Source organism: Promicromonospora sp. NPDC050262 (assembly GCF_040655935.1).
GTDB lineage: Bacteria > Actinomycetota > Actinomycetes > Actinomycetales > Cellulomonadaceae > Promicromonospora.
Window position 1 is genome coordinate 114,104 of sequence record NZ_JBFAKX010000012.1, and the last position, 56,507, is coordinate 170,610.

At 73.4% G+C, this 56,507-nt stretch carries 52 protein-coding genes and 1 riboswitch (2 of these 53 running past the window's edge); of the genes, 15 read left to right on the forward strand and 37 right to left on the reverse strand.

What is annotated here, in order from left to right; genetic code table 11:
* From AB0I29_RS18560 to AB0I29_RS18590, 7 genes are all read right to left on the reverse strand, one after another.
* On the reverse strand, positions 1–290 hold the 5' end (the start) of the coding sequence (locus tag AB0I29_RS18560) for a bifunctional riboflavin kinase/FAD synthetase (RefSeq protein WP_285105025.1). The gene continues 730 nt to the left of window position 1, outside the view; 290 of the gene's 1,020 nt are visible here — the first part of the coding sequence; its start codon is at positions 288–290; the stop codon falls past the left edge of the window.
* Positions 291–404: 114 nt separating this feature from the next.
* On the reverse strand, positions 405–1,484 hold the full coding sequence (truB, locus tag AB0I29_RS18565) for a tRNA pseudouridine(55) synthase TruB (RefSeq protein ID WP_357484139.1): 1,080 nt from the start codon (positions 1,482–1,484) through the stop codon (positions 405–407).
* A 147-nt stretch (positions 1,485–1,631) separates the two neighbouring features.
* Positions 1,632–2,072, reverse strand: a complete 441-nt coding sequence (gene rbfA, locus AB0I29_RS18570; protein WP_285105031.1) for a 30S ribosome-binding factor RbfA — start codon at positions 2,070–2,072, stop codon at positions 1,632–1,634.
* A 105-nt stretch (positions 2,073–2,177) separates the two neighbouring features.
* Positions 2,178–5,150 carry a translation initiation factor IF-2 gene (infB, locus tag AB0I29_RS18575; protein ID WP_357484143.1) on the reverse strand — a complete coding sequence of 991 codons (2,973 nt, stop codon included), beginning with the start codon at positions 5,148–5,150 and terminating at the stop codon, positions 2,178–2,180.
* 179 nt (positions 5,151–5,329) lie between these two features.
* A complete protein-coding gene (locus tag AB0I29_RS18580) occupies positions 5,330–5,605 on the reverse strand; it encodes a YlxR family protein (RefSeq protein WP_350224580.1) in 276 nt (91 codons plus the stop codon).
* Between the two features lie 78 nt (positions 5,606–5,683).
* Positions 5,684–6,733 carry a transcription termination factor NusA gene (gene nusA / locus AB0I29_RS18585; protein WP_285105038.1) on the reverse strand — a complete coding sequence of 350 codons (1,050 nt, stop codon included), beginning with the start codon at positions 6,731–6,733 and terminating at the stop codon, positions 5,684–5,686.
* A gap of 1 nt (position 6,734) precedes the next feature.
* Positions 6,735–7,319 carry a ribosome maturation factor RimP gene (locus AB0I29_RS18590; protein ID WP_285105041.1) on the reverse strand — a complete coding sequence of 195 codons (585 nt, stop codon included), beginning with the start codon at positions 7,317–7,319 and terminating at the stop codon, positions 6,735–6,737.
* 177 nt (positions 7,320–7,496) lie between these two features.
* On the opposite strand from AB0I29_RS18590, the gene AB0I29_RS18595 reads away from it, so the two are divergent.
* Positions 7,497–8,576, forward strand: a complete 1,080-nt coding sequence (locus AB0I29_RS18595) for a DUF4439 domain-containing protein (protein WP_357484148.1) — start codon at positions 7,497–7,499, stop codon at positions 8,574–8,576.
* 21 nt (positions 8,577–8,597) lie between these two features.
* On the opposite strand, the gene AB0I29_RS18600 is transcribed toward AB0I29_RS18595, so the two are convergent.
* Complete coding sequence (locus AB0I29_RS18600; protein WP_357484151.1) at positions 8,598–10,424, reverse strand: proline--tRNA ligase; 1,827 nt, start codon at positions 10,422–10,424, stop codon at positions 8,598–8,600.
* Positions 10,425–10,517: 93 nt separating this feature from the next.
* Here AB0I29_RS18600 and AB0I29_RS18605 point away from each other — a divergent pair, with 93 nt between their 5' ends.
* Positions 10,518–11,444 carry a DNA-formamidopyrimidine glycosylase family protein gene (locus tag AB0I29_RS18605; protein ID WP_357484154.1) on the forward strand — a complete coding sequence of 309 codons (927 nt, stop codon included), beginning with the start codon at positions 10,518–10,520 and terminating at the stop codon, positions 11,442–11,444.
* Between the two features lie 119 nt (positions 11,445–11,563).
* Here the strand turns inward: AB0I29_RS18605 and AB0I29_RS18610 are convergent, their stop codons facing one another.
* The 3 genes from AB0I29_RS18610 to AB0I29_RS18620 all read right to left on the reverse strand — a co-directional run bounded on the left by AB0I29_RS18610 (position 11,564) and on the right by AB0I29_RS18620 (position 15,124).
* Positions 11,564–12,526, reverse strand: a complete 963-nt coding sequence (locus AB0I29_RS18610; protein ID WP_285105048.1) for a DUF4081 domain-containing GNAT family N-acetyltransferase — start codon at positions 12,524–12,526, stop codon at positions 11,564–11,566.
* Positions 12,527–12,586: 60 nt separating this feature from the next.
* Positions 12,587–13,729, reverse strand: coding sequence for a flavodoxin-dependent (E)-4-hydroxy-3-methylbut-2-enyl-diphosphate synthase (gene ispG, locus AB0I29_RS18615; protein ID WP_285105307.1), 1,143 nt, complete (start codon positions 13,727–13,729; stop codon positions 12,587–12,589).
* 72 nt (positions 13,730–13,801) lie between these two features.
* Positions 13,802–15,124: a site-2 protease family protein gene (locus tag AB0I29_RS18620; RefSeq protein ID WP_357484159.1), complete on the reverse strand. Its 1,323-nt coding sequence runs from the start codon at positions 15,122–15,124 to the stop codon at positions 13,802–13,804.
* Between the two features lie 138 nt (positions 15,125–15,262).
* Here AB0I29_RS18620 and AB0I29_RS18625 point away from each other — a divergent pair, with 138 nt between their 5' ends.
* Both AB0I29_RS18625 and AB0I29_RS18630 read left to right on the forward strand, forming a co-directional pair.
* The gene (locus AB0I29_RS18625; RefSeq protein WP_285105053.1) at positions 15,263–17,569 is read left to right on the forward strand and encodes a hypothetical protein; all 2,307 of its coding nucleotides are present in this window, start codon (positions 15,263–15,265) and stop codon (positions 17,567–17,569) included.
* A gap of 48 nt (positions 17,570–17,617) precedes the next feature.
* Entirely contained in the window at positions 17,618–19,027 is a 1,410-nt protein-coding gene (locus AB0I29_RS18630) for an aspartate aminotransferase family protein (protein WP_357484164.1), read from the forward strand.
* A 93-nt stretch (positions 19,028–19,120) separates the two neighbouring features.
* On the opposite strand, the gene AB0I29_RS18635 is transcribed toward AB0I29_RS18630, so the two are convergent.
* Both AB0I29_RS18635 and AB0I29_RS18640 read right to left on the reverse strand, forming a co-directional pair.
* The gene (locus tag AB0I29_RS18635; protein ID WP_357484167.1) at positions 19,121–20,119 is read right to left on the reverse strand and encodes an SDR family NAD(P)-dependent oxidoreductase; all 999 of its coding nucleotides are present in this window, start codon (positions 20,117–20,119) and stop codon (positions 19,121–19,123) included.
* A gap of 34 nt (positions 20,120–20,153) precedes the next feature.
* Positions 20,154–21,185: an aldo/keto reductase gene (locus AB0I29_RS18640; protein ID WP_357484170.1), complete on the reverse strand. Its 1,032-nt coding sequence runs from the start codon at positions 21,183–21,185 to the stop codon at positions 20,154–20,156.
* Positions 21,186–21,309: 124 nt separating this feature from the next.
* On the opposite strand from AB0I29_RS18640, the gene AB0I29_RS18645 reads away from it, so the two are divergent.
* From AB0I29_RS18645 to thiD, 4 genes are all read left to right on the forward strand, one after another.
* Positions 21,310–21,894, forward strand: a complete 585-nt coding sequence (locus tag AB0I29_RS18645) for a TetR/AcrR family transcriptional regulator (RefSeq protein ID WP_357484173.1) — start codon at positions 21,310–21,312, stop codon at positions 21,892–21,894.
* Between the two features lie 50 nt (positions 21,895–21,944).
* Positions 21,945–22,042: riboswitch (TPP riboswitch) on the forward strand.
* Complete coding sequence (gene thiM, locus AB0I29_RS18650; protein ID WP_357484176.1) at positions 22,032–22,871, forward strand: hydroxyethylthiazole kinase; 840 nt, start codon at positions 22,032–22,034, stop codon at positions 22,869–22,871. It overlaps the preceding riboswitch by 11 nt.
* Complete coding sequence (thiE, locus tag AB0I29_RS18655) at positions 22,868–23,572, forward strand: thiamine phosphate synthase (protein WP_357484179.1); 705 nt, start codon at positions 22,868–22,870, stop codon at positions 23,570–23,572. The genes thiM and thiE overlap by 4 nt, the downstream gene beginning before the upstream one ends.
* Positions 23,573–23,694: 122 nt before the next feature.
* On the forward strand, positions 23,695–24,561 hold the full coding sequence (gene thiD, locus AB0I29_RS18660; protein WP_357484296.1) for a bifunctional hydroxymethylpyrimidine kinase/phosphomethylpyrimidine kinase: 867 nt from the start codon (positions 23,695–23,697) through the stop codon (positions 24,559–24,561).
* Between the two features lie 113 nt (positions 24,562–24,674).
* Here thiD and dxr read toward each other — a convergent pair whose 3' ends face one another.
* Positions 24,675–25,844 carry a 1-deoxy-D-xylulose-5-phosphate reductoisomerase gene (dxr, locus tag AB0I29_RS18665; protein WP_357484182.1) on the reverse strand — a complete coding sequence of 390 codons (1,170 nt, stop codon included), beginning with the start codon at positions 25,842–25,844 and terminating at the stop codon, positions 24,675–24,677.
* Between the two features lie 37 nt (positions 25,845–25,881).
* On the reverse strand, positions 25,882–27,678 hold the full coding sequence (locus AB0I29_RS18670) for a RyR domain-containing protein (protein ID WP_357484185.1): 1,797 nt from the start codon (positions 27,676–27,678) through the stop codon (positions 25,882–25,884).
* Between the two features lie 153 nt (positions 27,679–27,831).
* On the opposite strand from AB0I29_RS18670, the gene AB0I29_RS18675 reads away from it, so the two are divergent.
* Positions 27,832–30,849, forward strand: a complete 3,018-nt coding sequence (locus tag AB0I29_RS18675; protein WP_357484188.1) for a toll/interleukin-1 receptor domain-containing protein — start codon at positions 27,832–27,834, stop codon at positions 30,847–30,849.
* A gap of 85 nt (positions 30,850–30,934) precedes the next feature.
* Here AB0I29_RS18675 and AB0I29_RS18680 read toward each other — a convergent pair whose 3' ends face one another.
* Positions 30,935–31,609, reverse strand: a complete 675-nt coding sequence (locus AB0I29_RS18680) for a hypothetical protein (RefSeq protein WP_357484191.1) — start codon at positions 31,607–31,609, stop codon at positions 30,935–30,937.
* Between the two features lie 127 nt (positions 31,610–31,736).
* On the opposite strand from AB0I29_RS18680, the gene AB0I29_RS18685 reads away from it, so the two are divergent.
* Positions 31,737–33,887 (forward strand): SNF2-related protein, encoded by a 2,151-nt coding sequence (locus AB0I29_RS18685; protein WP_357484194.1) that lies wholly within the window; start codon positions 31,737–31,739, stop codon positions 33,885–33,887.
* Positions 33,888–33,930: 43 nt separating this feature from the next.
* Complete coding sequence (locus tag AB0I29_RS18690; protein ID WP_357484197.1) at positions 33,931–35,205, forward strand: DUF418 domain-containing protein; 1,275 nt, start codon at positions 33,931–33,933, stop codon at positions 35,203–35,205.
* A 25-nt stretch (positions 35,206–35,230) separates the two neighbouring features.
* On the opposite strand, the gene AB0I29_RS18695 is transcribed toward AB0I29_RS18690, so the two are convergent.
* A complete protein-coding gene (locus AB0I29_RS18695) occupies positions 35,231–35,503 on the reverse strand; it encodes a thrombospondin type 3 repeat-containing protein (RefSeq protein WP_285105083.1) in 273 nt (90 codons plus the stop codon).
* 198 nt (positions 35,504–35,701) lie between these two features.
* Here AB0I29_RS18695 and AB0I29_RS18700 point away from each other — a divergent pair, with 198 nt between their 5' ends.
* Complete coding sequence (locus AB0I29_RS18700; RefSeq protein ID WP_357484201.1) at positions 35,702–37,081, forward strand: hypothetical protein; 1,380 nt, start codon at positions 35,702–35,704, stop codon at positions 37,079–37,081.
* Positions 37,082–37,110: 29 nt separating this feature from the next.
* Here AB0I29_RS18700 and AB0I29_RS18705 read toward each other — a convergent pair whose 3' ends face one another.
* The gene (locus AB0I29_RS18705; RefSeq protein WP_357484204.1) at positions 37,111–38,397 is read right to left on the reverse strand and encodes an MFS transporter; all 1,287 of its coding nucleotides are present in this window, start codon (positions 38,395–38,397) and stop codon (positions 37,111–37,113) included.
* 60 nt (positions 38,398–38,457) lie between these two features.
* On the opposite strand from AB0I29_RS18705, the gene AB0I29_RS18710 reads away from it, so the two are divergent.
* Positions 38,458–38,856 (forward strand): MerR family transcriptional regulator, encoded by a 399-nt coding sequence (locus tag AB0I29_RS18710; protein WP_285105091.1) that lies wholly within the window; start codon positions 38,458–38,460, stop codon positions 38,854–38,856.
* A gap of 55 nt (positions 38,857–38,911) precedes the next feature.
* Here the strand turns inward: AB0I29_RS18710 and AB0I29_RS18715 are convergent, their stop codons facing one another.
* From AB0I29_RS18715 to rpsB, 7 genes are all read right to left on the reverse strand, one after another.
* Positions 38,912–39,454: a DivIVA domain-containing protein gene (locus AB0I29_RS18715; RefSeq protein WP_285105094.1), complete on the reverse strand. Its 543-nt coding sequence runs from the start codon at positions 39,452–39,454 to the stop codon at positions 38,912–38,914.
* A gap of 5 nt (positions 39,455–39,459) precedes the next feature.
* Positions 39,460–40,554, reverse strand: a complete 1,095-nt coding sequence (rlmN, locus tag AB0I29_RS18720) for a 23S rRNA (adenine(2503)-C(2))-methyltransferase RlmN (RefSeq protein ID WP_285105311.1) — start codon at positions 40,552–40,554, stop codon at positions 39,460–39,462.
* Positions 40,555–40,619: 65 nt separating this feature from the next.
* Positions 40,620–41,456, reverse strand: a complete 837-nt coding sequence (locus AB0I29_RS18725; RefSeq protein WP_285105095.1) for a phosphatidate cytidylyltransferase — start codon at positions 41,454–41,456, stop codon at positions 40,620–40,622.
* 50 nt (positions 41,457–41,506) lie between these two features.
* Complete coding sequence (gene frr, locus AB0I29_RS18730; protein ID WP_285105098.1) at positions 41,507–42,064, reverse strand: ribosome recycling factor; 558 nt, start codon at positions 42,062–42,064, stop codon at positions 41,507–41,509.
* A 107-nt stretch (positions 42,065–42,171) separates the two neighbouring features.
* Complete coding sequence (gene pyrH, locus AB0I29_RS18735; RefSeq protein WP_182614512.1) at positions 42,172–42,927, reverse strand: UMP kinase; 756 nt, start codon at positions 42,925–42,927, stop codon at positions 42,172–42,174.
* A gap of 289 nt (positions 42,928–43,216) precedes the next feature.
* Positions 43,217–44,056, reverse strand: a complete 840-nt coding sequence (gene tsf, locus AB0I29_RS18740) for a translation elongation factor Ts (protein ID WP_285105101.1) — start codon at positions 44,054–44,056, stop codon at positions 43,217–43,219.
* Between the two features lie 105 nt (positions 44,057–44,161).
* Positions 44,162–45,109: a 30S ribosomal protein S2 gene (gene rpsB / locus AB0I29_RS18745; protein WP_357484213.1), complete on the reverse strand. Its 948-nt coding sequence runs from the start codon at positions 45,107–45,109 to the stop codon at positions 44,162–44,164.
* 520 nt (positions 45,110–45,629) lie between these two features.
* On the opposite strand from rpsB, the gene AB0I29_RS18750 reads away from it, so the two are divergent.
* The gene (locus tag AB0I29_RS18750; protein ID WP_357484216.1) at positions 45,630–46,283 is read left to right on the forward strand and encodes a M23 family metallopeptidase; all 654 of its coding nucleotides are present in this window, start codon (positions 45,630–45,632) and stop codon (positions 46,281–46,283) included.
* 7 nt (positions 46,284–46,290) lie between these two features.
* Here the strand turns inward: AB0I29_RS18750 and AB0I29_RS18755 are convergent, their stop codons facing one another.
* Positions 46,291–47,244 (reverse strand): tyrosine recombinase XerC, encoded by a 954-nt coding sequence (locus AB0I29_RS18755; RefSeq protein WP_357484219.1) that lies wholly within the window; start codon positions 47,242–47,244, stop codon positions 46,291–46,293.
* Between the two features lie 152 nt (positions 47,245–47,396).
* Between AB0I29_RS18755 and AB0I29_RS18760 the strand changes: the two genes are divergently transcribed.
* Positions 47,397–48,356 (forward strand): NADPH:quinone oxidoreductase family protein, encoded by a 960-nt coding sequence (locus AB0I29_RS18760; protein WP_357484222.1) that lies wholly within the window; start codon positions 47,397–47,399, stop codon positions 48,354–48,356.
* A gap of 83 nt (positions 48,357–48,439) precedes the next feature.
* On the opposite strand, the gene dprA is transcribed toward AB0I29_RS18760, so the two are convergent.
* From dprA to rpsP, 11 genes are all read right to left on the reverse strand, one after another.
* Positions 48,440–49,726 carry a DNA-processing protein DprA gene (dprA, locus tag AB0I29_RS18765; protein WP_357484225.1) on the reverse strand — a complete coding sequence of 429 codons (1,287 nt, stop codon included), beginning with the start codon at positions 49,724–49,726 and terminating at the stop codon, positions 48,440–48,442.
* Complete coding sequence (locus AB0I29_RS18770) at positions 49,719–51,266, reverse strand: YifB family Mg chelatase-like AAA ATPase (RefSeq protein WP_357484228.1); 1,548 nt, start codon at positions 51,264–51,266, stop codon at positions 49,719–49,721. Before AB0I29_RS18770 ends, dprA begins: the two co-directional genes overlap by 8 nt.
* Complete coding sequence (locus AB0I29_RS18775) at positions 51,266–51,712, reverse strand: YraN family protein (protein ID WP_357484230.1); 447 nt, start codon at positions 51,710–51,712, stop codon at positions 51,266–51,268. The genes AB0I29_RS18770 and AB0I29_RS18775 overlap by 1 nt, the downstream gene beginning before the upstream one ends.
* Before the next feature lie 166 nt (positions 51,713–51,878).
* Entirely contained in the window at positions 51,879–52,178 is a 300-nt protein-coding gene (locus AB0I29_RS18780) for a DUF2469 domain-containing protein (protein ID WP_020016858.1), read from the reverse strand.
* Positions 52,179–52,185: 7 nt separating this feature from the next.
* Positions 52,186–52,875, reverse strand: a complete 690-nt coding sequence (locus AB0I29_RS18785; RefSeq protein ID WP_285105123.1) for a ribonuclease HII — start codon at positions 52,873–52,875, stop codon at positions 52,186–52,188.
* 3 nt (positions 52,876–52,878) lie between these two features.
* Positions 52,879–53,547, reverse strand: a complete 669-nt coding sequence (gene lepB, locus AB0I29_RS18790) for a signal peptidase I (protein ID WP_357484235.1) — start codon at positions 53,545–53,547, stop codon at positions 52,879–52,881.
* Between the two features lie 308 nt (positions 53,548–53,855).
* On the reverse strand, positions 53,856–54,203 hold the full coding sequence (rplS, locus tag AB0I29_RS18795; RefSeq protein WP_020016861.1) for a 50S ribosomal protein L19: 348 nt from the start codon (positions 54,201–54,203) through the stop codon (positions 53,856–53,858).
* Positions 54,204–54,441: 238 nt separating this feature from the next.
* Positions 54,442–55,230 (reverse strand): tRNA (guanosine(37)-N1)-methyltransferase TrmD, encoded by a 789-nt coding sequence (gene trmD / locus AB0I29_RS18800; RefSeq protein WP_357484300.1) that lies wholly within the window; start codon positions 55,228–55,230, stop codon positions 54,442–54,444.
* Position 55,231: 1 nt separating this feature from the next.
* Positions 55,232–55,807, reverse strand: coding sequence for a ribosome maturation factor RimM (rimM, locus tag AB0I29_RS18805; protein ID WP_357484239.1), 576 nt, complete (start codon positions 55,805–55,807; stop codon positions 55,232–55,234).
* 79 nt (positions 55,808–55,886) lie between these two features.
* The gene (locus AB0I29_RS18810; RefSeq protein ID WP_020016864.1) at positions 55,887–56,126 is read right to left on the reverse strand and encodes an RNA-binding protein; all 240 of its coding nucleotides are present in this window, start codon (positions 56,124–56,126) and stop codon (positions 55,887–55,889) included.
* Positions 56,126–56,507 carry the 3' portion of a 30S ribosomal protein S16 gene (gene rpsP / locus AB0I29_RS18815; protein WP_357484244.1) on the reverse strand. 47 nt of this gene lie beyond the right edge of the window, so 382 of the gene's 429 nt are visible here — the last part of the coding sequence; its start codon lies beyond the right edge, outside the window; its stop codon occupies positions 56,126–56,128. The genes AB0I29_RS18810 and rpsP overlap by 1 nt, the downstream gene beginning before the upstream one ends.

Here is a 56,507-nt window from a genome sequence, read left to right on the forward strand (position 1 = left end):
TCGAGGGTGTAGTTCACCAGCAGGGTCGCGTCGAGGCCGGTGCGCTCCATGAGCGCGAGGCGGTCCTCCAGGCCCGTGATCAGCTCCGGGGCCGAGTCGGGCCGGTGCACCGCGGAAGGGTGCGGATGGAACGTCACGGCGACGGCGCTGGCCGCGTCGCTCCGGGCGAGCCGGAGGATGCGGTCGAGCACCGCCTGGTGGCCGCGGTGGACGCCGTCGAAGTTGCCGATCGTCACCACTGATGGCCCGAATCCCGGGGGAACCTGTTCCAGGTCCGTCCACAGCTGCACGCGGGTTGCTCCTCATGAATCGGGTGGCGCAGGCGCTAGGGCCGCTCGCGCGACATCCGCACCGGTCGTCAAGCGTAGCCCGACCGGGGCCGTGCCCGGCGCGCGCCGGCCCGGTCAGGGCGCGGGTTCGAGCACCAGGACCGGCTTGGCGAGGCTCTCGCCGCGGCGCCGCGTGTCCTCCAGCAGCGCCACGAGCGTGCCCGACGGCGACAGCGCGGCCACGACCTCGGCGCGCCCCGACGGCTCGACCCACTGGCCGTAGCCGAGCGCGCGCACCTCGGCCTCGTCGAGCTCGCGCACCGGGAACGTGCCGCGCGCGGCCTCGGCGAGCGAGAGCGTGGCCAGCGTGCCGTCGGCGTCGGCCTGCGCCTCCAGCTCCTCCAGCGTGCGGGCGCCGGCCAGGGGGTAGCCACCCACGCGGGTGCGGCGCAGCGCGGTCAGGTGGCCGCCGGTGCCGAGGGCCGCGCCGAGGTCGCGGGCCAGGGCGCGCACGTAGGTGCCGGACGAGACGGTGACGCGCACGTCGACGTCGACCACAGGCACCTCCCGGGTGGGGCCGTCGCCGGGTTCGGCGGCCGTGGGGGCGACACCCGGCTCCGCGGAGGGGTCCGCGGACGCGGGGTCGTCCACGGCGGTGTCCCCCAGGTCGCCGTCGGGCACCACGGCGGTGGCCGCCCGGACGTCCAGGACCTCGAACCGGGAGACGGTGACCGGTCGTGCCTGGAGCGCGACCTCCTCCCCGGCCCGGACCCGTGCGTAGGCGCGCTTGCCGTCCACCTTGATCGCGGACACCGACGTGGGCACCTGCAGGATGTCGCCCGTGAGATCGGCGACCGCGGGGTCCAGCGCCGCCCGGTCCACGCGCCCGACGGCGTCCGGGCCGGCCACGGCGGCGACCGTGCCCTCGGCGTCGTCCGTGGTCGTGGCCACGCCCAGCCGGATCGTGGCGTCGTAGTCCTTGTCGGCGCCGACCACGTAGGTGAGCAGGCGCGTCGCCTTGCCGATCCCGAGCACGAGCACGCCGGTCGCCATCGGGTCGAGCGTGCCGGCGTGGCCGACCTTGCGGGTCCCGGCCAGGCGCCGCATCCGCCCGACGACGTCGTGGCTGGTCCAGCCCTGCGGCTTGTCGACCACGACGAACCCGTCGGCGGCCGTGGGACGGCGCGCGGGAGCCTGCGAGGTGGGGGAAGTCATGGGTCCCAGTATCGCGCGGCTCAGGAGTGCCGCGCGGCGGCGAGGTCGGCCTTGGTCACGACGACGCCGCCTGGCCCGACCGGAGCGTGAACGTCCCGGTCAGGCGGCAGGCGGCGTCGATGTCACGCGCGAGCGTGGGGCCGGAGGTCACTCAGCCTCGGCGTCGTCCTCGCGCGGCTTCTTGTAGGGGTCCTCGTCGCCCGCGTACCGGGCACCGGCACGCAGCGCCTCGAGCTCGGCGTCACGCTTGCGGGCCTCGATCAGTGCGGCGTCGAGGTTCGCGGCCGTGTCGGGCACGGAGTCGAGGTGGAACTCGAGGGTCGGCGTCAGGCGGATACCCGTCTGCTTGCCCACCTCCGAGCGGATCAGGCCGGTGGCGCTCTTCAGCGCCGCGGCCGTGCCCTCGCGGTCCTCGTCCGAGCCGTAGACCGTGTAGAACACCGAGGCGTTCTGCAGGTCGCCGGTGACCCGGACGTCCGTGACCGTCACGAAACCGAGCCGCGGATCCTTGATCCGCGTGTCGATCATCTGCGCGACGATCACCTTGATGCGGTCGGCGAGCTTACGAGCCCGCGGGTTGTCGACCATGGTCCAGTCCTTTCCGACGTCGCTGAGTCAGCATGCTGGTCCGCCCGGACCCCGGGAACTCCCGGGATCTGGACGGACCAGCATGCTGACTCGGCGACAGTGGTGTCAGTCGCGCGGCTTCTCGCGCATCTCGAAGGTCTCGATGATGTCGCCCTCGGTGACGTCGTTGAACGACCCGAGACCGATACCGCACTCGAAGCCCTCGCGGACCTCGGTGACGTCGTCCTTCTCGCGACGCAGCGACTCGATCGTGAGGTTGTCCCCCACCACGGTGCCGTTGCGGAGCACACGCGCCTTCGAGTTGCGTCGGATGGTGCCCGAGCGGATCACCGAACCGGCGATGTTGCCGAACTTCGAGGAGCGGAAGACCTGACGGATCTCCGCGGTCCCGAGCTGGACCTCCTCGTACTCCGGCTTGAGCATGCCCTTGAGGGCCGCCTCGACGTCCTCGATCGCCTGGTAGATGACCGAGTAGAACTTGACGTCGACGCCCTCGCGCTCCGCCAGCTCCTCGACGCGCTCGCCGTACTTCACGTTGAAGCCGATGATCACGGCGCTGTCGACGGTGGCCAGGTTGACGTCGTTCTGCGTGATCGCACCCACACCACGGTGGATGACGCGCAGCTCGACCTCCTCGCCCACGTCGATCTTGAGCAGGGCGTCCTCCAGTGCCTCGACGGCACCGGACACGTCGCCCTTGAGGATGAGGTTGAGGCTCTCGACCTTGCCCTTCTTGAGCTCGGTGTCGAAGTCCTCGAGGCTGATCCGCTTGCGGCGCTTGGCCAGCGTCGCGGCGCGCTCGGCCGCCTCACGCTTCTCGGCGATCTGACGTGCCGTGCGGTCGTCCGGCGCCACGAGGAACGTGTCGCCGGCGCTCGGGACGCTGGTGAGACCCAGCACCTGGACCGGACGGGCCGGCGTCGCGGCGTCGACCGCGTTGCCGTGCTCGTCGAACATCGCACGCACACGGCCGTGGGCCGTGCCGGCGACGATCGAGTCGCCGACGTGCAGCGTGCCGGACTGGACCAGCACCGTGGCCACGGGGCCGCGACCCTTGTCGAGGTTGGCCTCGATCGCGACGCCGCGCGCGTCCTTGGACGGGTTGGCACGCAGGTCGAGGGCCGCGTCGGCGGTCAGCAGGACGGCCTCGATGAGGTCGTCGATGCCGATCCCCGGCTTGGCCGCGACGTCGACGAACATCGTGTCGCCGCCGTACTCCTCGGCCACCAGGTTGTACTCGGTGAGCTGCTGACGCACCTTCGCCGGGTTGGCGCCCTCGACGTCGATCTTGTTGACGGCGACGACGATCGGCACGCCGGCGGCCTGCGCGTGGTTCACGGCCTCGACCGTCTGCGGCATCACGCCGTCGTCGGCCGCGACCACGAGGATCGCGATGTCCGTGACCTGGGCACCACGGGCACGCATGGCGGTGAACGCCTCGTGACCCGGGGTGTCGATGAACGTGATGGCGCGCTCGACGCCCTCGTGCTCGTGCGTGATCTGGTAGGCACCGATGTGCTGCGTGATGCCACCGTGCTCGCCCGCCACCACGTCCGACTTGCGGATGGCGTCGAGCAGCTTGGTCTTACCGTGGTCGACGTGACCCATGACGGTCACGACCGGCGGACGGGCGGCCAGGTCGTCGTCGGACTCCCCTGCCTCCTCGGCCTCCAGGTCGATGTCGAACGACCCGAGCAGCTCGCGGTCCTCCTCCTCGGCCGAGACCATCTCGATCTGGTAGCCGAGCTCGTTCGCGAGCGTGCCGAACGTGTCCTCGTCGAGCGACTGGGTGGCCGTGGCCATCTCGCCCAGGTGGAACAGGACGGTCACGAGCGCCGCGGGGTTCGCGTCGATCTTGTCGGCGAAGTCGTTCAGCGACGCACCGTGGCGCAGGCGCACGACCGTGCTGCCGTTGCCGCGGGGAACCTGCACGCCGCCGAGCGACGGGGCCTGCATCGCCTCGAACTCCTGGCGCTTCGCCCGGCGCGACTTACGACCGCGGACCGGCTTGCCGCCGGCGCGCCCGAAGGCACCCTGCGTCGCACCGCGACCACCGGCACCCCGGCGCGGGCCGCCGAAGCCGCCGCCGCCACCACCGGGACGACCCGGAGCACCGGCACCGCCGGCGCCACCAGGACCGGGACGGCCACCGCCGCCGCCACCGGGGCGACCACGGCCACCACCCGGCGCCGGGCGGTCGCCCGGACGCGGCATGTTGGTCTTGCCCGGCATCATGCCGGGGTTCGGACGCGGGCCACCGCCACCGGTGCCACCGGGACGGGGCGCCGAGGGACGCGGGCCACCGGGACGGGGGCCGCCCGGGCGCTCGCCGGCCGACTCCGTGCGCTCGGGGCGCTGCCCCGGGCGGGGCATGCCCTGGCTCGTCGCGAACGGGTTGTTGCCCGGGCGCGGGTTACCGCCACCGGGACGCTCGCCGGCACCGGCCGCCGGGCGGCCACCACGGCCGCCACCGGGACGGGGCATGCCCTGGCTGGTCGCGAACGGGTTGTTGCCCGGGCGCGGGTTGCCACCGCCCGGACGGCCACCACGGCCGCCGTCGCGACCACCCGGACGCGCACCCGAGGGCGTCGCGGCGGGCTTGGGCGCACCAGGCTTGGGTGCCGCGGCAGCCGGCTTCGGCGCGCCGGGCTTGGGCGCCGCGGCGGCCGGCGTAGCCGACGCCGCAGGGGCCACAGGGGTCTGCTCGGCCGCCGGAGCCGGGGCGGGAGCCGCCGGCGCAGGGGTCGGTGCCGGGGCGGGCGCAGATGCGGGTGCCGCCTCGGAACGGGGGGCCGGCGCGGGCGCCGGGGCAGGAGCCGCCTCGGCGGGCTTCCGGGCCGCGGGCTTCGCGGCCGGCTTCGGCGCGCTCTTCACGGCCGGCTTCGCCGCAGCGCCCTTGTCGGACGCGCCGGCGGCGCCACCGACCGGGAACTTGTCGCGCATCGCTCGCTCGACGGGGGCCTCAAGGGTCGAGGAGGCCGAGCGGACGAACTCGCCCGCGGCCTTCAGCTCGCCCATCAGGGTCTTGCTCTCCACTCCGAGCTGCTTAGCCAGCTCGTGAACGCGGATCTTTGCCACATCTCTCCTGTCTCGGTCCATCCCGGGACAGGGAGGACCACCTTTAGGACTGCGTACTCATCGCTGGGGACTCATCGGGTGCCCATCGGCTTCTGACCCGCTTCCTTGTCGACGAACTTCATGATTCGGCCGGGCGCGGTGTGACGCCCGGTCGGGACGGTCTTGCGGTCGGCATCCCCTCACCGGCCGAGGTGTGCTCGTACCCCGCCGAGGTCGAGGGGTCCGTCGGCGCGCAGTGCGCGGGGGACGGCCCTGCGGCGCTCGGCGAGCTCCAGGCACTGCGGCTCCGGGTGAACCCAGGCACCGCGACCCGGCAGACAGGCACGGACATCGACCACGATGCGCCGTGGCTCTGCCACGTCGACACCGTGCGTCGGAGAATCCAGCACCAGACGCAGGAGTGCAGACCGCTGGTCGCGCCCCCGGCACCCGACACACGTACGCACCGGGCCCATGACAGGCGGAACGGGGTGTGTCGAAAGACGGGCGCGTGGCCCAGACTCGGACAGTCTACCGCGCCGACCCACCGGGCGTTACCGACCGCTCTGCGCGTCGGCGGCGGCGCCACCTGCGTCGGCGTCCGCCGCCTCGTCCGAGCGGATGTCGATCCGCCAGCCCGTCAGCTTCGCGGCGAGCCGGGCGTTCTGGCCCTCCTTGCCGATCGCGAGGGAGAGCTGGTAGTCGGGGACGATCGCCCGCGCGGCACGCGCATCGGCGTCGACCACTGTGACCGACGACACACGGGCCGGCGACAGCGCGCTGGCCACGAAGGACGCGGGGTCGTCGCTGTGGTCGACGATGTCGATCTTCTCGCCGTGCAGCTCGGCCATCACGGCGCGCACCCGGGCGCCCATCGGGCCGATGCACGCGCCCTTGGCGTTGAGCCCGGACACACGGGAGCGCACGGCCATCTTGGTGCGGTGCCCCGCCTCGCGGGCGATGGCTGTGATCTCCACCGAGCCGTCCGCGATCTCCGGGACCTCGAGCTCGAAGAGCTTGCGCACCAGGTTCGGGTGCGTACGGCTCAACGTGATCTGGGGGCCCTTCATTCCGCGGCTGACCTCGACCACGTAGGCGCGCAGGCGCTCGCCGTGCACGTACTCCTCGGTGGGCACCTGCTCGTGCGGCGGCAGCACCGCCTCCGTCCCGCCCACGTCCACCAGCACCATGCGCGGGTCGCGGCCCTGCTGGATGACGCCGGCCAGGACCTCGCCCTCCTTGCCGCGGAAGGTGCCGAGCACCTGGTCGTCCTCGGCGTCGCGCAGCCGCTGGACGATCACCTGGCGGGCCGTCGCGGTCGCGATGCGGCCGAAGTCCTGCGGCGTGTCGTCGAACTCGGGCCCGAGCTCCACGACGGGGCGCGCGTCCGGGTCCTCGGGGTCCGCGGCGACGGGCAGCTCCTCGCGCGCCCACACCGTCACGTGGCCCGACGCGCGGTCCACCTCGACCCGGGCCCGGTTGTAGGCGTCCGGGGTGCGGTGGTAGGCCGAGAGGAGCGCCTGCTCGATGGCCGCGACGAGGACGTCCAGGCTGAGGTCCCTCTCGCGCTCCAGCATCCGGAGCGTGCTCATGTCGATGTCCATGTCAGCCTTCCTCGTTGCGGCCGGGGTGACCCTCGGTCGTGTTGTCCGTAGCGGCACCGTCCGAGTCCTCGTCGGTGTCTTCACCTGCACTCTCGCCCAGTTCCGAATCCTCGGCATCCTGGGCGTCCTCGAGCCGTCGCAGCTCGACCTCGACCTTGCCCCGCGCGACGTCGCCGAGCGGGACGTGCCGGTCGTCGTCGAGCACCAGCACGGCGTCGTCGAGCACGTCGGTCAGCCGGCCCTCGACCCGGCCGCCGTCGGTGAGCTTGAGCGTCACCATCCGCGTGCGGGCACGCTTGAAGTGCCGCAGCTCGGTCAGCGGCCGGGAGGTGCCCGGCGTCGAGATCTCGAGCGTGTAGGCACCGGCGACGACGTCGTCCGTGTCCAGCGCCGCGGAGATCGCGCGCGACACGTCGCCGAGGACGTCGGAGTCCAGGCTGCCCACGGCGTCGTCCGGCAGGTCGACGGTGACCCGGACCACGGACTTGCTGCCCGCCCGGGTGGCGCTCACCTCCTCGAGGTAGAGCCCGGCGGCCTCGACCACCGGCCCCACCACCTCGCGGACCGCATCCGCCTGCTGTGTCATCGACTGCCTCCCGTCGGCTCCCCCGGGCGGGGGCACGGTTCGAGCCGGAACGGTTCGACCGATGTGCTGTTGTTGTCTGCGTCAAGCCTAACGAAGCGTCGGACCTCGGCACTTCGCGAAGAACGTGATGTCCGTGACCCGACCGCAACCGGTCGGGCACGAACGGGGTTCCAGAACATGGCATCATCGGCCCCGATGAACCCCTACGGCCGCACGGCCCGCTCCCGACGCCGGTCAGGCCTGACTGCGCTGGCCCTGACCTGCGCGATCATTCTCTCAGGTTGCGGGCTGCGGCTGGAGACGCCGCCGCCGACGGAGCCCGTGCCCGACGCGGCGGAGGTCCTGCGGCGCACCGCCGTGGCCGACGCGCTGCTGGTGGCCGACCAGGCCTCGACCGCCGCGACGTCGGACGGGATCAGGGCCGACGTGGAGGCCGAGCTCACCGTCATCGCCGAGACCGCGACCGCGCAGGCGGAGGAGCTCGGCGGCGAGTACGACTCCGGACTCGGCGACATCGTGGCCGAGGACTCCGGCTCCTCGCCCTCCGCCACCACCCGGGAGCCCACGCCCCGGGCCGTCGTCGTGTCGCTGGGCGACGCCGCGACGCGTACCCGGGCGGCGGCCGACCAGGCACCGTCCGGACCGCTGGGCCGGCTGCTCGCCTCGATCTCCACGTCGCAGACGCAGCACGCCAGGACCCTCGCGCAGCTCACCGGGGCCGACGGCCCGGCGCTGCCGCCCACCGAGATCCCCGAGCCCGCCGACGCCGCCCCGGAGCCCAGCGAGGGCGACGAGGGCTCGGCGACGCCCGCGTCGGCCAAGGAGGAGGAGACCGCCGTGCTGCCCACCGGGCTCGCGGCCGAGGACCTGAGCGCCCTGATCCTGGCCGAGGACACGGCGGCCTACGCGCTCGAGGTGCGGGCGGCGCAGGCCGACGAGCCGATCCGCACCCAGGCGCACGAGCGCGCCGTGGTGCACCGCGCGCGGGCCCAAGACTGGGCCGTCGCCGCCGGGACGGACGGCACCGACCAGGACCCGCGGCGCGTCGCCTATGCGGTGCCTGGAACCGACATCACCACGACGGACCTCGCCCGCGACCTCGAGAACGGCCTGGCGCAGAACTACGCCTCGCTGGTCGGCATCGCCGAACCGGGCACGCGCGCCGTGCTGGTCGCGCTCCTGACGGACTCCACGCTCGCCGGCGCCCGGTGGGGCGCTCCGGCAGTCCCGTTCCCGGGAATGCCGGAGCTCGCCTGACGGTCGGCCCCGACCTCGGCCTCAGCCGAGCAGGGCCTCGACGCGCTCGACCACGGCGTCCACGATGCCGGCCACGGGGAACTGCTCCGCCTCGCCCGCGCGCGGCCGGACCTCGACCACGCCGTCGGTCAGGCTCTTGCCCACGGTGACCACGAGCGGGGCGCCGAGCAGCTCGGCGTCCTTGAACTTCACGCCCGGCGACACCTTGCCGGTCCGGTCGTCGTAGAGCACCTCGACGCCGCGGGCGGCGAGCTCCTCGGCGATCTTCGCGGCGGCCTCGAACACCTCGGCGTCCTTGCCCGCCGCGACCAGGTGCACGTGCACGGGGGCGACGTGGGCCGGCCATGCCAGGCCGCGCTCGTCGTGGTTGGCCTCGGCCAGCGCGGCCAGCGCCCGCGTGACGCCGACACCGTACGAGCCCATGGTCACCACGGCCTGCTTGCCGTTCTCGTCGAGCACGACCAGGCCGAGGGCCTCGGCGTACTTGCGGCCGAGCTGGAAGATGTGGCCCATCTCGATGCCGCGCGCGAGCTCCAGCGGGCCGGAGCCGTCGGGCGCCGGGTCGCCGGGTCGCACCTCGGCGGCCTCGACGGTGCCGTCGGCGGTGAAGTCACGGCCGGCCACCAGGTCGAACACGTGCTTGCCGGGCTCGTTGGCGCCCGTGATCCAGCGGGTGCCGGACACCACGCGGGGGTCGAGGAGGTAACGGATGGCGGGGACCTTCTCGCCGTCGGCGCCCTCGACCTGCTCGCCCTGGGGGCCGAGCGCCTGCGGGCCGATGTAGCCCTTGACGAGCTGGGGGAACTTCTTGAAGTCCTCCTCGGTGGCGGCCTCGGGCTCGGCCGGGGTGAGCGCGGCCTCGATGCGCTTGAGGTCGACCTCGCGGTCGCCGGGCAGGCCGACGACGACCAGCTCGCGGGTCCCGTCGGGCTGCACCAGCGCGAGCACCACGTTCTTCAGGGTGTCGGCGGCGGTCCAGGCCCGGTCGGGGCGGGGGAACTTCGCGTTCGCGACGTCGACCAGCGTGGCGATCGTCGGGGTGTCCGGCGTGTCCTCGACGTGGGCCGCGGGGGCGTCGTCGTACGGATTCGCCTCGGGGACGGGCGTGACCACGGCCTCGACGTTGGCGGCGTAGCCGCCGGGCGAGCGCACGAAGGTGTCCTCGCCGATGGGCGAGGGCGAGAGGAACTCCTCGGAGCGGGAGCCGCCCATGGCGCCCGACATCGCGGAGACGATCACGTACTCCAGGCCGAGGCGCGTGAAGATCTTCTCGTACGCCTCGCGGTGCTTCTGGTAGCTGACGTCAAGGCCCTCGTCCTTGACGTCGAAGGAGTACGAGTCCTTCATGATGAACTCGCGCCCGCGGATCAGGCCGGCCCGGGGGCGCGCCTCGTCGCGGTACTTGGTCTGGATCTGGAAGAGCGTGACCGGCAGGTCCTTGTACGACGAGTACAGGTCCTTGACCAGGAGCGCAAACATCTCCTCGTGCGTGGGCGCGAGCAGGTAGTCGGCGTCCTTGCGGTCCTTGAGCCGGAACAGGCCGGCGCCGTACTCCTCCCAGCGGCCCGTCGCCTCATAGGGCTCCCGCGGCAGCAGCGCCGGGAAGTGCACCTCCTGGCCGCCGATCGCGACCATCTCCTCGCGGACGATCGCCTCGATCTTGGCCAGCACCCGCAGGCCGAGCGGCAGCCACGAGTAGATGCCCGGGGCGGCCCGGCGGATGTACCCGGCCCGCACGAGGAGCTTGTGGCTGGCGACCTCGGCCTCGGCCGGGTCCTCGCGCAGGGTACGGACGAAGAGGGACGACATGCGCAGCACGTCGCCCTGAGTGAGGCGTGCGGAAGACATGGGGCACAGCCTATCCGCGCGGAGCCCCACGGCTCGCCTGGAATTGGCGGTGCTTACCTTGCCGTGTCCCGGGAAGTTGCGGAGGATGAGGCCATGCCTGAGCTGCCCGAGGTCGCCGCGCTCGCCGACTTCCTGCGCGCGCGGACGACGGGGCGCACCGTCGCCGCGGTGGAGGTCGGCTCGATCGCGGCGCTCAAGACGTTCGACCCGCCGCCATCGGCGCTCGCCGGGGGCCGGGTCGTGGACGTGGCCAGGCACGGCAAGTGGCTGGACCTTGCGGTCTCCCCCGCCGCTGACGATGCCGCGCCCGACGGCGCCCCGCTCCACCTGGTCTTCCACCTCTCCCGGGGCGGCTGGGTGCGCTGGTCGGACGCCCTGTCGACCAAGCCCGTCCGGCCATCGCTCGGCGGTTCCAGCCGGGGCGCGATCCTGGCGCTGCGCGTGCGGCTCGACGACGGCTCCGGGTTCGACCTGACCGAGGCCGGGACCCGCAAGCGGCTCGCGGTGCACGTGGTCCGCGACCCGGCCGACGTCGGGATGATCGCCTCCCTGGGTGTGGAGCCGCTGGCGCCCGAGTTCACCACCGAGGTGCTGGCCGGACTGCTCGCGGCGAAGAACCAGCAGGTCAAGGGCCTGCTGCGCGACCAGCGGGCCATCGCCGGCATCGGCAACGCGTACAGCGACGAGATCCTGCTCGTCGGCCGGTTCAGCCCGTACAAGCTGACCGGGACGTTCACGCCCGAGGAGACCGCCCGGCTGCACACCGCGATCGGCGACGTGCTCGCCGAGGCGATCGAGGCGGCGTCGGGCAAGCCGGCCAAGGAGCTCAAGGACGCGAAGCGCGCCGGGATGCGGGTGCACGGGCGCACCGGCGAGCCGTGCCCTGGCTGGAACGGCGTCCCGTGCGGCGACACCGTGCACGAGGTGTCGTTCGCCGACCGGTCGATGCAGTACTGCCCCACGTGCCAGACGGGCGGCAAGCCGCTGGCGGACCGCCGGATGTCCAAGCTGCTGCGCTGACCGGCGGCGCTGGCCGTGGGCCGGGCCGCCATTCCCCTTCGAGGCCTAAGTTTCTTCGCTTTGCGGCGCTCGAAAGCGAAGAAACTTAGGCCTCGAAGGGGAGGGTCAGAGGCGAACAGTCAGAACAGGACCGTCGCGAACGTGCCCACCTGTTCGAAGCCGACCCGCCGGTATGCCGCCATGGCCCGCTCGTTGTAGGCGTTCACGTAGAGCGAGACGACCGGCGCGACCGACGCGCGGGTCGCGTCGACCACCGCCGCCATGCCCGACTCCGACCAGCCGCGACCGCGGAACGCCGGCTCCACCCAGACGCCCTGCACCTGGGCGACCCCGCCGGCCACCGCGCCGAGCTCGGCCTTGAAGGCCACGGCGGGCCGCCCGGCGACGTCGGGCACGAGACGGACGAACGACCGCCCCTCCGCGATGAGCGACTTCACGCGCTCCGCGTAGGCGGAGCCGCCGGAGGCGACCGGCGAGTAGCCGACCTCCTCGGTGAACATGCGCACGCAGGCGGGCAGCACGAGGTCCAGCTCGGCCAGGACCGACCGGCGGACCGTGGGCTCGGGCGGCACCGAGGGCGCCGTCCCGATGGCCATCGACGGCTGGTCGGCCCGGATGTCCCGGGCCGCCGGCCAGTGCGGGGACAGCCGCTCCCAGAGCGCGAGCGCGGCCCGCTGCTCCCCCACGATCGACGAGGACCGCCGTCCGTACACGCGGGCGACCGCCGTGAAGGCGGCGATCGCCTCCGCGCGCCGAGCCGGGTCCGTGATCGGGACCACGGGCACCAGGTTGGCGCCGGACCAGCACACCGCCTCGAGCGGGCCGACGGCGGGGAACCCCCACGCCTGGCCCGCGGCGGCACCGAACCCGGAGCGCGCCGCGATCTCCAGGCGCGCGGTGGCGAGCACCGACGCGACGGGGTCGACGGCGCAGACCGCGAGCGCCGCCGCCAGGTCCCCCCGGGTCAGCGCCCGGGCGAGGACCTCGCCGCGGTCGAGCTGCGAACGAATGTCCTGTTCGCCCGGTTCGAACGGGCCGTCAGGGCGCGCCCCGGCCGGAACCGGGGTGCGCCACCGAGACATGCCTTGCTCCGTTCGAGTCCGACCCTTCAGTATCGCCCGAGTCCGAGATCCTGCTCCGGCTCAGCCGACAGAGACGACCGGCGAACCGGCCTGTGCCTCATTCTCCGGCGTGGGCATCTCGTCCGCGATCCGCATCGCCTCTTCGATGAGGGTCTCGACGATCATCGCCTCGGGAACGGTCTTGATGACCTCGCCCTTGACGAAGATCTGGCCCTTGCCGTTGCCCGACGCCACGCCGAGGTCGGCCTCGCGGGCCTCGCCCGGGCCGTTGACGACGCAGCCCATGACGGCGACGCGCAGCGGGACGGTCATGCCCTCCAGGCCCGCCGTGACCTTCTCGGCGAGCGTGTACACGTCCACCTGGGCGCGGCCGCAGGACGGGCAGGAGACGATCTCGAGCTTGCGCGGGCGCAGGTTGAGGGCCTGCAGGATCTGGTTGCCGACCTTGACCTCCTCGACCGGCGGGGCCGAGAGGGAGACGCGGATCGTGTCGCCGATGCCCTTGCTGAGCAGGGCGCCGAACGCGGTGGCCGACTTGATGGTGCCCTGGAACGCCGGGCCGGCCTCGGTGACGCCGAGGTGCAGCGGCCAGTCGCCCCGCTCGGAGAGCAGCTCGTAGGCGCGCACCATCACGACGGGGTCGTTGTGCTTGACCGAGATCTTGAAGTCGTGGAAGTCGTGCTCCTCGAAGAGGCTGGCCTCCCACACGGCGGACTCCACGAGGGCCTCCGGGGTGGGCTTGCCGTACTTCTCCAGGATGCGCTTGTCGAGCGAGCCCGCGTTGACGCCGATGCGCAGCGAGACCCCGGCGTCCTTGGCCGCCTGGGCGATCTGCTTGACCTGGTCGTCGAACTTGCGGATGTTGCCCGGGTTCACGCGGACGGCGGCGCAGCCGGCGTCGATCGCGGCGTACACGTACTTGGGCTGGAAGTGGATGTCCGCGATCACGGGGATCTGGGACTTCTTCGCGATGATCGGCAGCGCCTCGGCGTCGTCGGCGCTCGGCACGGCGACGCGCACGATGTCGCAGCCTGCCGTGGTGAGCTCCGCGATCTGCTGGAGGGTCGCGTTGATGTCGGTGGTGGGCGTGGTGGTCATGGACTGCACGCTGATGGGAGCGTCACCGCCCACCTCCACCTTGCCGACCTTGATCTTGCGGGTCTTGCGGCGAGGGGCGAGGACCGGCGGGGGTGCTGCTGGCATGCCGAGGCTGATTGCGGTCACAGGATCAGTATCCACGCTTCAGAAGGTGCAAAACGCACTTGGTGTCTGGCATCACGTGATCCGCACGGGATCCACCAGGTCGGCCACGACGAGGACGCCGCCCACCCCGAGCAGGATCAGGAACACCACGTACGCCACGGGGGTCATGCGGGCGACGTCGGCGGGGCCGGGCAGCACCGCCGCCCCGCGCACCCGGGCGACCGTGCGCTTGCCGCCCTCGTAGAGGGCGTTGACCAGGTGCCCGCCGTCGAGCGGCAGCAGCGGGATGAGGTTGAAGACGAACAGCGCGATGTTGAGGCTCGCGAGCAGGCTCAGGTAGATCATCACGCGGTCGAGGATCGCCTCGTCCAGCGCCATGATCTCGCCGCTGATCCGGGCCACGCCCACCATCGACTGCACCGAGTCCTGCGAGCGCTCCTCGTCGGTGAAGGCCTGGGTGGCCGCGTCGGCCACGCGGACCGGCAGGGTCGCCACCATGGTCGCCGTCTGCCAGGTCATGTTGCCCACCTCGGGCAGCACGCGCGACAGCGGCTGGCGCTCCCGGACCTGGAGCGGGGAGAAGCCCACGAAGCCGCCCGGCTCGACGACCGGCTCGCCGTCGGCGCCCAGGACCGCGACGCCCTGCTTGTCCACGACCGGGCGCTCGGTGGGGGCGGGGGTGACCTCGAGCGTGACGCGCTCGCCGTCGCGCAGCACCACGACCTCGGACTCCTGCCCCGCGGAGTCGTTGATGAGGCCGACCAGCTGCTGCCAGCCGGTCACCTCGGTGCCACCGAAGGAGACGACCTCGTCGCCGGGCTGGAGGCCCGCCGCGGCGGCGGGAGCAGCGGGCTGCCCCTCGCAGTCGTCACCCGTGGCGGTGGACGTCACCGACGCGGGGACGCACTCGGAGAGCTGGGCGACCGTGGTGGAGACGGCGGGCAGGCCGTAGCCGATCAGGATGATCGCCATGAGGAACGTCGCGATCACGAGGTTCATGAACGGTCCGCCGAACATGACGACGAGCTTCTTGGGCGTCGAGAGGTTGTAGAAGGCGCGGTGCTCCTCGCCGGGCCGCACCTCGGCGACCGACGCGTCGCGCGCGTCGGCGACGAGCTCGTTCCAGAAGCCCTTGCCGCGCCGGGTGCCGGCGGGGGCGGGCGGCATCATGCCGACCAACCGCACGAACCCGCCGAGCGGGATCGCCTTGATGCCGTATTCCGTCTCGCCCTTGGTGCGCGACCAGAGGGTGGGTCCGAATCCCACCATGTACTGGCTCACGCGCACGCCGAACTTCTTGGCCGGGATCATGTGCCCCAGCTCGTGCAGACCGACCGAGACCAGGACGCCCACCAGCAGGACGAGCACACCAACGATGTGCGGAACGATGCTCACGGCACCGAGACTACGACACCTTGCTGACAGCCCGGCGGGAAGTGCACGGCTCCCCCGCGACGCCCACCCGACGTTCACCTCATGTCAAGCACATGGTGATTCGTTGAAACATTGGTTACTGGTCATTAACCTGTGGACATGTCGGTTTCGTCCGTCCCTGGGTTCCGGGAGCTGCACGCGCACGGCCCGTCCTCCCTCGCGGAGAGCCTGACCTCGATGTTCCAGACCGAGGCCTGGTCCGCGGCCGACGGCGACTCGCGCGTGGCGCGCCAGCTGCGCGAGATCGGCGTGGACGTCAGCGCGATCTGGGCGGCCTCGCGCTGGAACATGGGCGACGACGGCGACGCGCCAAACCGCCGCCACCCCGTGCCCGGCGACCCACGCGGCCCGGAGACCGCCGCCGCGCTGCGCGCCGTCGTCGACAGGCCGCGGGCCGCCGCGCTGCTCGGCGTGTACCTGTGGTCCCAGGCGAGCGACGCCCTGCAGTACACCTTCCGGCACGGCCGCATCATCGTGCCGCTGCGGGCCTTCGTCGAGACCTGGGAGACGTACCGCGACCGCGCGCCCGACGACGTCTGCCGCGCCGAGGGCGACGCCGTCGCCGTGCTGCTGCGCACGCTGATCACCCAGATGCACACGGCGGCCGCCCGCAGCGCGGGCGACCTGCTGCGCGTGGCCGACGCCGCCGGGCGAGCCGGCGAACGGTGCGGGGAGCTGCTGCAGGCCGCCCGGGCGATCCCCGACCCGACGTCGCCGTTCCGCCGCGCCCTGGTACCCCAGGCCGTGACCCGCGTCCGGTACTTCCGCGCCCTGGCCGAGGCCGCGCGGGCGGCGTCCGACGCCATGGCCGGCGAACCCGACCGGCTGGGCCCCGCGCTGGACGGCCTGCGCGCCGCCGAGACCGACCGGCACCTCAACTACATCCTGGCCAGCGAGCTGCGCTCCTACCGCATGCACCTGACCGAGCTGCACCGCAACCTCGACTCGACCTGGCTCACGCTCGACCGGCTGCGGACCGTCTACATCTATCCGTTCGGGCTGCGGGACGTGCGGCCGGCCGCCGCCGTCACCGCCATCCGCCGCCTCGCGCACCGGGACGAGCACCCGGAGCTGCTGGGCGTCCAGGCCTTCGCGGTGCGCGGCCGCCTCAAGATGGACGACGTCTGGGCGAGCGTCGACCGGGCCGCCCGCCCCTACGGCGGCGCGTCGCTGTCGATGCCGAACGTGCGCCTGGAGCAGCCCGACGGGACATTCATCGCGGAGCTGTCCTGCGACGTGCGGTTCACCGAGTTCGGCAACCACTACGTGCGGTTCCGGTACTCGTCGCGCGACCAGTCGCCGCAGCAGGTCCGCGACGCCCGGTTCCGCCTGTCCAACCTGCACGCCGACATCCGGGTGCGGTGGATCGCGCTGGACGGCTCGCCTGTCGACGTCGACCCCGGTGGCGCCCTGCCGCCGGAACGCCTCTTCGACCTGGCCGACCTGCTCCAGCGCGCGACGGCGGACCTGGTGCGCAAGGGCACCGAGATCGCCCAGGGGCGCGCCCACGTGGTCACCACCGTCTACGAGGCGAGCCGCGGGCGCGGCCCGGCCGCGCCACCGGAACGCCGGACGCCGGTCACCATGGGCGACGAGATGCTGGCCGCGTTCGGCTCGCAGGTGCTGCTGCAGCCCGTGTCCTACGGCACGGCCACGCTGTGCGACTGGACCCTGCGCCAGCGCAACCCCGTGCTCCTGGAGGGGGTGCGGCACCTGGGCGACGTCGTGGCGGTGGCCACCAACTCGACCACGGTCGCGCTGGTGGGCACCGCGCACTTCAAGATCTCCCAGTACGGGTCGCTCGCCGAGTTCGTGGCCAGCCTCAACGGGCTCTTCAGCGCCTGGAACGCCACCCTGGCCGACCACCTGCGGATCGTCGCGACCATGCTCGCCGACCACGACGTGAACAACGGCGCCGACCTCGCCGACCGCAAGGAACGGCTCACGCGCGAGCAGCTCCGGCTGCACGAGTTCGCCTCGGAGGTCCGCACGACCCTGACCACCATCACCTCCCCCACGTTCCTCGCCTCCGCGCTGGAGTCCCGGATGCTCAACCAGCTCCTGCACGCGTCGCGGTTCGAGCAGCAGGCCGCCGTCGTCACCGAACGGCTCCGCGAGCTGCTGCAGGAACCCATCGCTGCCCGGCTCGCGGCCCTCGAACGGCTGCACGGCGACCGCGAGCGCGCGGCGGAGGCCCGGCGCGAGCGGTCCCGCCGCCGCCTGATGGACGGCACGCTGTCGGCCATCACCGTCTTCGCGGGCGTGTACGCCCTGATCGGCACGGTCCAGGTGGCGCTGGACGCGTCGCTGATCGGCCCGATCCAGGCGGTCACGGCCACCGCGCTGGTCACCGTGGGGGCGCTGGTGACGGGGTGGGCGGTCTTCAACTGGACGAGCCGCCGCTGACCCACCCGGCTTAGCCTGGTCGGGAAGCCGCGACGACGGGGGACGACGATGACCGAGAACGCTGCCCCCGCCCCCGGCGGGGCCAACCGCACGCCGCGGGGAACCCCGCGGGACGACGCCGCCCGCCGTCACCTCTGGGGGCACTTCACGCGGCAGTCCGCCTGGGACGCCGGGGTGCCCACGCTGGTGCGCGGCGAGGGCCATCACGTCTGGGACGCGGCCGGACGCCGGTACATCGACGGGCTCTCGGGGCTGTTCGTGGTCCAGGCCGGGCACGGCCGCAAGGTGCTCGCCGAGGCGGCGGCCCGGCAGGCGGGCGAGCTCGCCTACTTCCCGCTGTGGTCGTTCGCGCACCCGCCGGCCATCGACCTGGCGGAGCGGCTGGCCGACCTCGCCCCGGGCGACCTGAACCGCGTGTTCTTCACCACCGGCGGCTCCGAGGCCGTGGAGACGGCGTTCAAGCTGGCCAAGCAGTACTGGAAGCTGCAGGGCCGGCCCGGCAAGTACAAGGTGATCTCGCGGACCATCGCCTACCACGGCACCACCCACGGCGCGCTCTCCGTGACGGGCCTGCCGGGCCTCAAGGAGCCGTTCGAGCCCTTGGTCCCGGGCGCTTTCAAGGTGCCGAACACGAACATCTACCGGGCGTCCGAGGACCTGCGCGACGACCCCAAGGCGTTCGGCCGGTGGGCCGCCGACCAGATCGAGGTGCTCATCGAGGCGGAGGGGCCCGACTCGGTGGCGGCCGTCTTCCTCGAACCCGTGCAGAACGCCGGCGGCTGCTTCCCGCCCCCGCCCGGGTACTTCGAGCGGGTGCGCGAGATCTGCGACCGGCACGACGTGCTGCTGGTCTCCGACGAGGTGATCTGCGCGTTCGGCCGGATCGGGTCGATCTTCGCGTGCGACGACTTCGGCTACGTGCCGGACATGATCACGTGCGCCAAGGGCATGGCGTCCGGCTACTCCCCCATCGGCGCGTGCCTCGTCTCCGACCGCGTGTTCGAGCCGTTCGCCCACGGGTCGACGACCTTCGCGCACGGGTACACGTTCGGCGGGCACCCGGTCTCGGCGGCCGTGGCCCTGGCGAACCTCGACCTCTTCGAGGAGGAGGACCTGACCGGGCGGGTCAAGGAGAACGCGCCCGCCTTCCGGGCCACCCTGGAGCGGCTGCACGACCTGCCGATCGTGGGCGACGTGCGCGGCGCCGGGTACTTCTACGGGATCGAGCTCGTCCGGGACAAGGCCACGCGCGAGACCTTCTCCGGCGACGAGGCCGAACGCCTGCTGCGCGGGTTCCTGACGCCGGCCCTGTTCAAGGCCGGGCTGTACTGCCGCGCCGACGACCGCGGGGACCCGGTGGTGCAGCTCGCGCCGCCGCTCACGATCGGGCAGGCGGAGTTCGACGAGATCGAGCAGATCCTGCGGGGCGTGCTGAGCGAGGCGTGGTCGCGGCTCTGACGCGTTGCTCGGCCGCGCGGCTCGGTGTGCGCCGCCGGCCCGCGGCTGGGGGGGGGTGCGCCCGGGTGAGCGCCCCGGTTCAGCCCGCGGCGGTCACGCCGCGAGCAGGCGCTCCGTCAGGTCCCACAGCCGGCGGGCCGAGTCCGGGTCGATCGAGTGCGTCACGACGTCGGCCGGGACGTCGTCGGCGTCCGCCCCCGTGAGGTCGACCGGACGGGGGTCCTCGTCCAGCGGCGAGACGTCGCTGTTGTTGAGGTAGACGCCGCCGACGCCGGCGAGCAGGGGGCTGGTGGCGGCGAACACGATCGTCGCGGCGCCCTGCTCCGGGGTCTTCTTGCCGTGCTCCGGGTCGATGACCGGGTTGCCGGCGTCGTCGATCAGGCGCATCGCGTGCTGGGCCTCCAGGCCCACCGAGCGGTTGAAGGCCGTGGCCGGCACGATGCCGGGGTGCGGCGCGTAGGCGCGGATCCCGTCGCCCGCCCAGCGCCGGTCGAGCTCGACCGTGAACAGCACGTTCGCCGTCTTGGACTGGGCGTACGCGAGCCCTGGGTCGTAGCCGCCGGCGGTGAAGTTCGGGTCGTCCCACAGGATGTCGGACATCCGCTGGGCGCCGGACGTGGTGGTGACCACGCGGGCGCCGTCCGCGGCCCGGAGCGCCGGGTGGAGACCCAGGGTGAGCTGGACGTGGCCGAGGTGGTTGGTGGCGAGCTGCGCCTCGTAGCCGCGGGCGTCCCGCTCGATCCGCGGCGGGGCCGGGTAGCCCGCGTTGTTGATCAGCACGTGCAGCGGTCGCCCGGAGCCCAGGTAGCGCTCGACGAACGCGTCGATCGACGTCGGGTCCAGCAGGTCGAGCCGGCCGACCTCGACCCGTTCGATGCCTGCGACGGCGGCGGCCGCGCGCTCCGGGTCGCGCGAGGCGACCGTGACCGAGGCCCCGGCCCCGGCCAGCGCCCGGGTGGCCACCAGGCCGAGACCCGAGTGACCGCCCGTGACGATCACGTTCCTGCCGGTCAGGTCGATGCCCGCGAGGACGTCGTCGACCGTGGAGGCGGCGGTGAAGCCGGTACCGAGGGGGTGCTGGCGATGGGACATGGCGGTTCCTCTCACACGGTGGAGCGGGGCCGGGTCAGGCCGCGGCCGCACGCTGCTCGGCGGGCCGACGGCGCAGGGTGGGCTGCTGGATGGCCGGCGGGTCGTAGGCCATGTCGAGGCGGCCGATGTCGGTGCCGGGCGGCACGATGGTGTCGATCCGGTCGAGGATCTCGTCGCTCAGGCTGACCTCGGCGCCCGCGAGCGCGCTGTCGAGGTGCTCCATGGTGCGCGGGCCGATGATCGCGGACGTGACACCGGGGTGGGCGATGGCGAACGCCATCGCGAGGTGGTTCAGCGGGATCCCGGCGTCCTGCGCGACGGGGATGAGCTGCTCGACGACATCGAGGCGCTGCTCGTCCTGCAGGTGCGCGAACCCGTACCGGGCCCGGTGGGCGTCGCTGGCACGGCCCTTGCGGTACCGGCCGGTGAGCATCCCTCCGGCCAGCGGGCTCCAGACGAGGGTGCCCATGCCGTACTGCTGGGCGACCGGCAGGACGTCGCGCTCGATGCCGCGGTTGAGGATCGAGTACGGCGGCTGCTCGGTGCGGAACCGCTCCAGCCCGCGCCGCTCGGCCACCCACTGTGCCTGGACGATGTCGGCTGCGGGCATCGTGGACGAGCCGATGGCCCGCACCTTGCCGGAGTTGACCAGGTAGGTCAGCGCGGCGAGCGTGTCCTCGACGTCGGTGTCCGGGTCGGGCCGGTGGATCTGGTACAGGTCGATGTGGTCGGTGCCCAGGCGGCGCAGCGAGTTCTCCACCTCGGCGATGATCCAGCGCCGTGAGTTGCCGCGGTGGTTGGGGTCGTCGCTCATCGGCAGGTGCACCTTGGTGGCCAGCACGACGTCGTCGCGGCGGCCCTTGAGCGCCTTGCCCACGATCTCCTCGGACTCACCGCGGGAGTACGCGTCGGCCGTGTCGATGAAGTTGATCCCCGCGTCGAGGGCCTTGTGGATGATCTTGACCGACTCGTCGTGGTCGGGGTTGCCGATCGCTCCGAACATCATCGCGCCGAGCGCGTAGGGGCTGACCTTGATGCCGGTCCGGCCGAGGCTGCGGTACTGCATGGGGCCCTCCTGGGGTCGAGAGGTCTGGTGGGCGTCACCGCGATGCCGTAGTCTGGAGCTAAGCGGAACGCTTTTCCAGAACTATATGGAAAGCCATTCCGGTTAGCAAGAGATCGGGAGCGAAGTGATCCAGGACACAGAGCAGCGGCCGCTGCGCCGCGACGCGCAGCGCAACATCGACGCGCTGCTCGACGCCGCCAAGCAGGTCTTCGGCACGTCGGGCGTCGACGCACCCGCCAAGGAGATCGCCGACCTGGCCGGCGTCGGGGTCGGCACGCTCTACCGCCACTTCCCCAAGCGGTCGGACCTGGTCAAGGCCGTGTTCCAGGCGGAGGTCGACGCCACCGCCGACACCGCCCCGACGCTGGCGGCCGAGCACCCGCCGGTCGTCGCGCTCGAGAAGTGGCTCCACCGCTACACCCAGTTCCTCGTGACCAAGCGCGGGCTCGCCTCGGCGCTGCACTCGGGCGACCCGGCGTTCGACGCCCTGCCCGCCTACTTCATCGGGCGGCTCGGCCCCGCCCTCGGCTCGCTGCTCGACGCCGCCGTCGCGGCCGGGGCCGTCCGCGACGTCGTCAGCCCCCAGGACCTCCTGTACGCCGTGTCCAAGCTGTCGCTGCCCATGGAGGACGAGGAGCCGGACCACGGCCGGCGCATGCTCGACCTGCTCGTCGACGGGCTGCAGTACCGGGCCGGGACCGGCTCCTGAGCACTCGCCCGCGGTTCCGGGCACCGGCACCAGGCGTATAAGGTCGGCACCCATATGGCGCGGGGCGCCGGGCAGCAGCCCGGCTGAGATGCACCCGTGGAACCTGATCTAGGTAGTGCTAGCGAAGGGAACGCCTCATGGGCTCCGTCCTGCCCGACGCCGTCGCGTCGGTCGTCACCGCGGTGCGTGCCACCGCACCCCTGGTGCACTGCGTCACCAACGTCGTGGTCACCAACTTCACGGCCAACGTGCTGCTCGCCGCCGGCGCGGCACCGGCCATGGTCGCCGACCCCGAGGAGGCACCGGTCCTGGCCGGCGTCGCCGGCGGCCTGCTGATCAACCTCGGCACCGTCGAGGGCGGCCAGGCCGACGGCATGCGCGCCGCCGTCGACGGCGCCACCGCCGCGGGCGTGCCCTGGGTGCTCGACCCCGTGGCCATCGGCGCGCTGCCGCTGCGCACCCGTCTCGCGGCCGAGCTCTTCGCGCGTGGCCCCGCCGTCGTCCGCGGCAACGCGTCCGAGATCCAGGCGCTCGCCGGCGGCGCCGGCGGCCGCGGCGTCGACTCCCTCGACACGCCCGACGGCGTGCGGGACGTCGCGCTCCGCCTGGCCCGGTCCTCCGGCGCCGTGATCGCCGTCAGCGGCGCGTCCGACCTGATCACCGACGGCGAGCGGGTGGTGCGCGTCCAGGCGGGCACGTCCCTGATGACGCGCGTGACCGGCGTCGGGTGCTCGCTCGGCGCGCTGGTCGCCGCGTGCGCCGCCGTCACCGAGGACCGCCTGCTCGCCGCGACCGCCGCGACGGCCTGGCTGTGTGTCGCCGCCGACCGCACCACGTCGACCACGCCCGGCAGCTTCGCCGTCGAGCTGGTCGACCGCGTGTTCGACGTCGACGCCGAGGCCGTCGGTCTCGGCGCCGGCCTCGTGGACGAGCCCGCCACCGCGGCCGGGCACGAGCCCGCGCGAGCCGAGGCATGAGCGCCCGGATCCGCCTCGACCCGTCCGTCTACCTCGTCACCGACACCCAGCAGTGCGGCGGCCCCGCCGGGGTCGTCGCCACCGTGGGCGCGGCGGTCGACGGCGGCGTGACCGCCGTCCAGCTCCGGGACCCGGGCGCCACCACCCGCGAGCTGGTGGACCTCGGACGCGCCCTGGTCGCCCTGCTGCGGCCGCTGGGGGTACCGCTCGTGGTCGACGACCGGGTCGACGTGGCGCTCGCGGTCGACGCCGACGGCGCCCACGTGGGCCAGCGTGACCTCGACCCCGTCTCGGCGCGACGGCTGCTCGGCCCGGAGCGGCACCTCGGGCTGAGCGTCAGCACGCCGGACGAGGCGCGGGCCGTCGCCGAGCTGCCGCCCGGCACCGTCGACCTGCTCGGCGTGGGCCCGGTGCGGCCCACCATGACCAAGACCGACGCCCGGCCGGCGATCGGGTTCGCGCGGCTGAGCGTCGTCACGGCCGCCGCGTCGCTGCCGTGCGTGGCGATCGGCGGGCTGCGGGCGGACGACGTCGCCGCGCTGCACGGCGCCGGTGCGGCCGGCAGCGCCGTCGTCTCCGCCGTCTGCGGCAGGCCGGACCCGGCCGGGGCGGCCCGGGAGATCGCGCTGGCCTGGGCGACGGCGCGGGCCGAGGGTCGCTCCGGCGCGCGCTCGCGCGCCACGACGGGTCGCGCCTCGTGAGCGCGCCCGCACGGGACGCGGCGCAGGTCGCCGACGTCGCCCGCCCCACCGAGGCGCGTCCCGCCGCAGCCGCCGCTCGCGACGACGCCGCCCCGCGCGTCCGCCCGCCCGGCCACCCCGTCGTGGCGCTGACGATCGCGGGGTCGGACCCGTCCGGCGGCGCCGGGATCCAGGCCGACCTGAAGACGTTCGCGGCGCTCGGCGGCTACGGCTGCGCGGTACTGACGGGTCTGACGGCGCAGTCCACGACCGGGGTGACCCGGGTGCACCCGGTGCCCGCCGACATGGTTCGCGCGCAGCTCGACACGCTGTTCGCCGACGTCGCCGTGGACGCGGTCAAGATCGGCATGACCACGGACGCCGCCGTCGCCCGGGCGGTCGCCGCGGTTCTGCGCGACCTGCGGGCCGCGGGACGCGCGCCGTTCGTGGTGCTCGACCCGGTGATGGTCGCGACGTCGGGCGACCGGCTGCTCGCGCCCGACGCCGAGGCGGTGCTCCGCGACGAGCTGCTCCCCCTGGCCGACCTGGTGACGCCGAACCTGCCCGAGGCCGCCGTGCTGCTGGGCACCGAGCCGGCCCGGGACGGCGGCGAGGCGGCCGACCAGGCGCGGGCGCTGCGGGCGCTCGGCACGGGGTTCGCCCTGGTCAAGGGCGGGCACCTCGACTCGGCGGAGTCCGTCGACCACCTCGCGGGCCCCGGTGTGGGCGGGGACGGCATCGGCGGGGACGGCGTCGTCGCCCTGGTCGCACCCCGGATCCCGACGCGGAACACCCACGGCACGGGCTGCACGCTCAGCTCGGCCTGCGCCGTCCTGCGCCCCGTGCACGACGGGTGGGAGCCCGCCGTCCGGGCCGCCAAGGAGTACCTGACCGGGGCCCTGCGCGCAGCGGACGACCTCGTCGTGGGCGGAACGGGGACGGCGTCGGGCTCGTGGCAGGGTCACGGCCCGGTCGACCACGGCTTCGCGACCCGCGCACCGGCGATCTGACTCGCCCGACCAGCCGACTGACTCGCCCGCCGGAGGATGCCGAGTCAGTCGGCTGGTCCGACCAACCGACTGACTCGGCCAAACCAACCCGGTGAGTCAGCCAGGTGGGCCGGCTATGCCGACTTGAGGATCTCCGCCGCCCGGGCCCGGGCCCAGGCGTCGGCCTCGAGCACGCCCTCGACCGACCCCGCGTCGCCGGCCTCGGTCGAAGCGTGCGCCTCCACCACGGCGGCCACGGTGTCGACGATGTCGAGGAACCCGATGGTGCCGTCGTGGAAGGCGTCCACGCACACCTCGTTCGCGGCGTTGTAGACGGCGGGGTACGTCCCGCCGGCCTCGCCCACCTGCCGCGCCAGGCGGACGGCGGGGAAGGCGTCGTCGTCCAGGGGCAGGAACTCCCAGCTCGCGGCCTGCGTCCAGTCGATGCCGACGTCGACGTCGGGCAGCCGGTCCGGCCACGACAGGCCGAGCGCGATCGGCACGAGCATCCGCGGCGGCCCGGCCTGCGCGATGGTGGAGCCGTCGACGAACTCGACCATGGAGTGGATCATCTGCTGCGGGTGCACCACCACGTCGATGGCGCTGAACGGCAGGTCGAACTGCAGGTGCGCCTCGATGACCTCCAGACCCTTGTTGACCAGGGTCGCGGAGTTGGTGGTGACCACGCGGCCCATCGCGAAGTTGGGGTGCCGCAGGGCCTGGGCGGGCGTCACGTCGCGCAGCTCGGCCCGCGAGCGGCCGCGGAACGGCCCGCCGCTCGCGGTCACCACGAGCTTGCGGACCTCGGCGGGGGTGCCCGAGCGCAGCGACTGCGCGATCGCGGAGTGCTCCGAGTCGACCGGCACGATCTGGCCCTCGTGCCGCACGGCGGCCTTGACCAGCGCGCCGCCCACCACGAGCGACTCCTTGTTCGCGAGCGCCAGCGTCGAGCCGGCGCCCAGCGCGGCGAGGGTGGGGCGCAGCCCGACGGAGCCGGTGATGCCGTTGAGCACCACGTCGCTCCCCCGGCCGGCCAGCTCGGTGGCGGCCTCGGGTCCGGCGAGCACCTCGACGCCGTCGGCGCCGGCCTCGCTCAGCAGGGTGGTCAGCGCGGGGCGCGCGGCGGCGTCGGCCACCGCGACGGCGCGGACGCCGAGCGTGGCCGACTGCCGGGCGAGCAGGGGTAGGTCCGAGCCGCCCGCGGACAGCGCGTCGACACGGAACCGGTCGGGGTTGCGCCCGATGACGTCGACGGCCTGCGTGCCGATGGAACCGGTGGAGCCGAGAAGGGTGACGCTTCGCATGGCCCCATCCTGTCAGCCCTGGCAGGCCCGGCCGACGTCAGCCCTCGCCCGGCTGCTCCGCACGGCCCCGGCCGAACATCCGCCAGCCCCGGACCACGCCCCGCGGGTCGGGTACGGGGGCGTCCGCGGCCTCCCAGCCGGCGTCGTCGTCGAGCGGGACCACCCGCAGGCCGAAGTCGGCCAGGATCACCGGGATGGCGCGGATCGCGGCGCGGTCCTTCTCCCGGTCGGGCTCGGAGAGGTCGGCCCAGGGCCGCAGGTCGGGGTGCAGGCGGCGGGCGTCGTCGCGCTCGGGCCCGTAGGTCCAGCCGGCGGCGACCTTCTCGGCCATCCAGCGGTCGTGCTCGTCCACGGCCCGTGCGTCCACCACCGGCTCCGGGATCCGGCCGTGCTCGGCGTCGCCCGCCGGGACGACGGTGCAGCCCATCTGCCGCAACCGGTCGGGGATGGCGCGCACCTGCGCGCGGTTGGCGGCCCGCAGGTCCTCGGACAGCTCGGACCAGGAGACCATCGCGGGCGTGCTCTGCCACGCCACACCGCGGGCGCGCTGGTTGCGCAGGTAGGTGAGGTGGGCGGACACGGCCATCAGGTCGTAGACGTCGTCGTGCACCAGGGCGCCGGGCGCTGTGGCCCGGCGCAGGAGCGTCCCGGGCTCGACGATGTCGAGGCGGCCGGCCAGGTCGTCGAGGATGGCGCCGTCGTGGGCGCCGAAGAGCCCGCCCAGCCCGGCGAGCCGGTTGAGGCGGAGCACGACGGCGCCCTCGCTCGCGCGCCAGAGGTCGCTGTCGTGCAGCGCCTCCCGGAGCGCGTCACCGTCGTCGTCGTGGCACACGTAGACGCGCTGGGGGCTGCCGACCGCGCGGACCTCGGCGAACGTGTCCACGGGGACGAGCCTGCATGCCGCTCGCACGCTGGGCCAGCGGGCGCGCAGCGCCTCGGCGGCCTCCCACGCGCCGGGCCCGACCAGGGTCACGGTGAGCGGTTCGCCGCCGTTGGCGATCTCGACGCTGCGCAGGCGCGCGAACGCCACGACCAGCGCCCGGCCGAACGTGCCGTGCCCGACGACGGAGATGTGCGGCGCGACGCCCCGCGCGAGGACCCGGTCGCGCCGGACCAGGGAGCGGGCGACGAGCTCGCCCAGCGTGAAGAAGTCCACGCCCGGCTGCGGGTGGCTCAGGTGCCGGGCCTGCAGGGCGAGCGCGAGCTCCGGATCGCTGACGTGGGCGTTCAGGCGCAGGCCGGGCAGGTCGGCGGCCCGGTCCGCGCGGTTGGCCACGGCCACGGTGAGCACGTTGACGCCGGGCTCGTCGTCCTCGGCCTCGCAGGCGTAGAGGACGGCGGCGCCGGACATGCCCGCGTTGCGCAGGGACTCGGCGTCGCCGGTCGCGGTGCGGGCGACGACGGCGCCGCGGGCCGCGAGCGCCTCGGCGATGAGGTCCGCCACGGGTGTGCGGCCGACGACGATCGCGTGCCCCCGCATCCGGCGGGTGCGCATGAGCACGAACTGGTCGGCGAACAGCGACCGCACCGCCTCGAAGACGGCGTAGCCGGTGGCGACCGGGGCGAGGAAGCGGGCGGCCTGGAGCTGCCAGGGCAGGTCGCCGCCCTGGTTCGTGGCCTCGGCGCCGAGCACGAAGAGCTGGACGGAGTAGTAGACGAGGTCCCAGGCGCTGGTGCCCCACTCGAAGTCGGGCGAGGTGCGGTAGAGCCAGAAGCCCCACAGGCCCAGGCCGAACGCGACGCCGAACAGCGCCGTGAAGCCGGCGCGGACCCAGGACCGGCGCACGCGCAGGCGCCGTGGCCCGTCGCGGGGGACGACCAGCTCAGGAGCCATCTCAGACCTTCCTCGTCGGATCGCACGATCCATTCCTAACCGTGCATTTCACCACGAAGGTGACTACCGTCATGACCTGCGGCGACACTACACACCAGGGGTATGTTTCTCCCGGTCCGCACACATTCGCCGAGGAAAGGCTGCGGGAGCAGGATGACCGACCGGATTGTCCGCTCCCTGCTCACGACCAACCGTGCGCACGCGGCGCCACGGACCGACGGGTACGACGCCTTCCTGTCGTACAGCCGGGACTCCGACGGCGAGTTCGCCCCCGAGTTCCACGCGCAGCTCCTCGACTTCGACAAGCGCGACGGCGTGCCGGACCTGAACGTCTTCCTGGACCGGACCGGCCTGGCGAACAACCCGAGCCTGTGGGACGCGATCGAGCGCAAGCTCGAACGGTCCGACTACCTGATCCTGTTCGCCTCGGAGGGCGCCGCCAGCTCGAAGTACGTGGCCAAGGAGGTCGCCTGGTGGCTCGACCACCGCGGCCCGGAGACCCTGCTGGTGGCGCTGACCAGCGGCAAGATCGTCTGGGACCAGACGGCGAACGAGATCGACGCGATCAGCACCACGGCGCTGCCGGCCCCGCTGGTCGAGCGGATCGACCACGAGCCCAAGTGGACCGACCTGACGAGGCTGCGCCAGCGCCGGCGCTGGCGGCACCACCAGGACCTGGCGGGGGTGCTCGCGGAGCTGGTCGCCCCGCTGCGCGGCCCCGACGTCAGCACCGAGGAGATCCTCAGCGCCCACATCGCCCGGCAGAGCTCGGCCGGGATGCGCAACCGCCTGGTGAACATGGCCCTGGGGGTCATGCTCGCCCTGTCCGTCGGTGCGTTCGCGTTCGCGGAGCGAGAGGCGGACCGCGCGAACGACGCGGTGAACGCCAACGCCGCCCACCTCCTGGGCGCGACGTCGCACGTGGTGCAGCAGGACGATCCCGCCACGGCGCAGCTCCTGGCGGTCGAGGCGGTGCGGCGGCTGCGGGACGGGCAGACGAGGACGGCGCTGTTCAACGCGGTGACGGCCAACGAGCCGGCCGACCCCTACCTGCTGCGCACCGTCGACGTGCCCGAGGAGACCGGGCTGGCGGACGTCGCGCCGACCGGCACCGGCGTCGTCGGCCGGACCGAGACCGGCGACCTGGTGCGCTGGAACCCCGACGACGGTGCCCCCACGGTGCTGCGCGGCGACCGTACCCCCTTCGGCACGGTGAGCGGGTCCTGGGGCGGGTCCGGGCGCACCGGCCCCGTCGTGGCCGGCAGCGCCGACGGCTCGGTGGTCGCCGCGGTCGACGACCTGGGCGTGACCGTGGGCCGGTTCGGGCCGCTGCCCGCCGGGAGCACCAGCCGGCAGACGCACCTCGACCTGCCGGGCACGACGGCGGTGGCCGTCACGCCCGACGGCGGCACCCTGCTCATCGCGTGGCAGGACGCCGCGACGGGACGGAACCGGATCGGCAGCGTCAACCTGGCCGGGCGCGACCTCGCCGTCCTGGAGTCCGACGACGGTCCCCGGCGCCCGCACGAGCAGCGGCTGGCGTTCCGCACCAAGGCGGAGACGGACCTGGCGGTCACCTCCCTCGCCGTCGGCTCCAGCCGCACCCTCGCCGTGGCCGACGCGACTGCCGGGACCCTGGAGATCCGCAGCCTCGACTCCCTGGAGCTGACCGGAGCCGGGCCCGTGGAGCTGCCCGAGGGCGGCGTGCCGTCGCCGTCCCTCCGGGACTGGGCGACGCTGAGCTCCGACGGCGACGCCACCACCGTGACCCTGCACCACTGGGCGGACGGCTCCGTGCGGACGGCGGACTGCCCGGTCCCGCGCGTCTGGTCGAACCCCGAGGTGGTGGCGATCGACGACGCCACCACGCGTGCGCTGGTCGCCACGGACGACGGGCTGGTGGCGTGCGAGATCGGCGCCGGTACCGACGTGCACCGCACCTGGCACCTGTCGGGCGTCCGACGGCCCGGGTCGCCCGTCCTGGTCGGGGTCGACCGGGTCGCGGCGGCGTCGGACGGCCGGATCGCGCTGTGGAGCACCGCCGACACCCACGGGGACGTGCCCCTGCCGAGCGCGGCGGGCGCGGCGGCGGGCGCGGCGCACCCCGGTGGGCCGACCGCCGTCCTGGCCACGTACCGGGCCGGGCCCACGCAGCCGGCCAGCACCGCGGCGTCCTGGTCGGACGGCACCGTCATGATCCACGGCCTCGGCACGGTGGACCTACCTGCGGGCAGCCCGGACGCCGGGCGCCCGCTGCTGCCGGTCTGGCTCGACGAGAGCAGGCTCCTGCTCGTGACCCCCGACGGCGACGCCTACCGGACCCAGGGCGGCACGACCGCAGGGTACGAGGCCGGGTTCCGCGACCTCGTCGCGCCGGGCCTGGACGGGGGCGCCCCGGCCTGCGCCACGATCGTGAGCGCCCAGCGCACGCGGGACGACATCGTGCTGGTCGATGCGTGCTCCGGGCTGCACCTGCTCGACGTCGGGCTCCAGGAGCGGGCGCTGTACGTGCCCGGGCCGATCGGCAGCACGCCGCGGCTCGCGTCCCAGTGGACGGAACCCGGCCGCGTGGCGGTCGCCGACGACGGGAGCAGCGTCGCCGTCGCACCCCGTGACTTCTCGCTCCGGGTGGCCGACCTGGAGGCCGCGGCCCGGGGCGAGAGCGACGTCTGGACGGTGCGCGGCAGCAGCGTGGACCAGGTGCACGTGATCGGCGAGCGCAGCAGCCCCGAGGACACCGCGCTGCCCGAGCAGCTCGTCACGCTGGGTCTGGACTCGAAGGTGCGCCTGCGTACGGTCTCCGGGCCGGGCGACCCCGAGAGCCTCGACCTCATCGGCACCTACGGCGACGTGCTGGCGGTGCTGCCCGGGCCGGACCTCGTGGCCCGCGACCAGGGCTCGGCGCTGGCGTTCTTCGACATCGGCACCGGCCAGAAGGTCGGTGCGCTCGCGACCCGCCTCTACGCGCCGGGCGGCACCGTCGCGCCGAGCGACGTGTACGCCGGCGACGGCCAGCTCCTGGTGGTCCAGGACCACGGCGTCACCACGGGATGGACCTTCTCGGACGACCAGATGATCACCCGGGCCTGCGCCATGGCGGGCCGCGCGCCGACGGCGGCGGACATGCCGGAGGGCGTGACCCTCACGGACACCCCGGCCTGCACCCCCTGAGTCCAAAAAGTTGAGTGCTGGATATTCGCCCGTCTGGCACACAGAAAAGGGCGAATATCCAGCACTCAACGAAGCGGGGTCCGGGTCAGGACTCCAGGCGCTTGGCCTCCGTCTCGGCCTCGTCGGCCTCGTCGTCTCGGCCCTCCTTGCGCAGCGCGCTCGTGAGCGAACGCATCGAGGTGGCGGCGTCGGACTTGGCGAGGTCGGACGACGTCCCGCGCAGCTTGGCCCAGAGGCCCATCGCCTCCTCGGCGACCTCCAGCACCTGCGAGCGCTCCTTGCCGCCGAGCGCCGACGTCGTCACCGTCTCCAGCGCGTGCTCCAGGGCGACCCGCTGCTTGCCCGGGTCGTCGTCGTCCAGGCTCTTGAAGAGGCCCACGGCCTCGCCGACGAGTGCCGAGGTCGACTTCTCCTGGTCCTTGGCCGCCGCCTGGCTGCCGAACGACAGCAGCGCCACGGCCAGCCGCGACACCGTGCTGCCGGCCTCGCCGGGCAGCTTCTCCGCGCCCGAGGCCACCAGCTGGTGCAGCCGGGCAGCCGCGCGCGTCTCGATGTTGTCCGCGCGCTCCGGCGCGCCGTCCGGCCCCGGCGCGGCGGCCGGCTCCGCCCCGGCGACCGGAGCCGGGCTCGCGGGCGGCTGCGGGCTCGCGTCACGCTCCGCGACGTCCGACGCCGCCTGCGGCGACGTCCCCGGTGCCGGCTCCCCTGTCGCGGCGGCCTGCGCCACCTCTGCCTGCTCCGGCAGTGCGTCCGTGCTCACTCGTTCCTCCTGTTTTTGGTGCGACGAAACTACCAGAATGGGTGTTCGGTCCGGTATGTAAGAAACGTCGCTCCGCCGCGCGCGTCGGGGCCCTCGGGACGACCCGCACGCAGTACCGTCGTCGGCCATGAAGACCTGGTCCCGCGGTGACGCCCGCGACCTGCTCGAGCACGCCGGAACCCGCCACGACCTGGGCTCCCGTACCCTCAGCCAGCGCCGCGGCGCCCCTGCACGCGTGCGCGCGGCCTACCGCGCGGCACGCGACGCGCGCGTGCTGGACGAGCTGTCCGAGGTGCCCCTCGACCGGATCCGCGAGGTGGGCACGGGCCGCCTGCGCCTCGGCCCCGTGGAGCAGGCGGGGTTCCGCACCGTCGGCCAGGTGCGGGCGGCCGCCCCGGAGGAGCTCACGGCGATCCCGGGCGTCGGTGCCCGCACGGCGGAGGCGCTGCGCGAGGCGGCCCAGCAGGTCTTCAGCGCCGTGGACGCCGGGCTCGCCTTCCGGCTGGACCACGCCCCCGCCGACCCGCTCGCCACGCGCCTGGTGCGCGCGCTGTACGACCACCTGCACGTCCAGCGCTTCTTCGAGACCTGGCAGGACCGGCTCGACGTCGACGTGCGGGAGCTCGCCCGCCTGGCCGAGGCGGGTGCGCTGCGCGCCACGTTCGTGCGGCGGTTCTTCGCCGGCCGCGCGCGCACCGACCGCGCCGACGCCGCGCTGACCGACCTGCGCACGCTGGCCGACGACCTCGACGCTTCGGGGATCACCGACGACCTGCGCCGGCTGGACGAGGTGCTGACCGGCACGTCCGACGCCGACGTCTGGAGCGACTACGAGGCGCGGGCCGCCGCCTACATCACGGCGCTGGGCGACCTGGTCGACCTCGGCATCGATGTGGCCGCCGCCGAGGGCTTCCTGCCCGAGGACGTCGTGGGCGAGGTCGCGGCGCAGGACCTGGACACCTCGCTGCTGACGGTCTCGCTGCGCAGCTACCAGGCGTTCGGCGCCCGGTACGCGCTCGCCCAGCGGCGCACGATCCTCGGCGACGAGATGGGCCTGGGCAAGACCGTCCAGGCCATCGCGGTGATGGCCCACCTCGCCGCGAAGGGGGGCACGCACTTCCTCGTGGTGTGTCCGGCGAGCGTCGCGGCCAACTGGGCCCGCGAGGTCGCGGCGCACTCGAAGCTCTCGGTCCGTGTGCTGCACGGCGACGACCGCGAGGCGGGCATCAAGGAGTGGGCGGCCGACGGCGGCGTCGGCGTCGCCACCTTCCCCCAGCTCGGCCACCTGCGGGCCGGCGACCTGCCGCGCCCCGCCCTGCTGGTGGTGGACGAGGCGCACTACGTGAAGAACCCGGAGGCGCAGCGCTCCGAGCGCACGGCGGACTGGGCCCGCGCGGCCGAGCGCGTGCTGTTCATGTCGGGCACGCCCATGGAGAACACCGTGGACGAGTTCCGCAGCCTGGTGGGCTACCTCAAGCCCGAGGTCGCCGACGACATCGACCCGGCGGCGGGCCTCGCGGGCGCCGCGGCCTTCCGCCGGTCGGTCGCGACGGTGTACCTGCGGCGCAACCAGGAGGACGTGCTCACCGAGCTGCCCGAGCTGGTCCAGGTGGACGAGTGGGAGCGGTTCGGCAAGCACGACGGCGCCGCCTACCGCCACGCCGTGCTCAAGCGCTCGTTCGCGGACATGCGCCGGGCCGCGTTCGTCGAGGCCCCCGAGCCGACGGCCAAGCTGGTCCGGCTTCGCGAGATCGTCGACGAGGCGGTGGAGAACAAGCGCAAGGTGGTGGTCTTCTCCTACTTCCGCGACGTCATCGAGCGGGTGCTCGCCGAGCTGGGCCCGCTCGCCGTCGGACCCATCACCGGATCCGTGCCGGCGGCCCGCCGCCAGGAGCTGGTCGACGAGTTCACGCAGGCGGCGGAGCCCAGGGTGCTGGTGAGCCAGATCGAGGCCGGCGGCGTGGGGCTCAACATCCAGGCCGCGTCCGTGGTGATCCTGTGCGAGCCCCAGGTCAAGCCGACGGTGGAGGCGCAGGCCATCGCCCGCGCGCACCGGATGGGCCAGGTCCGTACCGTGCAGGTGCACCGGCTGCTCATCGAGGACAGCGTGGACGAGCGGCTCCTGGACATCCTCGGCACCAAGGCCGAGCTGTTCGCGGAGTACGCCGGGCGCGCCACCGTGGCCGCGACGCCCGGGGCGCCGGACGTCGCCGACGCGGAGGTGGCGCGCCGGATCGTCGAGGAGGAGCGGGCCCGGCTGGGCGAGCCCGCGGCCTAGCGCTTTCCTCGCGGACCAGGCCCCGGGCTGCTGAGATGGGTGCATGACGACCGCAGCCCTCACCCGAGGACCAGTCCAGGCCGCCGAACGTTCGCCCGCACCCGATCTGGCGCGGGGCTTCATGCTCCTGCTCATCGCCGTCGCGAACACGCCGTACTACCTGTGGGGCAGCACGATGAGCGCGGGTGCGTCGCACCCGGTGGACGGGTCGCCGGTCGACAAGGTGGCCGACTTCCTGATCATCGTCCTCGTGGACCTGCGGACCTACCCCATGTTCGCGTTCCTGTTCGGTTACGGGATGATGCAGCTCTACAACCGGCAGGTGGCCTCGGGCACCCCGGAGCGAGCGGCCCGCAAGCTCCTCCAGCGGCGCAACTGGCTGCTGCTCGCGTTCGGGTTCGTGCACGCGGCGCTGCTCTGGATGGGCGACGTGCTCGGGGCCTACGGCCTGGCGGGCCTCCTCATGGTGTGGCTGTTCTTCCAGGTCAAGGACCGCACGCTGCTCGTGTGGACGTCGGTGTTCGGCGTCCTGCTGACCGTCGGCACGGCCTTCGCCGTGGTCGGTGCCTGGTTCGTGGCGCAGCTTCCCGCGGACGACCCGACGGCTCGCAGCATCGCCGCCGACCTCGCGCCGTCGAGCGAGTCGATGGCCACGACGTCGTACCTCGACTCGATCGGCGAGCGGCTGACCTACTGGACGCTCGGGACATTCCTCCAGGGCCTGCTCGTCCTGGTGGTCCCGATGATGCTCCTGCTCGCGTTCTGGGCCGGACGCCGCCGCATCCTGGAGCACCCGGGCGAGCACCTGACCCTGCTGCGGCGGGTCGCCGTCATCGGCATCACCGTCGGCTGGCTCGGGCCGCTGCCCTCCGCGCTCGACCACGTGGGCGCCATCGACGTGCCCGACCACGCCGCGTGGGTGTTCTACCCGGTCCAGTTCCTCACCGGGTTCTTCGGCGGGCTGGGCTACGTCGCGTTGTTCGGCCTGATCGGGCACCGCGTCGCCCAGCGGCGGACCGGGACGCCGTCGCGCAACCTCTTCCTCACCGACGGGCCGTTCGCGGGTGCCGTGCAGGCAGTCGGCAAGCGGTCGCTGACGTCCTACCTGCTGCAGTCCGTGCTGTGCGCGCCGGTCCTGGCCGCGTGGGGCCTCGGGCTGGGCCAGTACCTGACCTCGTGGAGCATGCTGCTGTTCGCCGTGGTCGTGTGGGGGCTCACGGTCGCGTTCGCCGTCTGGCAGGAGCGCACGGGCCGCCGCGGCCCGGCCGAGGTGCTGCTGCGCCGGCTGGTCTACGGCCGCCCGGCCGCGGCCCGGTAGAGGTGCGCCGGGCCGGCGGCGGGGGTCAGGCCGGGAACGAGTCCACGGGCTCGTCGACGCCGTCGCCGTCGGTGTCCACCGAGATCGTCGACGTGCCGCCGGCGGTCTCCACCACGACGTCGGGCACGCCGTCGCCGTCCGTGTCGTGCAGCTCGACGTCGGGCACGCCGTCGCCGTCGTAGTCCTCGTACTGGGCGTCCACCACGCCGTCGCCGTCGGTGTCTGCGACCTCGACGTCCGGGATGCCGTCGCCGTCGAGGTCGTACTTGCCGGGCTTGTCGGCCAGGAACTCGGACACGTCGTTCTCCTTGCTGGTCTGGGGTCACCGCCGTTCCGGTGCCACCGCTGGGTGCTCCTCCGATCATGCCTCACGCGGGCGGTGTCCCGGGCGCCCGGCGGGCGCGGGACACCCCCGCCGCCGGACAGGTTTCCGATCGACCGAGATTTCACCCGTTTCCCCTCGCGGGTGAAATAGTCCTTCGCCTACATTCAGCACATGCTGATCCAGGTACGCAGTCCCCGACGCCGCGCCGCGCTCCTGGCGGCCACCACCTGCGCCCTCCTGATCGTCTCGGGCACGGCCGTCGCCGCCGTCACCCCGGGTACCGGGTCCGGGGGCGACGCCGCCCGCGCGTGGTCCGTCGACCTCGCCGACGTCGGCGCGGACGACGCCGGGGTGCGCACCTCCGGCGAGGGGCTGCGGCTCGACACGGCGGGCTCGGCCGGGGCGGCGGGCGGCGCCGCGGACGCCGGGAGCGGAGCGACGGACGCCGGGAGCGGAGCCGCGGACGCGGCGGACGCCGAAGGCACGACGAGCGTCGAGTCCGGCGCCGGTCCCGGCTCGACCGCGGACCGCGAGGCGTCCGGCCAGCTCGTCGCCGAGCCGGTGGAGCTCGACTCCCCCGCGAGCGGCGTCGCCGCCGACGTCGACGCGACGGCCCCGGCCGGCACCTCCGTGCTGGTCGACGTCCGGGGCCGGTACGCCGACGAGGGTCCCGACTCCTGGACCGAGTGGGTCCCGGCCGGCACACCGCTGCCGGTGGCAGCGCGGACCGTGCAGGCCCGCGTCACGCTCGTGGGCGACGGCAACGCCAGCCCGGTCGTGCGGGAGGTGACGCTCACGCCCCAGACCCCGCGGTCCCGCTCCCTCCAGGAGGTCGAGGCCCGGCCGACGTCGGGCGAGCGGGCGTACACCGTGTACGCGACCCGCGAGGGCCTCGTGGGCGGCACCACCGCCAACGGGCACGTCATCACGTCGCGCGACCACTTCGTCGCCCTGCCGTCCCGGCGCGGGCTGTCGTCGAACAACTCGGGCAGCTACTCGGTGCGGGTCTGCGCCGCGAGCACGGACCGCTGCGCGTACGCCCCGGTGTGGGACGTCGGCCCGTGGAACACCACCGACGACCACTGGAACGCGGCCGGCACGCGCCAGTCCTGGGCGGACCTGCCGCAGGGCAAGCCGCAGGCGCAGGCCGCCTACCAGGACGGCTACAACGGCGGGCTCGACGGCTTCGGTCGCCGGGTGGCCAACCCGGCCGGGATCGACCTCGCGGACGGCACGTTCTGGGACGGCCTGGGGCTGACCGACAACGCCTGGACCACCGTCACCTACCTGTGGACCGGCTCCGGCCCCAAGGGCGTCGTGCGCACCAGCGGCGGGCCGCTCACGGTCCGTTCCGGGCCCGGCACCGGCAACGCCGCCGTCGGGCAGGCCGGGAACCACGCGAACGTCGTGATCGAGTGCACCGCCACCGGAACCACGGTGACCGGCTACTACGGCACCTCCGACGTGTGGAACCGGATCGGGCCGGGCAACTGGATCTCGGACGCGTACGTCAACACGGGTTCGAGCGGCCCGGTGGCCCCGGCCTGCTGACCAAGCCCCCGACGTGTGGCGGTGGGCGGTCAGGCGCGGCGGACCGAGACCGCCAGGCCCACCGCCGCCACGCCGACCACCCCGGCCGCCAGCAGCGGCACCGCCGCCACCCCGGACCCCGCCACCACGAACGAGGCGAGCGCCGCCCCGACGGCGATCCCGCCGTTGAACAGCACCGGGATCAGTGCCCCCGCGAACGAGCGGCGCTCCGGCCCGGCCAGCCGCAGGATCAGCGTCTGCGCGAACGGCGGCATGGCGCCCGAGACCACGCCCCACGCGACGACGACGGCGATCCCGACCACGGGGCCGGCGTCCACGGCCCCGAGACCGAGCACCGTCAGCGCGGTCGCGGCCACGCTGACCACGAGCGCCGGGCCGCTCCGGTCGCCGAGCCGGCCCGCCAGCGCGACGCCGATCGCCGACGCGAGCCCGAACACCAGCAGCAGGGTGCTCATCCCGCCCGGCAGCGACTGCGCGGGTGCCTCGGCCAGCCGGGTGATGTACGTGTACGCGCCGTAGTGGCCCACCAGGACCAGCGCGACCAGGCCGGTCACGGTCAGCAGTCGCGCCGTTCCGCGCCGCGGCGCGGCGACGGCGCCCACCCCGCCCCCCGCTCCGGCGATGGCCGGACCGTCCGGGCCGGCCGCCCGGGCCACGACCAGTCGGACCGCGACCGCGGCCAGCAGGCTCAGGGCGGCGAGGGCCCAGAACGCGGCGCGCCAGCCTGCGGCGTCGGCCACGAGCCGGGCCAGCGGCGTGCCCACCACCATCCCGAGGGTCGCCCCGCCGAGCACGACGGCGATGGCCCGGCCCAGCAGGCGGTCGGTGACCAGGTCGGCCACGTGCGCGTTGGTCGTCGCCCACAGCAGGCCGACGGCGGCCGCACCCAGCACCCGCGCGCCGACCGCCACCTGGAACGTCGGGGCGAGCGCCGTGAGCGCGGACGACAGCCCGAGCACGGCCAGTCCCCCGGCGATCACCGCGCGGCGGTCCCACCGGCGCGTGAGCCGCACCAGCGGAAAGCTCAGCACCACGACGACGGCCGCCCACATCGAGACGAGCAGGCCGGTGCTGGACTCCGCGACGCCGAGTCCGGTGCTCATCTGCTGGAGCACCGCCGTGGGCAGCATCTCGGCGGTGACCATGAACAGCGTGCCCGCGCCGAGCACCAGCAGCGACGGCCAGGGCAGTCCGTCGGCGGGCGGTGCGGGGGTGGCCGAGCTCGGCGACGGGGTGGCCGGCGGAGTCGCCGGAAGGTTCGCCGGAACGGTGTCGGTGCTGGTCCGGGCGGCTGGGGTGGTGCCTGTCGTGTCCATGCCAGCCACGCTAAGGTTTGACACTGGTGTCAATGTCAAGGCCTTGCCCGGAGGTGGATCATGAGGATCGGTGAGCTCGCCACGCGGACGGGGGTCACGACCCGTCTCATCAGGTACTACGAGCAGCAGGACCTGCTCGAGGCGGACCGGGCGGCCAACGGCTACCGCACCTACACGGAGGCGCACGTGGAGCGGGTGTCCCGTGTCGCCGGGCTGGTCCAGGCCGGCATTCCCACGCGACTGGTCAAGATCCTCCTCGACGCGGAGGACGCCGCGGAGCGCGAGGACCCGACCTGCCCGCGGGAGGTGGCCCAGCAGCTCGCCACGGAGCTGGTGGGGGTCCAGGCGCGCATCGACTGCCTCACGCGGAGCCGCGACTCGATCCGCAGGTTCCTGACGGCGACGCAGCACGAGGTGCTGCTGCGGGAGGCGCAAGAGCCCGCGACCGCCGTCGTCTGACCTGCGAACAGGTCGGAGGGCGGCGGTCGCGGGCTCTGTGCCGCGGCTCGGGGGGTCACTCGACCCCGAGCAGCACCTCCACCGCACGGCTCAGGAACGCGTCGACCGAGGCCTCGTCGTAGGCCTCCGGCCCACGGGCCCGGCCGAACGTCGCCGACCGGATGTCGCCGGCCGTCAGCGGCTCCTGCCGGTCGAAGTAGCCGATCAGCCGGTCGCACAGGTCGTCGACGTCGTCCTTGTCGTAGCCCTGCGAACCGCGGTCGGCGGGCGCGAACTTCTCGCCGTCGGGCCGGCCGAGCCGCCCGTACAGCGAACGCGCTCGCTCGGCGAGCGCGTTCATCCAGGCCTGCTGACCGTGCGCCGACGCGTACTCCGCACGCTGCCGCGCGATGAACGCCGCCTCGAGCCGGTCGAGCGCCGCGTCGACCTCGTGGGTGTTGTACCCGCCACGCGTCAGGTCGAACGTCGAGGCCTGGATGTCGGCACTCGTCAGCCGTTCGGCCGTGCGCCCCTCGTACGCCTGCCGGGCATGCTCGAAGAACTCGTCGACCTCGTCCTTGTCGTACCCGGTGCGCATCTTGGGAACGCTGTTGAACATCCCACTCACTCGTCGTCCTCCTCAGCCGCCAGCTGCCCGCAGGCACCGTCGATGTCGCTGCCGCGGGTGTCACGGATCGTGGTCGGGATCCCGTGCCCGCGCAATCGTGCCACAAACTCGTCCTCGACCTCGCGGTCGCTCGCGGTCCAGATCGAGCCCGGGGTCGGGTTGAGCGGGATCGGGTTCACGTGCACCCAGCCGCGACCGCGCGAGTTGAGCTTCTCGCCCAGCAGGTCGGCCCGCCAGGCGTGGTCGTTCATGTCCTTGATGAGGGCGTACTCGATGGAGACGCGACGCCCGGTCACCTCGAAGTAGTTCCGCGCGGCGTCCAGCGTCTCGTCGACGCTCCAGCGCGTGTTGATCGGCACGAGCTCGGAGCGCAGGTCGTCGTCGGGGGCGTGCAGCGACAGCGCGAGGGTCACCGGGATGCCCTCCTTGGTCAGCTTCTGCATGGCCGGGACCAGGCCCACCGTGGAGACCGTGATGTTGCGGGCCGACATGCCGAGCCCCTCGGGCTGCGGCGCCACCAGCGTGCGCACCGTCTCGATGACCGCCTTGTAGTTGGCCAGCGGCTCGCCCATGCCCATGAACACCAGGTTGTTCAGCCGGGTGACGCCGCCGGGGATCTCGCCGTCCGCCAGCGAGCGGAACGCCGCGCGCACCTGCTCCAGGATCTCCGCCGTGGACAGGTTGCGCGTCAGGCCGAGCTGGCCGGTCGCGCAGAACGGGCAGGCCATGCCGCAGCCGGCCTGGCTGGAGACGCACAGCGTGGTCCGGTTCGGGTACCGCATGAGGACCGACTCGACCTTGGCGTCGTCGAACAGGTGCCACAGCGTCTTGACCGTGGTGCCGCCGTCGGCCTCCAGCTTGCGCGTGGGGCGGATGAGCTGGGGGAACATCGTGGCCGCGAGGGCCTCCCGGGACTTCGCCGGGAGGTCCGTCATCTGCGCGGCGTCGCTCGTGTAGTGCGTGAAGTAGTGCGTGGCGAGCTGCTTGGCCCGGAAGGCGGGCTCCCCCGCCTCGACCACCGACGCCACGCGCTCCTCGGGCGTGAGGTCGGCGAAGTGCCTCGGCGGCTTGCCGCGGCGCCTCGGCGCCATCTGCAGCGGGATCGCCGGGGTCTCGTCCGACGGACGCACGACAGGCTGGGCAAGGGGAGTTTTCATCAGGCAACCACCGAGAGCACGAGATAGACGAAGGGCGCTGTGATGACCAGCGAGTCGAGGCGGTCCAGCACGCCCCCGTGCCCCGGGAGCAATGAGCCCATGTCCTTCAATTCTAGGTCACGCTTGAGGAGCGACTCGGCGAGATCGCCGACCGTGGCAGTGACGGCGGTCATGACGCCGAGCGCGATACCGAGGATCGGGCTCTCGCCCAGTCCGTACACCGCCCCGATCACGCCCACCGCCGTGGCCAGCACGATCGAGCCGGCCAGGCCCTCCCACGACTTCTTGGGGCTCACGGTCGGCGCCAGCGGGTGGCGGCCCAGCATGACGCCGGCGATGTAGCCGCCGGTGTCGTTGGCGACCGCCAGGAGGATGAACAGCGCGACGCGGATCTCGCCGTCAGGCTGCGCCAGCATGAGGACCACGAAACCGGCCAGGAACGGGAGGTAGGACGCGGCGAAGACCGCGGCCGCCGAGTCCCGCACCGCGCTGAGCCCGGAGCCGTCGAGCGCCCGCCACACCACGGTCGCGGCCACGGTCAGCACGAAGGCGACGAACAGCGCCTCCGGCCCGCCCCGGTAGGCGGAGACGATCATGCCGGCGGTCCCGACGAACAGCGGGACCATCGGCAGCCGCAGGTCGCGGCGCGCGAACGCCTGCCGCAGCTCCCAGAGCCCCGCCCACAGCAGGACGACCACGAACGCGACGAACGGCTCGGGTCGCCAGTACAGCGACGCGCCGACGATGCCGAGCAGGCCGACGCCCACGAGGATGGCGGCGGGCAGGTTACGGCCCGCACGCGACTTCTTCGCGGCGGGTACGGGTTCTGGGCTCACGGCAGTGTGCGCGTTGTCTCGCTCTGTTGTGTCTCGAGGCGGTGCGGGCATCAGACCTCGAGCAGCTCGCTCTCCTTGCCGGAGAGCAGCTGGTCGATGATCTCGACGTGGCTCTTGGTCAGCTTGTCCAGCTCCTTCTCCGCGCGCACCACCTCGTCCTCGCCGGCCTCGCCGTCCTTGACGATGCGGTCCAGCGTCTCCTTCGCCTTGCGGCGGATGTTGCGCACCGAGACCCGCGAGTCCTCGGCCTTCTGCTTGGCAAGCTTGACGTAGTCGCGGCGGCGCTCCTCCGTCAGGGAGGGCAGCACGATGCGGATGGCGTTGCCGTCCGTCGCCGGGTTCACGCCCAGGTCGGAGTCGCGCAGCGCCTTCTCGACGGCGGGCACCGAGCTCTTGTCGAACGGCGCGACCAGCACGGTCCGCGCGTCCGGGATGTTGAAGGACGCGAGCTGCTGCAGCGGCGTGGGCGCGCCGTAGTAGTCGACGGTGATCTTGCTGAACATGCCGGCGTTGGCGCGGCCGGTGCGGATGCCCGCGAAGTCCTCCTTGGCGACCTCGATCGCCTTCTCCATCTTTTCCTCGGCTTCGAGGAGGGTCTCGTCGATCACCACTGCTCCTGTCGTTGGTCTACGGGTGGTGCCGGGGCCACTCTACGGACACTTTGCCCGGCTACCGAAAGGTTCGCGCGTTACCCGGCCAGCCCGGGCCGCACGGTTCAGCGCGTCGTGATCAGCGTGCCGATGGGCTCGCCGGCCAGCGCGCGGGTGACGTTGCCCTCGCCCTCCATGCCGAAGACCCGCATCTGGACGTCGTTGTCGCGGCACATCGCCAGCGCCGTGTCGTCCATGACGCCGAGCCTGTTCACGAGGGCGTCGGTGTAGGTCAGGTGGTCCAGCTTCTTCGCGTCCGGGTTGCGGCGCGGGTCGGAGTCGTACACGCCGTCGACCCCGTTCTTGCCCATGACGACCTGCTCGCAGCCCGTCTCCAGGGCACGCTGCACCGCCACGGTGTCGGTCGAGAAGTACGGCATGCCCGCGCCCGCACCGAAGATGACCACGCGGCCCTTCTCCAGGTGCCGGATCGCGCGCAGGGGGATGTACGGCTCGGCGACCTGGCCCATCGTGATGGCGGTCTGCACGCGCGTCTTGACGCCGGCCTGCTCCAGGAAGTCCTGCAGGGCGAGGCAGTTCATGACCGTGCCGAGCATGCCCATGTAGTCCGCGCGGGCGCGGTCCATGCCGGCCACGCTCAGCTCGGCGCCGCGGAAGAAGTTCCCGCCGCCGACGACGATCGCCACCTGTACGCCGTCGCGCACGGCCACACCGATCTCCTTCGCGATGCGGCGGACGACGTCGGCGTCCAGCCCCACGCTCCCGCCGCCGAACGCCTCACCCGACAGCTTCAGGAGCACACGCCGGGCCGGCTTGCCCTCCTCGTCCACCGCGAAGTTCTGGGTCGCCTCGTCACTCACTGGTCAGTCACCCTTCGATCGTCACTGCCGGGACACCGCCCTCCCGGAATACTGCGCCCGACTCGCGGGCGACGCACCTCTGCGCCACGCAGAGGCCTCCGGGCCGACCTCGAGACCCCTGGTGCGAAGTGGAGCCCGCCCCGCTCTACCCCACACCAAAAGTATCGAAGCCGTGCCCCGCTCCTGGTGGAGCGTGGCGTGCGAGCCGGCGCCGTCCGTCGGACGCAGCCGGCCGCGTATGCGTCGGCCCGGCCCGCGCCGAAGCGCGGACCGGGCCGAACGAGCTGCGTCAGGAACCGACGCGGAAACGCACGAACGCGGTCAGGGCACCGTTCACCGAGGCGACGTGCTTGCCGACCGTGGTCTTCGGGTCCTTCGCCAGCGGCTGGTCGATCAGGACGACCTCCTTGAAGAAGCCGTTCAGGCGACCCTCGACGATCTTGGGCAGCGCCGCCTCCGGCTTGCCCTCGTTCTTCGAGGTCTCCAGAGCGATCTCGCGCTCCTTCTCGACGACGTCCGCCGGGACGTCCTCACGCGTGAGGTACTTCGGGGCCATCGCGGCGACGTGCTGCGCGATGTCCTTGGCGACGGCCTCGCCCGCCTCGTCGGTGACGACGAGGACACCGATCGACGGCGGCAGGTCCTTGGCCGTCTTGTGCAAGTAGGTCGTGACCTTCGGGCCCTCGACGCGCGCGACGCGGCGCAGGACGAGCTTCTCGCCCAGCGTGGCGCCCTGTGCGGCGATGAGCTCGGCGACGGTGCCCTCACCGGCGGGGGCGGCGGCAGCCGCGACCTCGTCGGCGGCACCGGCGGCCGCGGTGGCCTCCAGGACGGCCTCGGCCAGCGAGATGAACTTCTCGTTCTTGACGACGAAGTCCGTCTCGGCGTTCAGCTCGATCATGGTGGCGACCTGGCCGGCCGCGGTGTCCTCGACCTTGACGGCGACGAGACCCTCGGACGTGGCGTTGCCCTCGCGCTTGGCGGCGCGGGCCAGGCCCTTGGTCCGGATGATCTCGATGGCCTTCTCGGCGTCGCCGTCGGCCGCGTCCAGGGCCTTCTTGACGTCGAGCATGCCGGCGCCGGTCCGCTCACGCAGCGCCTTGATGTCAGCGGCGGTGTAGTTCGCCATTGTTCTGGTCCTCCGTGCAGTCGTGTTGTTCGTGGGAGGTCGTGCGACCCGAGGAACGGTGCGCCGACCGGGCCGACACGAGGTCGACCCGGTCAGCGCGACGCGTCACTTCTCGGTGTCGGCCTCGGGTGCGGCGGCCGGAGCAGCCTCGGCGGCCTCGGCGGCCTCCACGACCTCGGCGGGAGCGGCCGGGGTGGCGGCGGCAGCGGCCTCGGCGGCCGCCTCCTCGACGGTGCCCTCGGCGGTCGCGGCCGGGGACTCGACCGTGCCCTCGGTGGTGTCACCGGCCAGGAGCTCGCGCTCCCACTCGGCCAGCGGCTCAGCGGCGGGCTCGGTCTCGGCACCGGTCTTGCTGCCACCCGAGTGGCGCTGCATGAGGCCCTCGGCGGCGGCGTCCGCGATCACGCGGGTGAGCAGCGTGACGGAACGGATCGCGTCGTCGTTGCCCGGGATGGCGTAGTCGACCATGTCGGGGTCGCAGTTGGTGTCGAGGATCGCCACGACGGGGATGCCCAGCTTGCGGGCCTCGTCCACCGCGAGGTGCTCCTTGTTGGTGTCGACGATCCAGACGGCCGAGGGAACCTTGGCCATGTCACGGATGCCGCCGAGGGTGCGTGCGAGCTTGTCCTTCTCGCGGCGCAGCACCAGGAGCTCCTTCTTCGTGAGGCCCGAGGCGGCCACGTCGTCGAAGTCGATCTCCTCGAGCTCCTTGAGGCGCTGGAGACGCTTGTGCACGGTGGTGAAGTTCGTGAGCATGCCGCCGAGCCAGCGGTGGTTCACGTAGGGCATCCCGACGCGGGCGGCCTGCTCGGCCACCGGCTCCTGGGCCTGCTTCTTGGTGCCGACGAAGAGGATGGAGCCGCCGTGGGCGACCGTCTCCTTGACGAAGTCGTAGGCGCTGTCGATGAAGTGCAGCGACTGCTGCAGGTCGACGATGTAGATGCCGTTGCGCTCCGTGAAGATGAAGCGCTTCATCTTCGGGTTCCAACGGCGGGTCTGGTGTCCGAAGTGGACACCGCTCTCGAGGAGCTGGCGCATGGACACGACGGCCATGACACGTCCTTTCGGTGCGGTCCGGGATCGACCCGGGGTTCCGCACGCATTTCAGGTGGCACCAGGACTGACGGCCCGGGCCACGGTTCGGTTGGCGGCACCCTCTCCTGACGGTGCCCCTGGCGCCACGTCGTGCCCGACGCCGCCCCCGAGGGGCGGACCACTGCCGGACGCGACTCGATGTGACGCGCGATGTCGACCAGGTGTTCTCCCTGCCAGGCAAGCAGTCAGCGGAGCTGGACGTCTGCCGGACGGGCAGCACATGCCGGTCGCGGGTTGAAGTCTACCCGACCGGCCCCCGCGGCGAGGACCCGCACGAAGCGCCCCGGCTGTGACGTCGCACGCCCCCGCGTGAGGGCTCGTCCGGGCCGTTCTCCGCAGCTCGTGAGCGCGCCCGGGAGACCCTCGCGACGGTGGCAGCAGGGAACGAGCGCGACCACAGGAGGGTCCGGGACGGGTTCGTGCACAGGCGGACCGCTCGACGCCGACGGCGACGGGATCGCGGCGTGATGCTCGGGGCATGACGACTCCTCGCGCTCCCCATCGTGCGGCCCACCGGCGGACGACCGCCGCGCTCCTGTCCATGCTGCTCGCCGTCGCGCTCGCCGCCCTGGTGCCGCCCCCGCCGGCCGCCGCCCTGCGCTCCGGGCCGGACATCGCGGTCCGGGTGGGTCTCGATCACCGGCTCGCTCCTGGTGCGTCGGACCGCGGTGCGGCGGACCCCAGGACCGGCTACGTGCCGCCCGTCGCGGGCGTGGACCCGCCGTCCGGCGTGGAGCGCCTGTTCGACCCGCCCGCCGAGAAGTGGGGCGCGGGGCATCGCGGCGTCGACCTGACCGCGCCGCCCGGTGCGCAGGTGGTCTCCCCCGGCCCGGGTGTGGTGACGTTCGCGGGACAGGTCGCGCGACGCGGGGTCGTGGTGGTTACCCACCCGGACGGCCTGCGCAGCAGCCTGGAGCCCGTGGCCGCCTCCGTGCCGGTCGGCACCGCGGTCGCTGCGGGGACGGCGATCGGCGTCGTCGAGGGGAGCCAGGGCACGGACGAGCCGGGCGCGACGCCGAACCACTGCGCGCCCCGGTCCTGCGTGCACTGGGGCGTACGGCGGGGCGAGCGCTACATCGATCCGCTGTCCCTGCTGGACCGCCCGCCGATCGTCCTGCTCCCGGAGCGTTGACCCTGGCTCAGGCGCGCGGGAACGCCTGGGCGTAGACACTGCGCAGCCGCTCCGCGTCCACGTGGGTGTAGCGCTGGGTGGTCGCGAGGTTGGCGTGACCCAGTACCTCCTGCACGGCACGCAGGTCGGAGCCGCCCTGCAGCAGGTGCGTCGCGGCGGAGTGGCGCAGCGCGTGCGGGGCGACGTCGTCGACGCCGGCCTGGGCGGCGAGCCGGTGCACGGCCTCGCGCACCTGACGCTGGCCCCAGCGTCCGCCGCGCTCCCCCACGAGGAAGGCGTCGCCGGTGGCGGCGGTCATGAACGCGGGCCGGCCGTCGGTCAGCCAGGCGTCGACGGACCGCGCGGCCGGGATGCCGAACGGGACGACCCGCTCCTTGCCGCCCTTGCCGAGCACCCGCACGAGCCGGTCCCGCGCGTCCACGTGTCCCACGTCGACCGACACCAGCTCGCCCACGCGGATCCCCGCGCCGTACAGCAGCTCCGCGGCGACCCACGACCGCAGGGCCGCCGGCCGGGAGGCCTCGTCGGCCTCGTCCGCGGCGGCCCTGGCGCCGTCCAACAGGCGGCCGGCCGCGTCCACGTCGAGCACCGTGGGCAGCGTGCGCGGCACCTTGGGGCTCGCGAGCCGCGCCGAGGGGTCGACCGGCACCAGACCGGCGCGGTGCGCCCAACGCAGGAACGCCCGGGCCGAGGCGCCGCGGCGGGCGAGCGTGGAGCGCGCGAGCCCGCGGTCGGACTGGGACGCGAGCCACCCACGCAGCAGCGTCAGGTCGATCTCGTCGAGGCTCGTGCTCCCGTGCCGCATCGCGTACCGCAGCAGGTCGGTCACGTCCGCCACGTAGGCACGCCGCGTGTGGGCGGAGTGCCCGCGCTGCGCGTGGAGGTAGCTGGCGAAGCGGGACACGGCGTCGGACAACTGCTCGGGCAGCCGAGGCAAGCCGGACAGGTCGGTAAGGTCCACGTTTGCCAGTGTGCAGCCGGACCGCCACGGGGTGAAGCAGGCGCGCCGCCGTTGCGCGGCCCGGGTGCGTCGCCCGGTGTGTCGCCGCCTCGGGTCGCTCTGCCACACTGGCCGGTCGGACAGTGCAGCCGGACGAGTGCAGGAGGACCGCGATGATGCGTGCCGTACAGGTGACCGAGTTCGGTGGCCCCGAGATGCTCAGGACCGTCGAGGTGCCGGAGCCGACCGCGGGGCCGGGGCAGGTGCTGATCGAGGTGTCGCGCATCGGCATCAACTACGCCGACACGCACCAGGTCGAGAACTCCTACCAGACGCCGACCACGCTGCCGTTCGTCCCCGGGAGCGAGGTCGTCGGGCACACGCCGGACGGACGGCGGGTCGCCGCACTGCTGACCGGCGGGGGCGGGTACGCCGAACGGGCCGTGGCCGACGCCGCCATGACCTTTCCCGTGCCCGACGACGTCGACGACCTCACCGCGCTGTCCATGCTGGTGCAGGGCACGACCGCCTGGATCCTGCTGCGCAAGAGCGCACACCTCGAACCGGGCGAGTCCGTGGTGGTGCACGCGGCCGCGGGCGGCGTCGGCACGATCGCCGTGCAGCTGGCCAGGGCCTGGGGCGCCGGCCGGATCATCGCCACGGCGAGCACGACCGACAAGCGCATGCTGACCCTCGGCCTCGGCGCGGACGTCGCCGTCGACTCCCGCGCGGACGACATGAGGACGGCGCTGCTCGACGCCAACGGAGGGCGCGTCGACATCGTGCTCGACATGGTCGGCGGCACCACGACCGACCAGAGCCTGGCAGCGCTCGCGCCCTTCGGCCGGCTCGTCTTCTACGGCATGGCGGGCCGGGAGCAGCCCAGGCCCGTCGAGCTGCGCAACCTGCTCGGCCACAGCAGCACGGTCGCGGGCATGTGGCTGCCGCACGTCTTCCGGCTGCCCGGCAACCTCTACGCCCGAGCGTTGTCCGAGCTGTTCGATCTCGCCCGGAGCGGCGAGATCCGCGCCGTCGCGGGCGGCGAGCACCCGCTGTCCGACGCCCGCGGCGCGCACGAGGCCCTGCGCTCACGGGGCACCGTCGGCAAGCTCCTGCTCAACCCGACCGCCTGACTGGCCGCCCGGAGTCGCTGGGGCCGCCGGCCCGGCCAGGCGGCCCGGCCAGGCGGCCCCGCAGGCAGTCCGACGCACCTGGGTCACCGCCTGCGCCAGCCTCCGTCCCGCTGCTCGGCCAGCCCCATCAGCTCCAGCAGCCCGAGCGCCCCGGTCGTGTCGGCGAGCGCGAGCCCGGCGGTGCGGGCGATCGACCGCTCGTGGGCCGGCTTGCGCACCGGCAGGGCGTCCAGCACCGCCTTGCCCGCCGCGTCGAGGTCGTCGCCCGGCCGCGTCTCGCCCTGCCGTCGCGGCGCGGTCTCGCCGAGGTCCCCGACGAGCTCGGCGGCCTCGGCGGCGTCCGTGACGCAGACGGCCGCGCCGCGGCGCAGCAGCTCGTGGCAGCCGCTGGAGGCCATGGACGTGACCGGCCCCGGCACCGCCCCGAGCGGACGCAGCAGCGACACGGCGTGGTTGGCCGTGGACAGCGCGCCGGAGCGCAGGGCCGCCTCGACCACCACCGTCCCCGCCGTGAACGCGGCGATCAGGCGGTTGCGCTTGAGGAACCGCTGCTTGCCCGGCACGGAGCCCGGCGGCACCTCGCTCACCACGGCGCCCTGCGCGGCGGTCCGCCGCAGCAGGTCGGTGTTGCTCGCGGGGTAGAGCCGATCGACCCCGCCCGCGAGAAAGGCCACCGTCCGTGCCCCGGAGACCAGGGCTCCTCGGTGCGCCTCCGCGTCGATCCCGTGGGCGCCGCCGGAGACCACGGTGAACCCGCGGTCGGCCAGCCCGCAGGCCAGGTCCCGCGTCACGCGGACGCCGTAACCGGTGCAGGCACGCGAGCCCACCAGCGACACGGAGCGCGCCGCCAGCCCGGCCAGGTCGGGATCACCCCGCACCCAGAGCGCCAGCGGTGCGGTGGAGCCGAGCCCTGCGAACGACGTGGGCCAGCCCGGGTGGTCCGGCGTCAGGAAGGTGCCGCCGTACCGGTCGAGCACGACGAGCTCGCCCTCGGGATCGAGCCGCTCGAGCCGCGGTGCCCAGCGCCGCACGGCGGCGACGACCAGCCCGGCGGCGCGCGTCCCGGACGTGTCCGGCCCTTCGGCGACCGCCCCGAGCACGTGGCCGGGGGCATCGGCGCGACCACCCGGACCCTGGACCGCAACCGGCATCCCGCCGATCCGCCGGAGGACGGCGCCGGCCCGGTCGGGCGCCCGGGCGGCGTCGAGCAGCCAGTCGAGCGCGTCCGCGGGGCCGAGGTGCTCCACCAGCGCGCCCGCCACCGGGTCTCCCGGCTCGGCGATGCGGCTCCACGCGGCCCGCGCCAGCACCGGGTCCGCCGGGTCGAACCGGAGCCGCGCACGGGGCTGCTCGAAGAGTGGCTCAGCCACGGTCGCCTCCCGTGCGCAGCAGCAGCGCGTTCCCGACGTCGGACACGGTGGGCGTGTCCCGCCCGGCGAGGTCGGCAATGGTCCAGGCGATCCGTAGGACCCGGTCCACCCCGCGCAGGCTCAGCTTCCCGTCGGTCATCGCCCGCTCGATCGGCGTGAGCAGACCGGGATGTGGCCGGAGCAGGTCACGCAGGAACCGCCCCGGCATCTCGGCGTTGGTGGACCAGGGTGTGTCGGCCAGCCGGGCGCGGGCGGCCTGCCGCGCGGCGAGCACCCGGGCGGCCACGACGGACGTCGGCTCGGACGTGCCCTCCACGCGCTCGACCCGGTCCACCGGCTGCACCTCGACCTGCACGTCCACCCGGTCCAGCAGCGGCCCGGAGAGCCGTGCGAAGTAGCGGCGCCGTGTGGTCGGCGAGCACGAGCAGTCCAAGCCCTTGCCGATGGCCAGCCCGCAGGGGCACGGGTTGGCGGCCAGGACGAGCTGGAACCGCGCCGGGTAGCGCGCCGAGCCGCCCGACCGGTGGATCACCAGCTCGCCCTGCTCCAGCGGCTGCCGGAGCGTCTCCAGCACCCGGCCGCCGAACTCGGGGGCCTCGTCCAGGAACAGGATCCCGCGGTGCGCCAGCGAGACGGCCCCCGGTCGCGGGATGCCGGACCCGCCGCCCACCACCGCCGCCTGGGTCGCGGTGTGGTGCGGGTCCTCGTACGGGGGCCGGCGGATCAGACCCCTGCCCGGGTCGAACGTGCCGGCCACGGAGTGCACCGCGGTGACCTCGACGGCCTCGCGGTCGGTCAGGTCGGGCAGGATGCCCGGCAGCCGGGAGGCCAGCATCGTCTTGCCGGCACCCGGCGGTCCGACGAGCAGCAGGTGGTGCCCGCCGGCGGCCGCGACCTCCAGCGCCCTGCGCGGCCGCTCCTGCCCCACGACGTCGGCCAGGTCGCCGGGCAGCCGCGCCGAGAGCGCCGAGCGGACCGGCCGCACCGCGACGACCTCGCGCACCAGCTCCGGCGGGCCGCCGTGCAGCGCCACCACCTCGGCCAGACTCGCGGCACCGACGACCCGGGCCCCCGGGACCAGCCGCGCCTCGTCGGCGTCGCCGGCCGCCACCACGACGTCCGGATAGCCCGCGTCCACGGCCGCGGCGACGGTCGGCAGCACCCCGCGGACCGGCTGGATGCGCCCGTCGAGGCCGAGCTCGCCCAGGTGCACCACACGGTCCAGGCCGGGCCGGCGCATCCCCGGGGACGTCGGCCCGTCGGTGCCGGCGAGGATCGCCACCGCGATCGCCAGGTCGTACGCGCTGCCCTGCTTGCGCAGCGACGCGGGCGACAGGTTCACGGTGATCTTCTTGACCGGCCACGGCAGCCCCGTGGACGTCACCGCGGCCCGCACCCGGTCGCGGGACTCGCTCAGCGCGGTGTCGGGCAGCCCCACCAGCGTGAATCCCGGGACGGACGCCGCCAGGTGCGCCTGCACCTCCACCACGTGCCCCCGCATCCCGACGAGCGACACCGCCCGCGTGGTCGCGATCCCCATCACGCCACCGACTCGAGGTGCTCGACGACGGCAGGCCCCTGCCGCTGCAGCGTCACCGCGACCACGTCGATGCGGATCGAGCCGAAGCGGGTACGCACATCGGGCAGCACCGGCACCGGACTGCCCGGTGTCGCCTCCTCCTGCAGCCGCGCCGCGGCGAGGCGGTCATCGGCGAGCCGTTCCCGGAAGACGGTGAGCCACTGCCCCGTCAGCCGCTTGATCCGGGTCAGCTTGCGTGGCGTGACCGCCTCCGCCGGATGCCCGTACCCCAGGCCCGACCTGGTCTTGACCTCCACCACCACGAGCACGTCGCCGTCGAGCGCGACGATGTCGAGCTCGCCCTCCGTGCCGCGCCAGTTGGTGTCGAGCACCTGCCAGCCGCGCGCCTCCACGTGCCGCACCGCGACCCGCTCGCCGTACCGGCCCACGCCGTCCTTCTTCGCCATCGCGTCCACCTCCGTGACCAGCCTTGGTCACGCAGGGGCCGTCCGACGGCGTCCGCGGGGTCACCTGTGCACGGATCGATGATCCACAGGGTCGGCGTCGCGCTCGAACCGCTGGAACCTCGTCACGAGGGTCTGTGCCACCCCACGGGAATCTCCGCGGGAAGCGTCAGAGCGCGAGCTCGGCCTTGGCCAGCTCCTCGACGTTCACGTCCTTGAACGTCACCACGCGCACCGACTTCACGAACCGCGCAGAGCGGTAGACGTCCCACACCCAGGCGTCGCCGAGCCTCAGCTCGAAGTACACCTCGCCCGCCGCGGACCGCACCTGCAGGTCCACCTGGTTGGCGAGGTAGAACCGGCGTTCGGTCTCCACCACATAGGCGAACAGGCCCACCACGTCGCGGTACTCGCGATAGAGCGCTAGCTCCATCTCCGTCTCGTAGTTCTCGAGGTCTTCAGCGCTCACAGCGACATCATCCCACCGACGCCGCAGTTCCGGGCAGGTTCCAGGATCTGCGGTGGTGTGGCGTCGGCCCGTGCAGCCCGAGGGCGTCCATGTGGGCCTTCGCGCTGTAGCCCTTGTTCTGGTCCCACGCGTACTCCGGGTGCCGCTGCGCCAGCTCGACGAGGATCGCGTCGCGCTCCACCTTGGCCAGCACGCTCGCCGCCGCCACGGACGTGCAGCTCATGTCGGCCTTGATCAGCGTCCGCACGGCGGGCTCCGGCACGTCGTCCTCGGGGGCGTCCGCCGCGGCGAACAGGTCGAGCGCGGGCGTGGAGAGCCAGTTGTGCTTGCCGTCCAGCACGACGACGTCGACGTCGCCGCACACCTGGCGCACCTGGGCCAGCGCGCGCCGGCCCGCCATCCGGAGCGCGGCGATGATCCCGTGCTCGTCGATCTCGGCCGGGCCCGCGTGCCCCACACCCCACGCGACGGCCCAGCGCCGCACGGCGGGCGCGATGGCCTCGCGCGCGCCGGGCGTGAGCAGCTTCGAGTCGGCGACACCCTTGGGACCGGTGCGCGTCGCGGCGTCGACCACGACGACGCCCACGCTGACGGGACCCGCGAGGGCTCCGCGTCCCACCTCGTCCATACCCGCGACGAGGCGGGCGCCCGAGGCAAGGAGCGCCCTCTCCTGCCGCAGCGTGGGCACCTTGCGCACCGCCTACTTCTCCGCGGGAGGCGCGTCCGGGACGCCGCTGAAGACGTCGCTCGGGTTGCTGTGCCAGTTCAGGCGGTCCAGCGGCCAGACGGTCGCGAACGCCGTGCCCACCACGTTGTCGATCGGCACGAACCCGCCGCCCGGCTTGCCGCGGTTGTAGCGCGAGTCCTGCGAGTTCTGCCGGTTGTCGCCCATGACCCAGAGCATGTCGTCAGGCACGGTGACCTCGAACGGGTCCTGGCTGGGGATCGATCCCGGCTTGATGTACGTCTCGTCGATCGGGGTGCCGTTCACCGACACCCGGCCCTCGGCGTCGCAGCAGACCACCTTGTCGCCGGGCAGGCCGATCAGGCGCTTGATGAGGTGGTCGCCGGTGTCCTGCGGCAGCAGGCCGACCGTGGTCAGGAACGACACGGCCGCATCACCGACCGGTCCGCGCTCCGGCGGCACGTACGGCGGCAGCCAGTCGCCCGGGTCCACGAAGACGACGATGTCCCCGTGCTCCAGGTCGAACGGGCCAGGCGTCAGCCGCGACGCCATCACCCGGTCCCCCTCGGTCAGCGTGTCCTCCATGGACGCGCTCGGGATGTAGAACGGCTGCACCAGCAGCGTCTTGATCAGCCACGACAGCACCAGCGCGCTGACGACGATGATCCCGACCTCTCGGAGCATCGCGAGGACGCCCGACTGCTGCCGGCGCGGCTCACGACCGTGCGCGGCCCCACCCTGACGATGCGCCCCGCTGTTTCCCCACGGATCCTCTGCGCTCAAGGGCGTCCCATCGATAGGGGTGGGCGGTGCCACCCGGTCGAAACTCGTCACGAGCCTAACTCTGTCACCTTGGAGCACCCCCGGCGAAATGGTCGGGCGGGCGAACATCAAGCCCGACGGATATCCGCACAGACCGGACCTGATACGACACCGGCCGCCGTCCTCGGAACAGGAGGACGACGGCCGGTGTCAGTGGAGCGCCGGAGCGCTCAGTTCTCGCGCTTCTCGCGGATCTTCGCCTTCTTGCCGCGCAGCTCGCGCAGGTAGTACAGCTTGGCGCGGCGGACGTCACCGCGGGTGACGACCTCGACGGACTCGATGGTCGGCGCGTGCAGCGGGAACTTGCGCTCCACGCCCACACCGAAGCTGACCTTGCGGACCGCGAACGTCTCGCCGATGCCGCCGCCGTGGCGGGAGATGACGACGCCCTGGAACGCCTGGACGCGGGAGCGGTTGCCCTCGACGACCTTGACGTTGACCTTGACGGTGTCACCGGCACGGAAGGCCGGGATGTCGGACCGCAGCGAGGCTGCGCCGATGTTGTCGAGCTTCTGCATCGTTCTCTCCGGGCCTGCCACAGGTCAGGCGCGAATCTCGTGGGCCCCGCCCCGGCCGGACGGCCGTCAGGGTCCCGAAAGGGTGTGGATGGCGGTGCGGCTTGACCCGGTCGGGGGCGGTTGCCCGCCCCGGTCGTCCCCTGTGGCAGAGACCTGACCGGCGACGCACCAACGGCTCATTCTGCCATACGGAGCCGCCGAACGGTGCCCGAGCAGGTGTGACGTCACGCCCCCGGGTTCAGCCCCGCACCAACCCGTCGCCGTCCGGCCCCGGCACCCAGCCCAGCTCCGCGAGCAGCTTCAGGTCGTGCTTGTCCAGGCCCGCCACGTCCAGGGCGGCGATCATGTCCGGCCGCCGCGCCGCCGTCCGCTCCAGCGCCTGGTCCCGGCGCCAGCGCTCGATCTTCGCGTGGTGCCCCGACAGCAGCACCTCGGGGATCTCGAGGTCCGCCCACGACGGCGGCTTCGTGTACACCGGGTACTCCAGCAGCCCGGCGGCCCCGTGCGACTCCTCGACCAGCGAGTCCGGGTTGCCGACCATGCCGGGGATCAGCCGGGCCACGGCCTCGATCATCACCAGCGAGGCGACCTCGCCGCCGTTGAGCACGTAGTCGCCGATCGACAGCTCGTGCACGGTCACGCCGGCGGACCGGTAGTGCTCGGCCACGCGCGCGTCGATGCCCTCGTAGCGCCCGCACGCGAACACGAGCTGCTCGGCCGTCGCGAGGTCCTCGGCGTGCCGCTGGGTGAACACCTCGCCCGACGGCGTGGGCACGATCAGGTGCGCGCCCGCCGTGCCGGCGCCCAGGACGTCGTCGATCGCCTGACCCCACACGTCCGGGCGCATGACCATGCCCGCTCCCCCGCCGAACGGCGTGTCGTCGACGGTGCGGTGCCGGTCGGTGGTCCAGTCGCGCAGGTCGTGCACGCGCAGGTCCAGCAGGCCGCGCTGGCGCGCCTTGCCCACGAGCGACAGGTCCAGCACGGACAGGTAGTCCGGGAAGATCGAGACGACGTCGACGCGCACGTCAGTCGTCCTCACGCTCGACGACGTCGACATCGTCGGCACGGTCGACGACGGCGGCGTCCGCGTCGCGGGCCAGCAGCCCGCCGGGCGGGGTGAGCACCACGCGGCCGCCCGCGACGTCGACCACCGGCACGATGGCCAGGACGAACGGCACCAGCGTGCGGGCCGTGCCGCCGTCGGGCAGCGACTCCTCGATGAGCAGCGCCTCGTGGGCCGGCTGGTACTCCAGCGTGATCACCTTGCCGACCACCGTGCCGTCGGCGAGCTCGACCCGCAGGCCCGCGAGCTCGTGCGGGTACCAGGCGTCCTGCTCGTCGGAGACGTCCGCCTCGACGACGAGCTCGGTGCCGCGCAGCTCCTCCGCCGCGTTCCGGTCGGCGACCTCGGCGAACGTGACCAGCCACCGCCCCTGGTGCTCGCGCGCCCGCGTCACGGTGAGCGGCCCGGCGTCGGCCGGGACGGTCTCGAGCCGCTCGCCGATCGCGAGCCGGGTCTCCGGATCGTCCGTGCGCAGGTCGAGGGCCACCTCGCCCTTGAGCCCGTGCGCCTTGCCGACGCGAGCCACGGTCAGCTGCATGTCTCTCCTCGAAGAATGAAAGAGCGAGGCCCGGTCCGCGTTCGGACCGGGCCTCGTCGTCGTGCTGGGTGCTGAAGGTTCAGCGCCGGTCGACGTCCACGACGTCGACCCGCACCGGGCCCTCGGTGGCGAGCGCACCGATCACGGTGCGCAGGGCGCGCGCCGTGCGACCACCGCGACCGATGACTCGGCCGAGGTCGTCGGGGTGCACGCGGACCTCGAGCAGGTCACCACGGCGGAGCGTCTTCGCGGACACGCGGACGTCGTCCGGGTTGTCCACGATGCCGCGCACCAGGTGCTCGAGGGCCTCCGAGAGCATCAGGCCTCGTCGCCCTCGGCCGGCGCAGCCGGAGCCTCGGCGGCGGCAGCAGCAGCAGCCTTCTCGGCGGCCTTGGCCTTGGCCTTCTCGGCGTCAGCGTTCACGGCCTCGATGGCGGAGGAGGCGTCGGCCTTCTCGCCCTTGACGCGCAGGGTGCCCTCGGCGCCCGGCAGGCCCTTGAACTTCTGCCAGTCACCGGTCACCTTGAGCAGAGCGGCGACCTGCTCGGTCGGCTGCGCGCCGACACCGAGCCAGTACTGCGCGCGCTCCGACTTGATCTCGATGAGCGACGGCTCCTCGGTCGGGTGGTACTTGCCGATCTCCTCGATCACGCGGCCGTCGCGCTTGGTGCGCGAGTCGGCGATGACGACACGGTAGTAC

Excerpts from the sequence above, each read along its gene's own strand:
- truB (WP_357484139.1), bottom strand. The coding sequence starts at position 1,484 with ATGACTTCCCCCACCTCGCAGGCTCCCGCGCGCCGTCCCACGGCCGCC.
- rbfA (WP_285105031.1), bottom strand. The coding sequence starts at position 2,072 with ATGGTCGACAACCCGCGGGCTCGTAAGCTCGCCGACCGCATCAAGGTG.
- AB0I29_RS18580 (WP_350224580.1), bottom strand. The coding sequence starts at position 5,605 with ATGGGCCCGGTGCGTACGTGTGTCGGGTGCCGGGGGCGCGACCAGCGG.
- nusA (WP_285105038.1), bottom strand. The coding sequence starts at position 6,733 with ATGGACATCGACATGAGCACGCTCCGGATGCTGGAGCGCGAGAGGGAC.
- AB0I29_RS18590 (WP_285105041.1), bottom strand. The coding sequence starts at position 7,319 with ATGACACAGCAGGCGGATGCGGTCCGCGAGGTGGTGGGGCCGGTGGTC.
- AB0I29_RS18595 (WP_357484148.1), top strand. The coding sequence starts at position 7,497 with ATGGCATCATCGGCCCCGATGAACCCCTACGGCCGCACGGCCCGCTCC.
- AB0I29_RS18600 (WP_357484151.1), bottom strand. The coding sequence starts at position 10,424 with ATGTCTTCCGCACGCCTCACTCAGGGCGACGTGCTGCGCATGTCGTCC.
- AB0I29_RS18605 (WP_357484154.1), top strand. The coding sequence starts at position 10,518 with ATGCCTGAGCTGCCCGAGGTCGCCGCGCTCGCCGACTTCCTGCGCGCG.
- AB0I29_RS18610 (WP_285105048.1), bottom strand. The coding sequence starts at position 12,526 with ATGTCTCGGTGGCGCACCCCGGTTCCGGCCGGGGCGCGCCCTGACGGC.
- ispG (WP_285105307.1), bottom strand. The coding sequence starts at position 13,729 with ATGCCAGCAGCACCCCCGCCGGTCCTCGCCCCTCGCCGCAAGACCCGC.
- AB0I29_RS18625 (WP_285105053.1), top strand. The coding sequence starts at position 15,263 with ATGTCGGTTTCGTCCGTCCCTGGGTTCCGGGAGCTGCACGCGCACGGC.
- AB0I29_RS18630 (WP_357484164.1), top strand. The coding sequence starts at position 17,618 with ATGACCGAGAACGCTGCCCCCGCCCCCGGCGGGGCCAACCGCACGCCG.
- AB0I29_RS18635 (WP_357484167.1), bottom strand. The coding sequence starts at position 20,119 with ATGTCCCATCGCCAGCACCCCCTCGGTACCGGCTTCACCGCCGCCTCC.
- AB0I29_RS18640 (WP_357484170.1), bottom strand. The coding sequence starts at position 21,185 with ATGCAGTACCGCAGCCTCGGCCGGACCGGCATCAAGGTCAGCCCCTAC.
- thiM (WP_357484176.1), top strand. The coding sequence starts at position 22,032 with ATGGGCTCCGTCCTGCCCGACGCCGTCGCGTCGGTCGTCACCGCGGTG.
- thiE (WP_357484179.1), top strand. The coding sequence starts at position 22,868 with ATGAGCGCCCGGATCCGCCTCGACCCGTCCGTCTACCTCGTCACCGAC.
- dxr (WP_357484182.1), bottom strand. The coding sequence starts at position 25,844 with ATGCGAAGCGTCACCCTTCTCGGCTCCACCGGTTCCATCGGCACGCAG.
- AB0I29_RS18670 (WP_357484185.1), bottom strand. The coding sequence starts at position 27,678 with ATGGCTCCTGAGCTGGTCGTCCCCCGCGACGGGCCACGGCGCCTGCGC.
- AB0I29_RS18675 (WP_357484188.1), top strand. The coding sequence starts at position 27,832 with ATGACCGACCGGATTGTCCGCTCCCTGCTCACGACCAACCGTGCGCAC.
- AB0I29_RS18685 (WP_357484194.1), top strand. The coding sequence starts at position 31,737 with ATGAAGACCTGGTCCCGCGGTGACGCCCGCGACCTGCTCGAGCACGCC.
- AB0I29_RS18690 (WP_357484197.1), top strand. The coding sequence starts at position 33,931 with ATGACGACCGCAGCCCTCACCCGAGGACCAGTCCAGGCCGCCGAACGT.
- AB0I29_RS18700 (WP_357484201.1), top strand. The coding sequence starts at position 35,702 with ATGCTGATCCAGGTACGCAGTCCCCGACGCCGCGCCGCGCTCCTGGCG.
- AB0I29_RS18705 (WP_357484204.1), bottom strand. The coding sequence starts at position 38,397 with ATGGACACGACAGGCACCACCCCAGCCGCCCGGACCAGCACCGACACC.
- AB0I29_RS18710 (WP_285105091.1), top strand. The coding sequence starts at position 38,458 with ATGAGGATCGGTGAGCTCGCCACGCGGACGGGGGTCACGACCCGTCTC.
- AB0I29_RS18715 (WP_285105094.1), bottom strand. The coding sequence starts at position 39,454 with ATGTTCAACAGCGTTCCCAAGATGCGCACCGGGTACGACAAGGACGAG.
- rlmN (WP_285105311.1), bottom strand. The coding sequence starts at position 40,554 with ATGGCGCCGAGGCGCCGCGGCAAGCCGCCGAGGCACTTCGCCGACCTC.
- tsf (WP_285105101.1), bottom strand. The coding sequence starts at position 44,056 with ATGGCGAACTACACCGCCGCTGACATCAAGGCGCTGCGTGAGCGGACC.
- rpsB (WP_357484213.1), bottom strand. The coding sequence starts at position 45,109 with ATGGCCGTCGTGTCCATGCGCCAGCTCCTCGAGAGCGGTGTCCACTTC.
- AB0I29_RS18750 (WP_357484216.1), top strand. The coding sequence starts at position 45,630 with ATGACGACTCCTCGCGCTCCCCATCGTGCGGCCCACCGGCGGACGACC.
- AB0I29_RS18760 (WP_357484222.1), top strand. The coding sequence starts at position 47,397 with ATGATGCGTGCCGTACAGGTGACCGAGTTCGGTGGCCCCGAGATGCTC.
- AB0I29_RS18770 (WP_357484228.1), bottom strand. The coding sequence starts at position 51,266 with ATGGGGATCGCGACCACGCGGGCGGTGTCGCTCGTCGGGATGCGGGGG.
- AB0I29_RS18775 (WP_357484230.1), bottom strand. The coding sequence starts at position 51,712 with ATGGCGAAGAAGGACGGCGTGGGCCGGTACGGCGAGCGGGTCGCGGTG.
- lepB (WP_357484235.1), bottom strand. The coding sequence starts at position 53,547 with ATGCTCCGAGAGGTCGGGATCATCGTCGTCAGCGCGCTGGTGCTGTCG.
- rplS (WP_020016861.1), bottom strand. The coding sequence starts at position 54,203 with ATGCAGAAGCTCGACAACATCGGCGCAGCCTCGCTGCGGTCCGACATC.
- rimM (WP_357484239.1), bottom strand. The coding sequence starts at position 55,807 with ATGCAGCTGACCGTGGCTCGCGTCGGCAAGGCGCACGGGCTCAAGGGC.
- AB0I29_RS18810 (WP_020016864.1), bottom strand. The coding sequence starts at position 56,126 with ATGCTCTCGGAGGCCCTCGAGCACCTGGTGCGCGGCATCGTGGACAAC.